Source organism: Runella sp. CRIBMP (assembly GCF_009905605.1).
In the GTDB taxonomy this organism is placed as follows: domain Bacteria; phylum Bacteroidota; class Bacteroidia; order Cytophagales; family Spirosomataceae; genus Runella.
The window spans coordinates 807398-865068 of sequence record NZ_JAAAKZ010000001.1 but is presented as its reverse complement, the minus strand read 5'-3'; the positions used below and the strand labels follow the sequence as shown (position 1 = coordinate 865068).

The window sequence follows — 57671 nt, the reverse complement described above, 5'->3', positions numbered from 1 at the left end:
GCTGCTGCCACGGTAGATTTCAGCTAACTGAGAAACGTGCTGGTTTTGTACCACTTGCCCGGGGGTTGGGTTGTTATTGTGGGTATCTGGTTGAATAAGGCCAGGTGGCACTCCTACATACTCATTTGTATCGATTACCCCTTTATAAAGTTTGGGATTGTAGTGACGAGTGTACTTTGCCCCTTTTTTTATTTCAGGCAATAGTACTTGATCGGTAAGATAGCTTACTGATTGAGGAACACCGTCTTTACGAATAAACTTCTCGACGTCGATCGTGAGGGTTTCATCAGCAACCCAACGCACATGTACGGGAGAAATCCATACTTTTAAGCGAGGGTCATTGTTAGCTAAAAGTGCATTTACTAACGTTTGCGCAGGTTTTTTTCTTCTGAAATTAGTTTGCTCTTGGTCAAAAGCTACCGCACCTGGCCATGAGTTACCCGCTGTAGCACCAATGTAGCTCATCGTGGCATCTTCGGCAGGGGTTTTCATATAAACTCCCGATGCGTAGATGGCTTCAATCCCGGCTTTGGCTTCAGCGGGCATCTTGTCGGAAACCCGCATGTAATAACGCAACAAAAGTGTGTTGGCAAATTTCTGCCATGACGTAGGATTTCCCGCGTAGAAAATATCGTATCCTGCGGTATAGCCTGTGGCATCTTTGGTGGCAAAAAGCGCCGAAGCCGCTTTCAAGTCAGCAATGATTCCTTTGTAAATCACCTCTTGGCTATCAAATGCTGGTTTCAAAAACTCATTTGACTGGTCGCCTTTTACCGCTGCGGTATAGGGTGCATCTCCCCACAAGTCCGTAATTACGCCAAAGATAAACGAGCGCATGGTGAGCGCTACACCTTGGTGAAATTTGTAGTTGAGTTCTACTGAGCGCTTGTACATAAATTCGTTGTTACGAAGCATGTTATACCAGCCACTCCAGTCTTGCGGCCCCCATTCGTAGTGGTTGATTCCACCAAACCAGCCGTCGTGTTGGATATGTTGGGCAACCCCAGCCACATCCCCGTAGCCAAGCTCCAGATAAGCCCGGGCCGCAGAGTTCATTACTTCAGGCATCACCAAGTTCGGATTAGCCGAAGCAGGGTCTATCCCGTTGGGGTTCTCGTTGATTTCAGACAGGCGATCTTCACAAGAAGACACAACCACTATCGCAAGAACCAATATTGATTTTGATATGAGTTTTAACATGTTCATCGAAATGATTGGAATGTTAGATTATTACAAATTGAAATTTAATTTAAATCCAACGGGCATTGTCCAAGGCATTACGTTTTGTAGTTCTATACCTTGTCTAAAACGACCGCCATCAGCTTGGAACGCTCTTTCTGGATCAATGCCAATTTTTGAAGCAGTCCAGAGCATCAAGTTGCGGGTAAATATTGAGATACTGGCATTACGGAATCCACCAACATTAGGAATGTTATAGGCGAAAGAGAGTTCTCTCAATTTTATAAATGAAGCATCAAACGTGATTTGCTTGTTGTAGCTCCAGGCAAAAGTATTTGAGATAGGATAGATATTTGTTCCAGCACCACCTAGGTGCTCTTTGTAAGTACCATCAGATTGAAGAATCACACCTGGTACAAACGCACCGTCTCCGTCAGCACCCATACCTCCCGTTGCTTTGGTATACCCCCCTACCCGTGGGAAGTTTCCATTTTGAGGAATGATGTATTTTTCAGGATCTGATTTCAAGAGGGCCACCAATTCTGCCTCTGAGTACAACCCACCTGCAATCAGGTTGTCAATTTGGCGCTGCGATTTCCAGTCAGACTCTCCGTAACGGTAGGTGTACGATTGGAAATTTCCACCGATGCGAGCATCAAAGCTAGCAGCCAATGAGAAGCGTTTGTAAGAAAGTGTAGCCTGCATACCCGCAATGAAACGAGGGTTGAAATTTCCCACTTTTTCGCGTGCGTTGCGGTCATTTACAGGAATCCAGCTACCGTTTCTATCGAGGATTGGCCACCGGTAATAAGGCGAGCTTGGGTCTGTAACCTGTGCATAGCCACGGCTATAGATACTCCCGACTTCTTCCCCAACAAAGGTGAAGGCCCCCCCATTGTTGTCATCCCAAAGGGTATAAAAGTCCATCCCTTCGGTCAGTTCTTTGATGGTCGTACGGTTGCGGGTAAAGTTTACGTTAATGTCCAGATTCCAACCATTTTTGTCGCGAATTGGGCTACCACCTAAATTGATTTCCCACCCTTTGCTGGCCAATAAACCTGCGTTGATTAGCTTACTACCAAAACCCGAAGAAGAAGGGGTAGTAATACCCAAAATCTGGTTTTTGTTCTCTAGATAATAGTAAGTACCTTCAAAGCGCAAGCGGTTTTCAAAGAAACCTAAATCAACTCCTACCTCAGTAGAGGTCGCGATTTCTGGCTTCAATTGCGCGTTAAGCAACGTACTTGGTACACCCGTCGTAATCAAACTTCCCCAAGTACCAGTACCCAGCGTAGGTACCAATTGGTAAGGGTTAGCATCGTTACCTACCTGAGCCCAGCCTGCTCTGAATTTCAGCAATGAAATTGATTTAGGCAGATTGAACGTATAGTTTGCCAACCAGCTTACCGAAGCCGATGGATAGAAATATGAGCGGTTTTCGGCAGGGAGCGTGCTCGACCAGTCGTTGCGGGCGGTCAAGTCTACATACAGCATATTTTTGTAACCCAATGAAGCCATTCCATAAATACTGTATATTTCTTTTTTGCTACTAGCATTACTTACTTGAAGCGAAGCCAATGGAATATTCGAAACACGATACAGCCCTGGCACCGTCAAAATACTACCCCCCATGTAATCTTCTTTGTAGTTTTGAGTCATGTAGTTACCTCCTCCCGATACACTCAAGTCAATCGCCTTGATGTTCTTTTTATAGGTCAATAAGAAATCCGTATTGGTTTCTTTCCGACCAATGCCTTGTAAGTAGTATCCTCCATTTCTAACACGGCTATAACTCCACGGGATTTTGGTTTCGCGGTCTTCCACAAACATATCGTGCGATACGCGAGCGAAGGCACTCAATTCTGAAGTAATTTGATAATCCAGCTTCATATTTCCGTAAATGCGGTCACGATTGAAGCCGTTGTTGATTCCATAGGCCAAGAAATAGGGGTTATCACCGTTGGAAGGCGATAGTTGTTTGATTTGCTCCTGTCCTGGTATCCAATAGTTTTTCAGTTCGCGCACATCAACGTGTGACCATTGATATACCGCTTCCAGTGGGTTAGCACCACGGTTAGCAGTAGAAGGGCGGTTGTCTGACTGAGAGCGTACGAAGTTTAGATTTGTATTTAACTTTAGTTTGGTGGTAATATCGTACGTTCCAGCCGCTGATAAAGAGTGACGGTTCAAGTCTGAATTGGGAATAGGCCCCGTATTCTTCATGTAATTATACGACACCCGATAGGTTGTTTTGTCGTTAGAACCCGATATGGCGATATTGTTTGTCGTAGTAATACCCGTTTGCAAAAAATTCTTCATATTGTCTTTGTAAGACTTCAATTCAGTCGGAATTTTGTTGCCATTGGCATCCAATGGGCTATTCCATTGAGCAGCTAAAATACCTTTGTCCAATTCCGGTCCTGCCCAGTAAGCAGATGCTTCGTCAAGACGTGCATTTCTGTTACCGTTGGCGTATTTGTAGTGGAAGTCTAAGAAGCGGTAAGGAGTCTCAAAAACGTTGCTTGTCGAGAATGAAACGCCTACGCCTTTGCCTTTTTTACCAGATTTGGTCGTAATTAAGATCACCCCGTTACCAGCACGAGAGCCGTAAAGAGCGGCCGCACTTGGGCCTTTTAATACTGAGATGCTCTCTACATCGTCAGGGTTGATGTCAGAAATGGCGTTACCGTAGTCTACGTTGTTGCGGTCGCCCATGGAGCGCAAGTTGTTTAGACTATTAGCTACTGGTACTCCATCAATCACAAAAAGTGGCTGATTGTCGTTACTCAGCGAAGTAGCTCCCCGAATAATTACACTGACAGAAGACCCTGGCCCACTGGTTTGGTTGATGGTTACCCCCGCTACGCGTCCAGAGAGCGCATTTAGCACGTTTTCTTGGGGTACATTGACGATGTCTTTTCCCGACACCTCGCCTACAGAATAACCTAAGGCGCGTTTTTCACGCTTGATACCCAAGGCCGTCACCACTACTTCGTTGAGGTTTTCGGTACCTGGGGTCAACGAGACATCCACTACGTTGCGGTTTCCTACTGCCACTTCAGCAGCATCATAACCCACAAACGAAAATACGAGCACTGGATTGGCCCCGTTTACTTCGATGGAGTAATTTCCGGTTGCATTACTGCTGGTTCCTTTTTGCGAACCTTTCAAAACAATGTTAACGCCGGGCATTCCAGTACCGTCTTCGCTGGTAGTGACTTTACCTGTGATTACTCTGTTCTGGGCCTGAACAGCAGGGCAAAACATGCCCAATACCAATCCCACGACAAGCAATCGCCTGATTGTCCGTTGGAATAGAAAAAAGTGTTTCATATAGCTTGCAATGTTTAGTTAGTTAGTACCTGAGGTACGAAATAACCTAACAAACAGGCTATTCGCGATGTGTTATTTTTTTAACAAACACCGCTTAAAACTCGAAAAGAGGCCTTTTTTCAATCAATCAAAAAGACTCGCTTTATAGTTAAATTAATAAATTTTGAAGAAAATTATAGAAGACAAGAAAGACCGTCGGGAAACGTATATAGTCATTCCCCGACGGTAAAAAAGGTTATTGTAGCAACCAAATTTTGGAGAATTGGTCATCAACGGCGGGGGTCAATGAACCTACTCCGAGGTCATAAGCGGTTTTGTTTTGCCCTAGCTCATTGCCTGGGTAGCGGTAGCGGAGGGGGAACGGAAAGCCGCTCAAACGTCCGTTGTTGAAAATATTTGGTAAGCCTGACCGGCGTAAATCAAGATACGCTTCTGACGAAACAAGGAACAGCGAAAGCCATTTTTGGTCGGCAATTTTGGCCAATTGCCCCGCCTTATCGGCTGGCAATGCGATACTTCCCTGTTTCAAATAGGTATCAATATCTGCCTGTTTTACCCCCCAGCGCAGCAATGAATTGGTGATTCCTTTGCGATAATACGCATCAGCACTACCCGTTATCAAGCCTTTGGCAGCGGCTTCTGCCAGTATGAATTGTACTTCGTCACTGTTCATGATTTGGGCCTTCAGCAGGTTGTGTTTGTTTTGACGAAACAACTGCGAAAACTGTGATACTTTAAAGTTACCGACCACACCGCCAGCTGCGGTGTTGTAGTGACCATTCCCGTTTTTCCAGTCACTCAACATCCCAGCGATAAATCCAGTGTATAATTTGTCGGTATCTGTAATGTTGGAGGCTTGCGCGGCAATGTCTTTGTTGGTACGGTCGAGGTATTCCCATTTTGAAGTATACGTAAAGCCATTCGGGTCAGTCGTGGTTACCGAAACACCGTTTTTGGTTTTATCGGTTGTCCAAGGATTCTCCACAGGAGCTACCCAGATAGCCAAACGAGGGTCATTCAAGTCCGTCAACTTATCCACCAATGTTTTGCAAGGTCTTCTTTTATTAAATTCATCGACCGAACCCCAGTTGATGGTTCCGCCTTTCCAAGAATTATCGGCCGTTACACCTACGTAGGAAATTGAGGCATTGTCGGTGGCTTCCGTAAAAATCGGCAAACTAGCCACGGCCGCCATTTTGGCCCCAGCATCAGGCATTTTGGCCGACGCATGAAGCAACAGTCGCAATTTAAGGGAGTTGGCAAACTTTATCCACTTGGTTTTATCACCACCAAACATCAGGTCATAGCTCTTATCAATCGGCTCAGTGCCCGAAGTAATCAGGGCGGTAGCATCATCCAATTCTTTGAGCAAACCGTTATACGTTGTCTGCTGTTTGTCGTATTTAGGATATAAAATTCCTTCACGGGCTTTTAGGGCTTCCGAATAATACACGTCTCCGTAAAAATCGGTCATGAATGAAAACAGCAACACCCGGAAAGTAATAAATATGCCTTTGTGGGCTTTTGAGGCTCTTTTGTCGGCTAAACCAATAGAACCATCCACCAACTTCAGGATATTCATCGCGGCATACATATCGTCGATTGGCGATTTGAAGCCCGAATAAAAGTTGTCGCCGCTTTGGTAGTTGCTTTGCATGTGCTGCACCGCGCTCGGAAGCCGGCGGTTATCAAAGCTCATATTTTGGTAAAAAAGCGACGTTTGCTTAATGACGGAAGCCAACAAATAAGGGTCATTCACTGATTCTACCGCATCCAACTGCTGTACGGTATCGGTAATCCGTAACTCGTCATCACTGCAGGAAAACACCCCCGCGAGTAAGACCATTGCGACTATTTTGAAAAAGGATTTCATATATCTTGTTGTTACAAAGGGTATTAAACATTAAAAATCAAGAGAGAGCTTAAAGCCATAAGAACGAATACTTGGCAACGTAGCGCGGAGAATTCCTTGGTTTGTACCCACTCCACTAAACGCTGATTCGGGGTCTTCGTTACGGCCCGAGGCATTCCACTGAAACACGTTTCTACCAATCAGCGCAAATGTGACGTTGCTGAGGTTGTACTTTGTGGTCAATGTTCTTGGCAAAGTATACGCGAGGGTGATTTCTCTCATTTTGAAATTGGTAGCGTCGTAGGTTCTGGTGGCCGAAAAGTTCCAGATGATATCGCCGTATCCGTTGTAAGGGAAATCGTAGAAGGTGTTTTTAGGATTCTCTCCGTTCACAATATAGTCCGCATCCGTTGCCTTAGCGGGGTCGCCCGTGTAATTTGGATTCAGAAATACTCCTTTTACGTAGCTAGCATCCTGAAAATTAGACCGCTTATCATCGTTGTTACTGTTGATAGCCTCGTACTCGCTGGCACCTTCGGCTGGCCAAACCAAGCCACCGTTTTCGGCGTCACGTCCTCCTACCCAATAAGGGTTGTTGGCTCCCGCGCCCAACGTCGTGGTAGCACGACCATTTGACTCGGCATATTGCTGATTGACAGACACATACTTGCCGCCTTTGCGCAGGCTACCTACCAATCCAAGCGTAAACTGCTTGTATTTAAGGGTTGTGTTTAAACCGAGAATAAAGTCTGGGTTGAAATTACCCAATTTACCACGGTCTCTTTCGTCGCTTGATTTTTGAATTTTCCCTTCATTACCATCCAGCAACGGCATTCCAGCGTATTTTCCCGTTTTTACTCTCAACACTGGGTTTTCTTCGTAAATGCTCCCAATCACTTCTCCTTCGGCGATTTTCACTTTGGTTTTGCCATCGTAGCTCGCAAATACATAACCCGCAGGAGCAAATTTGTCAGACAAACGAGTAATTGTAGCTTTATAATGGGTAAAGCTGGCCGAAATATCCCAAGTCAACTCTTTGGTTTTGATGGGTGTATAGGTCAACCCCCACTCAAAGCCTTTATTGCGCACATCGCCGATGTTGGTCAATAAACCAGTATAGCCAGTTCCTTGCACCAACGGGATATTGTCAATTTGGTCTTTTTGGTCTTTGATGAAATACGTAAAATCAAATTTGATGCGGTTGTTCAACATCCAGATATCGGTCCCGATTTCTTTAGACACTGAATGCTGAGCTTTCAGGTTTGGATCCACAATAGAGGCATTCAAACTGACGGTATTGATGGAACCCCAAGGGCTGGCGTCATAACTATACGTGTCGATGGAACGACGACGAACCAGTCCGTTTCCTACGTCAGCGTAGTTAAGGCGGGCTTTCACTAAGTTAAATATCGTGGGAAGTTTAACAGTCTCAGAAAGTACCCAGCTCAACGAAGCAGAAGGATAGAAATAACTGATTTTCTCTTGCGAATAGGCCCCTTTCCAGTCATTACGTCCGGTTACTTCTAGAAACAACTGGTTGTCATAGCCAAAATTGGCCGTGCCATACAAACTTTCTGACTTACCCACCAAGTACGGATTTCCGTTAACGGTCAAAGTACCCGCTTTGATATTACCCAACGTAAAGAGGGAAGGTGAGCTCAAATCGCCACCGATGATTTCCATCGAAGTAGCATTGGTGTACCGATAGTTACCGCCACCAGCTACCGTGACCGATAGTTTGCCAAATGTATTGTTATAGGTCAAGATGGCGTCAGTATTAGCTTCAATGCTACCGTTGGAACCCGAAACAAATTGGCCGTAGGCATCGCCTTTGCCGCCCCATGATTGTCTCAACTCATAATTTTCTTTCACATTCTGCATACCCGTACGAAGCATCAAGGAAAAAGGTTTAGACAATTGCCAATCCAACTGGGCTTTGCCGAAGTAGTTATCACGGGCAAACTTGTGGATTTTTTCGTACGTGATCCACCAAGGGTTATTTTGGGAAACGTCAATTCCGTTGTCTTTCATGATGGCACCGTTTTGACGGATACCCGCAAAGCCTGGCATCCAGTAATCTCTCATTTGGTCGAGAGGCTGTAAGTTGGCCGGAATGTTAAACAACAAATCGTTCAGTACACTGTTAGAACCCGTGCTGTTGGCCTTGTTGGGCGAAAACGTTTTGATATAGCTTCCACTCACCGACACCCGTACATCTTTGGTCAGGTTGTAGGTAGTATTTAGGCTGAATGATTTTTGGTCCGTTTTGGTATTAGGCATCACACCTTTGTTGTTCATGTCCGAAACCGAAAAGCGGAAAGAGCCTTTATCATAATTGCCCGTCACGCCAATGGTGTTAGTCATGGTACTTCCAGTCTGAAGGTAGGCTTTTACGCGGTCTTCATTGGCCGAAAACATCGGGCCATTCTTCCATTGTTTTGCAGCTACGTCCCAATAATTTGCCGAAAATTTACCGTCGAGCTTAGGCCCCCAAGTATCGGTATTGTCATATTGCCATTCGTAGGCCCTTTCACCTTGTCCGTAGCCCAATTGCTCAGGAAAGAACTGGTACGCTTTGTCGGCGGTGGCGGAGGTGGTAAAACTTACCCCGATGCCTTTTTTGAGTCCAGCGCCCGACTTGGTGGTAATCATCACCACGCCATTTCCACCTTCTGCACCATAAAGTGCTCCAGCGCTACCGCCTTTCAGGATGGTTACAGAAGCAATATCTTCTGGGTTGAGTTGCGAAAGGATATTTCCAAAGTCTACTCCATCTTTATTGGTAAACGACTGTGTACCAACGGGCACACCGTTGATAACATACAAAGGCTGGCCTTTTAAAGCAACGTTGGCGTCACTCAAAGACGGCATTGCGGAAGTTCCCCGTATATTGACCAATACAGAAGAAGTAGGGTCGCTGCTGATATTGGTCAAGTTAACCCCGCTCACTTTCCCGTCGAGCGACTTCATTAAGTTGGGGTTACCAGCCTTGACGATGTCTTCAGACTTCAATTCACCCACCGAAAACGCCAGAGAACGTTTTTCCCGACTGATACCCAAAGCCGTTACCACAACCTCTTGGAGATTTTCAGCGCCTGGTTCCATCGTTACATCCACTATACTCCGAGTTCCGACGGGTATTTCTGTCATCTTGTATCCCACAAAAGAAAAAACCAATATGGGGTTGTTTCCAGTAACTTCAATTGAATAGTTACCTGTACCGTTACTGCTGGCTCCTCGCTGTGTGCCTTTTAGAACGATGTTTACACCTGGCATTCCCGCCCCGTCTTCTTTAGAGGTAATTTTACCCGTGATGGTACGGACTTGCGCATTGGCCAATGCCATGCAACCGCCCACCACCACTGCTGTCATCAGCAGGCGTTTTAGCATACGCTGCAAAGTAGAGTTGTAGTTCATTTAGATTAAAAATTTCAGTTGTGATTGTAATAGTACAGAAGATACAGGCCTATGAAGGGAAAGTACTAGAAAACGAAGATTAAAAACTGATTAAAAAACGCATGCACAACGGGCACGTTTTTCCTTGATTTTCAGGCAAAAAAGAAGGATGCTCTTGGCTTGATGGTAAAGCATCAAGCCAAGAGCATCCTATATAAAACAGCAGTATGAGATAATTCGGAAGAAAAAAAAAGATTGCTAAAGGGTACACAAGCACCATTAGCAAGAACCAGAAAGTATATTTAAACCATCCCTATTTCCTCTAATGTTTAAAAGTAACTCATAAAACAGCTGCCATGTCTACCCGCTCGCGCAGAAATTGCTTGGCTTTAACCAACTGATTTTTGACGGTATTTTTTGAAATACGCATCAACTCTGCAATCTCCTGATATGATTTACCTTCCTCCACATTCAGCTTCAGAATGATTTTTCGCTTTTCCGACAACGAATCAATGGCCGAACGTAGGCGCACAATCTTTGCCTCTTCGGTTTCAATCTCATCGATGTGTCTATCTTCCATTCGTTCCATGTACTGCTGACGAATAAAATGGCTTTTTTCCATTTTTTTGAAATGGTCAAAGGCCAAATTACGCAAACACGTAAACAAATAAGAATTAAAGTTTAGCTCTGGATTTATCTGGGTTCTTTTTTCCCAAATCTTTATGAAGACCTCATGCAGCATGTTTTCTGCCTCCTCTTCATCTTTGACGAGCGAAACGCAAAACTTAATTGCAGGGGTTTTGTAGTGGTTGTACAACTCCGCAAAGGCAGTCTGATCACCTTGGATTACTTTACGCAGGGTATATTCGCTGATACAGGCCATGGTGTAGTTTTTTGGGAAAGGTTAAAACTGGGTATAGATTGTAAAAGGACTACTTATTCTTAGAATTGTGAAAGTAAAATTACACCCTTATTTTCGGGAAACCGTCTCAAATTGCGTAAATATATCCTCAAATCGCGCAAAATATCAAAGAAGTAATATATCCTTAATAAAAGCCTATAAACCATTGTAAAACTATCATTTAGCCATAACAATTGGTTTATCAACGAGGAACATTGCGCTGTATCACCCCTCCCAAAAAACAAAAATTTTCCTATTCGCTAAAATTGACGCCTTCTCAATAGCCTGCACCCGGTCGAACGAAGTAATATCTGTGCATGACTCCCAGCCAAAAATGAAATCGTTCCTCAAAAAAAGTATTCTAATCATCCTGTTTTTGCCCCCTCTTAGCTATGTCTGCGGTCAAGTCAGCCCGCTGTCCTCTTATCAAGACACGGCATTTTGGCAGGAGTTTCACGAAGCGTACCCCGTCCATCCGTCGGCTTCCGCCCTCAATGAGGTCCGCAGTATTGCCGTCGACAGAAACGCCAACGTATGGATTGCCACCGCAGCGGGGGTGTTTGTAAAAAACGCCAAACAATCCGCTTGGACCGCCCTCCCAACCGAGGCGCCAAAGGGGCCCGCTTTCTCAGTCGCCGTTGACGCCAATAACGTGGCGTGGGTGGGTACTTGGGAAGGCATCTATCGGTTTCACAACCAAAAACTCGAACGCCTCGCGGGTGTAGAAGCACCCATCTCTGCCCTCTGCCCCACGCAGGACGGATTGGTAGCCATCGGGCCCAAAGGAATTTGGCAATTTGACGGGCAGCGGTTTGTAAAAAAAGACTGGGAGATTCCCCGTTCGGTACGCCATGCCATGACTGATGCCAAAGGGAATTTATGGCTCTCAAGCGACGTGGGATTATATAATATTAATAAGGTAGAAAAAACCAGAATTTTCAGGAATAAAAATGAGCTTTTGAGCGCATATATAAAAGGTAGTGCATCAGATGCCCAGCAACGAATTTGGGCAGGAGGTTTGGGGGGAGTAACCGTCATTCAAGATGGAAAAAAAATACAGACCATCACTCCCGCCGAAGGCCTCCCCACCGTGTACGCCACGTGCGTCAAGGCGGCGCCCGACGGTACGATGTGGGTCGGCACCGAGAAAGGCGTGGTTCGCTATTATCCAAACGGCACCCACTCATTGCGGTTTACGCGCAGGTGGCTACTCGACGACCACGTGGTTGACATTGATTTTGACCAAAATGGCAATGCCTGGATTGCCACCAAGAAAGGGGTGAGCGTTATCAAACGCCAAAAAATGACCTTGGCGCAAAAAAACGATTACTTCCACGATGTACTCCTCAAACGCCACATCCGGGCCCCGTGGATTGCGGGCCAGTGCCGCTTAGAAAAAGCGGGCGACCTCACCACCTGGCAACCAGAAGACGATGACAACGACGGCGAATACACGGGCAACTACCTCGCCATGGAGTGTTTTCGGTACGCTGTTACCAAAAGTCCCGACGCCAAAGAAAATGCCCGAAAGGCCTTTGGATTTCTGAAACTATTGCAGGAAGTAACCGATACCGAAGGTTTTTTTGCCAGAACAATCGTTCCTAATGATTGGAAAGGCATGCTTCACGACAAAAACCGTAGCTTTTCTCCCCAAGAACTAGCCGACGAATTGGTCAAAGAGCCGCGCTTCAAGCCCGTGGAGGTGCGTTGGCGGAAGTCCAAAGATGGCAAATGGCTCTGGAAAGGCGATACCAGCAGCGACGAAATGTGCGGACACATGTTTAGCTATTATTTTTACTACGAACTGGTGGCCGACGAAGCCGAAAAAGCAATCGTGCGCAAGCACGTAGCGCGCATCATGGATTACCTCATCAAACACAATTACAACTTTGTGGATATTGACGGAAAGCCCACGCGCTGGTCGGTGTGGTCGCCCGACCAACTCAACCGCGACCCGGAATGGGCCCCTGACAAAAATCAAAACTCGATGGAACTGTTGGGTTTTCTGAAGTTGGCGCATTACATGACCAACGACGACAAATACCAACGCGAGTACCTGCGGCTCATCGAAAAGGAACATTATCTGGAAAACATGGCGCAAGTAATCCTCCAAAATCCTGCGTGGTTTATCTATTTTGATGTGGTGTTACAGGCGTACATTTACCCGATTTTATTAAAATGCGAAAAAGACCCGCAACGCTTGGCCTTCTACCAAAAACACATGGATGAATGGTTTGAAAAACGCAAAGCTGACCAAAATCCACTCATCAATTTTATTTATTGCTATTCGAGAAACCAAAAAGTGGAGCTCGCCAACTCTGTTGATTTTCTGGTCGATACCCCGCTGGATCTCATCGACTGGCCCATCGACCACACCCAACGCGAAGACCTGAAAATTGTACGAACACCCGTGTTGGAAGACCAACAGGTGAACATTCTCCAACCAGCCAGCATCCGCATGACCGTAAGGTGGGACAAAAACCCCTGGACCGCGGCCGGAGGCGACCCGCACCGCGAACGAGAGCCCGTTTTCTGGCAGTTGCCCTACTGGATGGGCCGCTACCTCGGCATGATACGATAACTTTCATTTATCAGTTAACATTCACCAATCCTATTTCATAACTCGTAATTCACTCAAAATGCGTTCAACCACCTTTCTATTGCTGTGTTGTCTTGGATTATTTCTTTCGTGCAGCAAAAACACCACCACCCAACCCGTCTACGAAGATGTCCCCTTTTGGCAGGATTACAGCGTCAAATATTATTCCGAACCCACCAACGGCACCTTACTTTCGGCCTTCAGCGACCGCAACGGCGTGGTAAAAATCCTGTCGAGTGCGGGTCTGTTTCAGCCCTACGACGGGCAATTCTTGTACCACGGCAAGCTCCAAACCGACGGCACGTATCGTCCGTTGAAAGATAAAAAAATCGCCGCTCTGGGCGTGTACGAAAATCAATTCGTGTTTTTGGACGACAAAACCGTGTTGAGCAATGCCTGGGCTGGCAAGCTATTTTCTAAACACGCCCTTCCTGCCTCCCGAATTTTTGCGGGCGGAAAAGCCTTTACGTTTTTGGTTTCCGACGGCAAATCACTGCAACTCCTCAAAGATTCGACCTCGCTTTGGAAAGGCGATTTGGGTGGCGACGAAGTGCTTTCGATTCGCTACCAAGCCGACGCCGATGTGTTTTGGATTTTGGGTAAAAAATCGTTGCACACCTTGGCGGGCAATCAACTGACCAACGCTTTTCAGGGTGCCGCTTTCACGGCCTTCGACATCACCGACGATGGCAAAAAGCTCTTCGTCGGCACGACCGACGGCTACATCGAATGGGATATTGCCACCAAAAAACAAGTGGGTGAAATCCGTAAAAAACTTCCGTGGACCGAAATTACGGCCGTGGATACCATCGGCGATAAAGTGTGGTTTGGCACCACCAACGGCGCTTTTGCTCTCCGCAGCGACGGCAAATTTGACTACTACAACGGCGAGCGCTGGCTACCGAGCAACAGCGTTGTTCATATTGCCGAAGGCCCCAACAAATCCGTGTTGGTGTTGACCACGGCGGGTTTGGGACAGATTTGTTTCAAACAAATGACCTTGGAAGAAAAAGCCATGTATTACGAAGAGCAGGTACGCAGCCGCCACATTCGCAATGGTTTTAATGCCTCTTTGGATAACATGGAAAAAGGAAACATCGCTTCTGGCTACCTCGCCGACTCCGACAACGACGGCTTGTGGACTTCGATGTATTTGGGGGGCGAGATTTTCCGCTACGCCGTGACCAAAGACCAAGATGCTCTCCAAAATTGCCGCGAAGCACTCGACGCCATGGAGCGCCTCTACACCATCAACCCTGTGCCTGGATTTCCGTCGCGGTCGTTTGAGCGGAGCGGGTACATTTCCCAACTTGCCGACCCCGAGCGCTGGCAACACGCCGCCGACCCCGAATGGGATTGGAAAGCCACCACCAGCAGCGACGAAGCCGTGGGGCATATTTTTGCGTTCGGAGCCATGGCCGAGCTAATCGACGACCCCGACATGAAAAGTCGCGCCATTACGCTGATTGACACCCTGATGGGCCACATCGTAAAGAACAATTATTACCTCATTGACTACGATGGCAAACCGACCACTTGGGGCCGCTGGAGTCCAGAATACGTCAATGCCATGCCCAAAAACGTGGGTGACCGTAAGATTACATCATCCAATATCACGGCGATGCTGCAAACGGCCTATCATTTCACCAAGAAAGAAATCTACAAAGAAAAAGCGCTTGAGCTAATGCAAAAGCATGGGTATTTGGAAAACCTCATGCGCCCCATGAAGGAAATCGGCCCCGCGCCCGGCGAAGCCGACGACCTCAGCAAACTGCTTTCCGACGGCTGGAATCACTCCGACGACGAAATGTATTTTGTGAGCTATTGGGGGCTGTACCGTTATGCCTTCAACGACACGCTCAAAGCCAAATACAAAGAGGCCATCATCGACCACTGGGAAATCGAACGCCCGGAAAAAGAAGGAGCTTGGAACATTTTCACGGCTTTGACGGGCACGTCAGAATTTGACCTCAATGAAGCCGCTTGGTACCTAAGAGAGCACCCCCTCGACCTCATCGACTGGGCCATCTCCAACAGCCACCGCAAAGACGTGGAAAAATTAGCGCCTAATTTCCGCAACCAAACGCTCAAAGAAGTGCTCCCACCCGACGAGCGCCCCGTACAGCGCCACAACGGCAACATGTTCAACCTCGACCGCACGGGCAGCAACGGCACCTCTGAGCACAGCGCTGGCGATATTTGGCTCCTGCCCTACTGGATGGGCCGCTACCTAAAGGTCATCAGCGCCCCGAAAAAGTAACTTTATATACATAGCAAAAGGGTTGCAATCGCTTACTTCATAGGCAGTTGCAACCTTTTACTGTTTTTATCCTTCCGTTTTCAGCCTCCACCCCCACTTTTATTACCCTGTAAGGGTCTACTTCTCGTACCATACCCGCCACTTTTCTCCCCGACCTACCGTTTGATAACTATTTATGACACGACTTGTTGAATGGCATAAAAACGGGTAAAGAGACCTTCTCCAACAAGTCGAGGTATGTTTTAATCGTGGGGGTATTCATGCCAATTAGTTGATGTACTCATGCAAAATCAGTTGCATCTATGGGTGTATTTCAAAAAAAAATCGTGTATTTGCCCTGATTTTTGTAATCAAACAGGAAAAATATAAAACCTATTTTGTTTAGGTTTGTTGCATTTACAAGTTGTTGCAACGCGATAAAAGTGGTTGAATGAATCCTGACCCTACTATTCTTAAAAAACTGGACGACCTCATAGAAGCAAATCTGGATAATCCTGATTTTGCAATCAATGCTGTTTGCCAAAAATTAGGAGTGAGCCGTTCGCAACTGCACCGCATGTTGATTGAAGAAACCCAACTTTCGACGACGCTCTACATTCGTAAAAAAAGACTGGAAAAAGCAAAAATCCTCCTCAGTACCACCAATTTACGCATTTCGGAAATTACTGATGCCGTTGGTATCAATAGCCACGCCAATTTCAGCAAGTATTTTATTGAAGAATTTAACATCAGTCCCAGGGATTTTAAGAAGCGTGTTGAAGAACAAAAAAATAGCGTTCAGAAGCCGAAAAATGAAGCCGAACACCTGCCCGAACCTGCGCGGGTTCAAGAGCCGCCTGCCGCTTTTGCCAGCAATCCTGTTGACATTTCTGCCGCTTCAACGCCTGATTTCAGCAAAATTTACGCTCTTGTGGCGCTTTTTGCCGTTATAGGCATCGGTTATTATTTTATGGCTCACTCGCAAATTCTCAAAAGTAACAGCGAGCTAACAGCAATTCCCGAAAACTCGGTGGCCATTTTGCCCTTCAAAAACTTGGGCGAAGCCCAAAAATCTTATTTCAGTGAGGGCGTAATGGAGCAAATCCACAGTTCGTTGGCCACTTTCAACGAACTCAAAATTATCTCTACCACTTCTTCCAACAAATACGCCAATACGCCAAAAACCATTCCACAAATTGCCCAAGAACTGCGGGTGAATTATCTTCTGAATGGCACAGTGCTCCAAATTGACAACCAAGTAAGGATTACGGTTGAACTGGTCAGGGCAAAAGACGACAGGGTGGTTTGGACTAAAAAATTTGAAGGTGATACCAAGAATATTTTTAGCTACATGAACACAGTCTCGAAGGAAGTGGCTGTAGAATTGAACCAAAAATTGACCCAGAAATTAGACAAAACCCCCACCCAAAGCCTGCCCGCTTACAATCAATACCTGCAAGGCAGGCAGTTGCTGCAAACCCGCACCAAAGAAAAAATGGAGGCAGGCATCACCAAATTTGACAAGGCCATTGAGCTTGATGCCAGTTTTTCAGATGCATACGCAGACAAGGCCATTGCTTACTTTTTGATGGGCGACGACCAGTTTATGGAAGTAGAAACGGCCTATAAAATGGCTGAAAAAAACGCGCTGACCGCCATCAGACTTGATGCCGAAAACGGCAGGGCTTATGCCGTATTGGGCCTTATTTACAAGGTTCAAAATAAGTGGGAACAGGCAATGACAACGCTGCACATTGCACTAAAATTCAGCCCCAATGATGCCCTCATCACCTATTGGTACAGCCTGACGCTCCGGTCAATCGGGCAAATGGAAGAAGCCATTAAGTACAGCACTAAGGCGGTTTCGCTCGACCCACTCTCCAGCACCATATACAGCGGGCACATCATTGGCTGCGCTTATGCGGGGCAATTGGCCACCGCCGAGAAAGCCATCGAAGACGGTCAGCTTGTTTTTAACGAAACCCATTTGTTTCATAACGCAAAGGCATTTTACTACCTCAAACGCCAAGAATACGAAGCCGCGCTGACAGAGTTTTTGCAGTGCGACCAACTGAGTGCCAGGGTTTATTACAAGACATTGATTGCCTATACAAAAGCCAAATTGGGGCAGCAGTCTGAGGCAGAGTTGTACTTAAAAAGCCTGCCCCCCATTCCCGACAACTACAAGTATTTTGCCACTGTATATGCCGGTTTGGGTGACCGGGACAACTGTTTGAAATACCTCCAATTGGCCGCCGAGAAAAGCGATTCACCCAATTATTTGAAAGTCTCGCCTTTGTTTGTTTTTCTGCACAACGACGCTCGCTTCAACGCAATTTTGCAAAAATTAGGATTGCTCAACCCCGCTTTTTCTACCCCATAGCTCCCCGCTTTTCTTGTTCTGCTGTTGCTTTTTTGTCGTTGCTCCAACCCACAAAGAGCCGCCCGTTTTTGTGTGTTTCAACCTCACACACTGAACGACTTGTTTGCCAAAAAGTGAAAAACATGGTTTTTGCAACAATAAACATAGTTTTTGAGCTTCGTGCAACAATAAACATAGTTTTTGCAACAATACGCCAAGCCCTGCCGGAGGGGGTGCTTTACCTTTGTTAAGTCAATGGAAGAGATTGATTCTAACTTTACTATGAACGCTATTCAAATTCCTGCCTGTTATTACGCCTACAACCACAGCCTACCCTTTGCGTGGCACGACGTAGTGCGCCTCGAGGGCTCTGGAAACTATACGGTTTTTGTGCTACAAAATGGCCAAACCCATGTTTCTACCAAGACCATTGGCAACTACGGCCTGTTTTTGCCGAGTCAGTTTATCAGGATTCATAAGCGGTGCATCGTCAATCGGGAGTTTGTAACGGGCTTTTGTGACCAGCAGAAGGTGGTTTTTATGGCCGACGGCACCGCTGCCAAAGTAGCCCGAAGAAGGCGCAGTAGTTTGATGAATTTGTGAGTAGACGATAGCAGTTGTAAAAAGGCATTCGCGTTTTTTTTAACAAAAACAACCATGAAAGCAAGACTTGGATTTGTCAAAATAATGGCTGTGGTTTTGGGGCTGGAAGCTTGCGATTCCACCAAAAAAGACAAAGCAGACTACGAGATTGCCTCGCCCGTTTACGCGATCCTTGCCGAAAAATCGCTGGATTATTTAGCCGGGTTTGAGTTAGATGCTTTTGCCGAGATGCTGGCCGACAGCGTAGAATACGAGTTGCCCGATGGCACAAAATTGATGGGTAAAACGGCCGTAATCAATTATTGGAAAAGCTATCAGATAACCGCCGGCATACAATCTATGAGAATTGTGAATGCTACTTACCTACCCGTAGAAACGCACACAGCAGAAAAAACAACCAAGCGTTTAGGCACAAAAGTAGTCATAGGCCTTACGAATGAAATGGTATTTAAACACAAAAATACTGTCGTTAAAATGAATTTTTGCCTTCATTTTAACCAAGAAAAACTCATTGACCACATTGATAGCAACTACGACCAAACGCTCATCTGCCTTGTATCGCATAAATCCATTTTCTCATTATGAAAACTCTATTTTGCGTCTTACTAACTTTACTCAACGTTGTTTCATTACAAGCCCAAAAGCCCACTATCACTACCTTCGCTCCCGCGAGCGGCGCAGTTGGGACGAGCGTAACCATTGGCGGTCTCTATTTTGATGCCATGCCCATCCAGAACGTGGTCTATTTTGGGGCTACCAGAGCTACTGTTACCGCAGCCTCTAGTACCAGTTTAACCGTAACCGTACCGGCGGGGGCTACTTTCCAGCCGATAACGGTACTCAACCTAACCACCGGCCTGACGGGCAGTAGTGCCAAACCGTTCAATGTCACCTACGCGGGTGGAAGCATCGCCGCTTCCAGTTTTGAGATGAAGGTTGATTTTGCCGCTGGAACTGAGGCCTTAAATATGGCCATGGGCGATTTGGATGGTGATGGAAAGTCTGATTTAGTAACGGTCAATTTTAGTGCAAATACGATGTCGGTTTTGCGGAATACTGCCACTGCGGGCTCTATCAATACAGGCTCGTTTGCGGAAAAGGTAGATTATTCAACTAATACCAATCCCCGAGGTTTAGCCATTGGGGATATTGATGGCGATGGAAAACCCGAAGTTGTCGTTACCAATTTTAACAGCAACAATTTTTCGGTTTACCGCAACACCTCTACCATTGGCAGCATTAGTTTTGACACTAAAATTGATTTTCCGACCAATACAGGTCCTCGCTCGGTCTGCATCGCTGATTTTGATAGTGATGGAAAATCCGATTTGGCAATCGCTCATTCCAACATTAATATGTCGGTTTTGAGAAATACTTCTACCTACGGGAGTATTTCTTTTAATGCAAAGGTAGATTTCGGTTTGACGGCGGGCAATAACTCGACCTATATAGGTAGTGCAGATTTTGATGGTGATGGAAAATTAGATATTGCTGTCAATAACAGCGGATTAAGCACCGTTTCGATTTTACGGAATACTGCCACAAGCGGCACCATTGATGCCAGTTCATTTGCTGCCAAAGTTGATTTTAATACGGGTGCAATTCCTTTTGGTTTTAGTATTGGTGATATTGACGGTGATAATAAAGCCGACCTCGCAGTCGCTAATTTCAATGGTAATTCGATGTCTATTCTTAGAAATACAGCTACAAGCGGCACCATCGATGCCAATTCTTTCGCTGCTAAATTTGACATCGCTACCGGAACCACTTGCTCGGCAACCAACTTGGCTGATATTGATGGAGATGGAAAATTGGATTTATTATCTGTTAACCTTGGAACAAATTCGGTTTCTATTTATCGAAATACGGCCACGATTGGAGATATAAACTCAAATTCTTTTGCTGCCAAAGTCGATTTTACAACTGCCACTGGTCCACGCTATGTGTGCATTGGAGATTTAGATGGGGATAATAGACCTGACTTATCGGTCACTACGCAGACCTCGAATGTTGTATCAGTAATTCGGTATGCATTCAGCGTTGCTTCTGTTCCGACCGGCACGTCCAGTCCAACCATTTGTGCAGGCTCAACGGCTTCGTTGTCCGCAACATGTAACGTAGGTACGCCCAATTGGTACAATTTCTATACCAATGCTTTTTTATCGGCAGGCTCGCCATATATCACCCCAGTACTTTCTACCCCTATCCCTACCATTTACAAGGTTCGATGCGAGCAGGGTGTTTCGGTGAGTTCTTTTGTGAATGTTTTTGTAATGGTCAATCCTATACCAACCGCATTGGACGTTACCGCCAATGGCCCCACTACCATTTGCAGCGGCGGTTCGGTGACGCTCAATTCCAACATTGGCAACAACAATGCCCTGAATTTTTTGAAAGCCAGCAGCCAGTACGTTACCGTCCCGCACAGTGCCAGCATCAATTTGGGGACTACTTTCACGATAGAAGCCTGGGTACGCTATTCGGGCGTAAACTCGACCATTGTTGATAAAGGCAATTACAATTTTTTGTGGCAGTTGAGCGCTAATGGCAACGCCAACAAAATGGGCTTCTTTACCCTAAGCACCGGAACGTGGGTGTATTCGACGGGAAATGTCCCCGAAAATACGTGGACGCACGTGGCCATTACCCTGAATGCGGGAACCCTCACGTTTTACATCAACGGCGTGCCATCGGGAACTGCTTCCGTAACCATTTCACAAGACAACCAGCCGCTGAACATTGGCCGACAGCAACCCACTTTCTGTGCTTGTAATCATTTCAACGGGACGATGGACGAGTTACGAATATGGAACGTGGAAAGAAGCGCAGGCGAAATTCTGTATTGGATGAATCAGTCGGTGCCTCCCGGTAGCATCGGTTTTGCTGCTTATTACAAATTTGACGAAGGCACTGGCACCACCACGGCTGATGCCACTGGAAATGGCAATAACGGTACATTGGTGAACAATCCGACCTGGCAAGTGCCCACCACATCGCCCGTGAACGCGGTACTCTGGTCGAATGGCGCCACTACTCCAAGCATCGTAGCCACCACTGCGGGGACCTATTCAGCTACGCTTACAAACGTGTATGGTTGTACAAATCCGTCAAGTGTTACGATTAGTATAGGCTCCAACGCCGCCGCCGTTACCCTCGCCAGCCCCGCCGATGATTATGCTACGGGGGCGATTCTGAAAACGGCATCGAGCGTCAACGGAAAAATAACGGCGACTAACAAAGTGACGGGCACCGCAAAAGTCGACTATAAAGCCAAGTCAGTCCAATTAAATGCTGGTTTTAGAGCGGATGCCGGAACGGTGTTTAGTGCGGCGGTCGGGGGGTGTAATTGAATGGACTGGCCCGTGCCTACTTTCTTCAACATTTAGTAAACAATTCGAATGAAAAAGATTTACCCAATTCTGTGGCTTTTGCTCAGTTGCACAAGTCTATTCGCTCAAAAACAGGTGCTGAAAGACATCAACGCAGCGCGGAATATTGCCCAACCCCAACTGGTAAGGGCGCTCAATGCGGCAACGACGCTGTCGGCTCTTGGTAACCAAACCTTTACGGCCAACAATACCGCCGTGCAGTTTGCGGCCAATGAGACCGTTCTGAAACAACTCGAACGGGAGAAGCCTGCTTTAGTGGAGTTTTCGATACCCATTTCAGCCAAAAACACCTTGGTTTTGGAACTGATTCCAATGGCTATTTTTGGCGAATCGTACAAGGTCATGGATGCCCAAAACCAAATGGTCAGCGTTGACAGAGGGATTTTTTATAAAGGCATCATTAAAGGCGACGATAACTCCCTTGCATCGTTGGCGTTGATAAATGGCGAATTGAGCGGCTTCATTGCTAACCAGAAAGGAACTTACGTACTGGCCAAATTGAAGAATGAGTCGAATTATATTTTTTATAATGACAACGAATTAGTAGAGAAACCGATATTCAATTGCAACGTAAAAGAGGACGTGACCAATCTGATAGACCAGGCGATGGTTGCGCCGAGTTCGACCAATTCGGGCTGCTCGGCGCGTCCCGTTCAAATCTATTTCGAGGCCGACAACAGCATTTTCACCGCGCAAGGCTCCAACATGACCACGGCGACTAATTTTGTCACGGCCCTTTTCGGACAAGTCGCGGTGATGTATGCCAACGAAAACATTTCAGTTCAAATCTCCCAACTCAAAATCTGGGACACCACCGACCCTTACGTTTCAGCAAACAATACCCAAACCTTCCTCAACCTTTTTGTCGCGCAGGTCGGCACGACTTACACGGGCGATTTGGCGCACCTGATTTCTGCCCGTGATTTAGGCGGTGGCATTGCCGACGGCTTCGAGAGTTTGTGCCAAAAAGGCGCGGCGGTAAGTGGCAGTATCACTTCAACAGTTGTCAATGTCCCTACGTATTCGTGGAATGTGAATGTCATTACGCACGAAATCGGGCATAATTTCGGTTCGCGGCATACACATAGCTGCACTTGGCCTGGTGGTGCCATTGACAATTGTAGTGCCACCGAAGGCGGTTGTCCGCGTGGACCTGCACCCGTTAATGGCGGTACAGTGATGAGTTATTGTCATTTGACGGCGGCGGGTATAAACCCCGCTAACGGCTTTGGGACTTTGCCTGGTAATTTGATTAGAAACAGAGTGAATTTCTGCATCTATACCAACCGTTTAGACATCACAATCGGCACACCGACCAACCCGTCGGGCGCGTGCAACGGGCTTGAAGTGGTGGTGACTTCAACGGGTGGAACGGGCGGCAAAACGTTTTCGGTGTCGCCAAATGTGGGCAGCCAAGCCGTTTCGGGGACGTTTACGGGCTTAACGTCGGGTACTTACACCTTCACGGCAACCGATGCAAACGGCTGTACAGTCTCAAAAAATTTGACGATTAGCACGCCGTTTGCCTTTTCAACTGCGTCTCAAATCACCAATTGCCCTGGTAATATAGGGCGCATTGTCGCCACACCGATTGGCAATTCCAACACGTTTAACTACACTATTTCGCCCAATGTCGGTACGCAAAGCCCTTCGGGAACGTTCAATAACCTACCCGCGGGAACGTATAATTTCACCGCCACACCCACGACGAACGGCACCTGCTCGGTCACTTTCAGCGCAACGCTTACCGCGCAACCACCTTTTAGTATAGACGCCCCCTCAGTATCAAAGGCCAATTCAGGTGTTTCAGACGGTCAGATTATCGTTAGTGGCATCAGTGGGTCAAAACCTTACACGGCTTCGATTTTACCTAATGTCGGGACGCAACCTTACGCGGGTGTGTTCACGGGCCTTGCAGCGGGAACGTATGCCCTTACCGTAACCGATGCCAACGGTTGCACGGCGAGTACGAGCAATATTGTGGTTGGGACGTTGCCTTCCTTAACGGTTAACACAAGCAGCCTCACTGTATGCGGCGGTTCGGTCAATCTCAACAGCCTTATCACGACTTCGGGTGGCAGTTCAGTTGTGTGGTCAAAAAAACCGCAAGCCGTTCAAGGGACATCGGGTTATAATTTTCACTTCGTTTTATTGAGTAACGGAACGCTCACGGGTTGGGGCGATAACGCTTATGGGAAGTTAACTTTTCCGGTGTTCGCCGGGCCCATTAAACAAATTGCGGCCAATGGCAACTACGGTCTAGCGTTGTTGACCAACGGCTCGGTCGTTGGGTGGGGTGACAATGGTAACGGCCAAATCAACATACCAACGTTTGCCGCGCCTCCGATTAAACTAAGCGCGGGTCTCAACAACAGTTTAGCTTTGTTGATGAATGGTTCGCTTGTTGGTTGGGGCAATAACAGTCGAGGACAATTGAATTTTCCCGCTTTCCCAAGTCGCATCAAAGACTTAAATTCGACAAGCGAAAACAACGCCGCGCTGTCCGTTGATGGAACGGTAAAAGTTTGGGGCGCACCCTCTCCCTCGCCAAGTATTTTCCCAGCCCTCAACGAGCCGCCGACTTTTGCCGCACCAGTTTCGGCGGTTTCAATCGGATTGTACCACGGTTTAGCCCTTTTGAGTAACGGACAAGTGCAAGGTTGGGGCTACAACCGTTACGGCGAAATAAACATACCAACTTTTGCCGCGCCTGTCAAACAAGTGCTTGCGGGTTGGAATACAAGCTACGCGCTACTTACAAATGGCGCAACCGTCGTTTGGGGCGATGGCGCAGCAAATGACGTGCCGCCGACAACCACGGCAACACCCCTCAGTATAACGGGCATTTTGTCCACCGTTTTAACGCTTTACAACGATGGTTCGGCGCGGTCGTGGGGTCAAAGTCGCATTGGTGGTAGCGACCTCAGTACCTACGATGCCGAAGCGTTGAGTAACGCCACCGTCACGCCGCCCGTCGGCACAACCACGTATTACGTCGTCGTAAGAAATACCGACGGCGAATACAAAACGGGTGAAGTGACGATAAATGCCTCGTCCACACCCGCGGCGCCTGTTGTGGCAAATACCGCAGTCTGTTCCAACGAAAGTACCTCAATAACGGTCAATTCTCCCGGTAATACGGTGCGGTGGTTTGATGCGACGGGGACGAATGTGGTGAACGTTGGCTCAACCTTAACCTTGCCCAATCTAACAGCGACAACGGCCTACAAAGTCCGCGTTGAAACCCAAGAAGGCTGTCAAAGTCCTTTTACTGATTTTACGGTAACGGTCAATCCCAAACCCGCCGCCCCCACCGTCACCGCCAGCGGACCGACGGCCTTTTGTAGTGGTGGTTCAGTTACCCTCAATTCAAATGTAGGCCCTAACAATGCGCTGAATTTTGTAGAAACCAATAGCCAATACGTTACCGTTCCGCACAGCACCAGCTTAAACCTGACCACCAGTTTTACGATGGAAGCTTGGGTCAACTATTCAGGCATTAATTCAACCATTGTAGATAAAGGAAATTACAACTATTTATGGTCGTTGAATGCCAATGGGAATGGAAATAAATTGGGTTTCTACGAGTTAAGTACAGGCACGTGGAAATATTCAACGGGTATAGTGCCCGAAAACACTTGGACACACGTAGCCATTACGTTCAATGCCGGTGCGCTGACCTTTTTCATCAACGGAGTCGCCTCCGGAACAGCAACCACTACGATTTTACAAGATAATCAGCCCTTGAACATTGGCCGACAGCAACCTACTTCTTGCCAGTGTAATCATTTCAACGGCACTATGGACGAACTTCGGATATGGAATGTGGTGAGAACCCAGGCTCAAATTTTCAATAACATGACCAATACCATACCCGGCAACAGTGCCGGATTGGTGGCCTATTACAAATTTGACGAAGGCACCGGTAACACGACCGCAGACGCCACCAGTAATGGCAATACCGGAACATTTGTAAACGGTCCCACTTGGCAAACCGTCTCTCCTTTAAATGCAGTACAGTGGTCGCCGAGCGGAGCCACTTCACCCGCCATTGTAGCCACCACGACGGGTACTTACACGGCCACCATGACCAACGGCTACGGTTGTATCAGTTCGGCAAGTGTCGTGGTAAGCGTAGGCTCCAACGCCGCCGCCGTTACCCTCGCCAGCCCCGCCGATGATTATGCTACGGGGGCGATTCTGAAAACGGCATCGAGCGTCAACGGAAAAATAACGGCGACTAACAAAGTAACGGGTACAGCCAACGTAAGCTACCGCGCCAAATCTATTGAGCTAACCAATGGGTTCAGGGCCGACAACGGGGCGGTGTTTAGTGCGGCGGTCGGGGGGTGTAATTAAAACCGTACCCCAAACTCATCATTTTTCAAATTGTTTGGTAAATAAAACGCTGCTTTTTATACATCTCGGCGAAGAAAATATCCCTGTGCCCAGCATTTTGAGGCTCAAATTTGAATTCTTTAGTTAATCCTAAAAACTATCATCAATGAGAATTTATTTTACAAAAATTGCCATTTTTTGCTTGGTTGTATTCTGTCAAGTTGCTCACGGGCAGCAGATTAAAATCCCCATCAAACCAGCCCCAACGCTATTCCAACAAAATGACATTCCTGTTGATACTTTGTATATTACAGGTAGCAATGGTAATGTAGCAAATTCGGGGATTCACATTGTTCCTTTGGGCAGCAGCTACACAGGTAACAATGGGGATAATCTTTCTGAAGTAGAGATGATTCAACAGGTTATGAATAACACCCCAACGGAAAAATACCTCAAAGCAAAGTCTGGCGAAGCATTGAACATAAATTTAAAATTTATGTTAAAACTAGGTCAAAATAACAATTACAATAACTTCGAACCCTTTGTAGTAACCCGGAGTTTTAGCTACCAGTATTCCCCATCATTAGGTGATGCCTCATCTTTCGAAGGGTATTATGGGCAAGAAGATACTCCAAATGGCATACAACAAAATTACAAATATCTTGATCAAATTTCTTCTGAGTCCCCAAGTTCTGATGGTCGTAAAGTGGTTGAATATTCAACCACTTTAACATTCCAAATGGGAAGATTCAAAAGTTGGTACGTATTTGAATCTTCCCATTTGGCAACTTGACCAACAGTCTAATACACCAATATACAAAAGGTATATTGCCGTAATTCCATTTGTAGTGGAGGGGCCTTTGATTACTCCGTCACAAGCAAATCCGGTGGCCATTAAAGGGTATATCAGAGAACCAGCCATTCCCCAAATGATTTTACATAATCCACCCGGTGATATGAGCAGTGTAACTTTTCAGACTTTGCAAGAGGCCTGTAGAAGCATGAGCGAATCTGTAACCCTCGATGAATCAAACAATGGCCGATTGAATCTTACGCTAGGAATAGCTGGCTCAGCGGGGCTGTTTGTATCCGTAAATTACGAGTTTTCGGTTACGGCATCGTTGAGTGGAGGGGGAGGCTCAACTTTAATGAAATCCAACGGTAGGCAAAACTGTGTCTCCATTTTAAATTCAATATCCACTGCCCCAGGAAATGCTCGGGCCAATGAAGGCTCAATCTATTTGGGGTACTCATCTACGGTCGCCTACGGTCTTTTCCCAATAGTCGCCATTAAAACCGGCCCGACTGTTGAAGTTGTAAGGGATTCATCTATCATTTTTGGCTTAGTTCCGGGTTCGGCAACGCCATTTTATTATTCTAAAAATGACATATTGTATGATATAGCTCAAAATCAATCCATCATCAATAACCTGAGCTTCTCTCCAAAAATGAGACGTGAAGCCCTAAACCAGAATCGAATTTGGGACCAAGTATTAAAAAAAGATAGCATCAACATCAATGACCCCGCAGCTCCAGTGCTTGTGCCTCCATTCACAATTACGGGAGGTAATAGTGGCCCCAATACAACAACCATTACGCAGTCAATCTCCGAAACCACAACCTACGATGTCAGTCATTTTTTGGAAGTGGGAGTGGGTGCTAGTTTTGTAGTAAAAGTAGGAGGTTCTGGTGTGGATGGAGGTTATGAATTCAAAACCAAAAAAACGATGGGCGCATCGGTAGCAAATACCAACAATTCAAGCACCACAATTTCTTATACTTTGCAAGACAATGATTTGGGTGATTCTTTTAGAATAAAAGTCATCAAAGATAAAACTTACGGAACGCCCATATTTTTATTGGATGAAGCTCAATCAAGAACCTCTTGCCCCTATGAAGGTGGCTACCAGAGAGATAAGCCAAAATTAGAAATTAATGGCAGTACATCCCCAACCGTTACGATTTCAAATGTGTCGTTAGGAACGAGCGGAAACTTTCGCGTAAAAATATGTAATAACTCCAACGAAATAAAAGACTACGGCTTTGGGTTTATAGGTGAATCCATTGTAAACGATGTATCCATTACGAGCACTGCTGGAATTGGGTCTTCACCCACCGGTACATCCATTACTAAACTTGCTACGATAACGGCAGTTCCTGCAAACGGATGTAAAACTACCACTTACGATGTCAACATAGCACGCCGGAACCCTGCCAGTCCTATGTCGTACCAAAACATTGAGTTTGTAACTTACGCTGAGTGTGAGCCTTCTATCAAATCAAGTATTTACGCAAATATTAATTTTGCAGGGCCACCGCCTCCAACGGGCGTGGCAGCAAGCAAAAGCGAAGTTTGTGTGTCTAATCCACTTACTTTATCAGCGAATTGCCCAGTGGCTACAACACCCAATTGGTACACTGTAGCCGAAGGAGGTTTCCCGATTGCTGTCGGAGCGAGTGTTGTTGTAAACCCCACTGAAAATACAACTTATTATGTAGGCTGTGAAACACCTGATTACAAGCGAGACCGGGTAGCAACGCCATTAGTTTTGGTTGGTTCGCCGTCTACGGCTTTGAATTTGACTTCAAACATTACAAGCAGTACTTTGCAAATCGCCAATACAACAATTACAGCAAGAAATAAAATATTCTCGCCGGCAACAGTTACTTATAAAGCGGGAAATTCGCTTACTTTCACTCCGGGTTTTGAAGCAAATGCTGGCACAAATTTTACGGCAAAAATTGGAGGGTGTGCCAATTAATAACCCCCAATTCTAATCGTTTATTTGCTATGCCAATACTCGCTTTTAGGGAATACTTTCGACGTTTTTTTTACGTCTGTTTCGCGCAATTCATTTGTGATCTTCATCCGATTCAGGACCGATTGCACAAAACGCCATTCCTCCTCGTTTATTGGCTTAACAATTAATTCCATAGCATTCAACCTTTACCCTCGCTGTTTTCCTCACGGCCAACCACTTGCCCAACCGACCTACCGTTTGATAACTATTTATGATACGGCTTGTTGAATGGCATAAAAACGGGTAGCTTGCTTAAGGAAAATATGGTTGAAATGTGACATATTACCTTTGCCCCTCCTCTTTTGTAGTAGTTGTTGGGTCATTACATCTGATATTGACAACATGAAAATCACGACTCGAATAGTACAATAAAAACTCAATAAAGTTAAAATAAATACAAAAAATACGACCGCTGCGGCGGGCCGTAAAACTTTCGCATATTTGAGAGTTATCGGCTATTCTATAACAGACAGCACTAAACAATAAACGAACAGAGATGAAATTAACAATACTCTTAATTTTTAGTATTATACCCATTTTGACTTCGTGCAATGGGCAGACTTCTAATTCGAAAAACGATTCTGTCCTTTTAAAAGAAATAACTGTAACGGGTGACACAGTAAAAGAACTTGGAAGTAGTATAATGGTGATTTACCAAGACAAGAAAAATACATATTGGTTTGGTAGTTGGAAAACAGGAGTGTATAAATATGACGGCAAAACTTTGATAAATTACACAACAAAACACGGTTTATATAACGATAGAGTTGATGATATAAAAGAAGATAAATCGGGCAACATATATTTCACAGGTATGAACCAAAATTCTACAATAACAAAGTTTGATGGAAAATCATTTACCAATATTATAGCAACCCCAAGTAATGAATGGAAACTTGAAGCGAAAGATTTGTGGCTAATAAATGCTTATCAAGCCAAACAAAAAGTTTACCGCTTTGATGGAAATACCTTTTATGAATTGACACTTCCAAAGCCACCTAAACTTAACAATCCATTTGAAGTTTATAGCATATATAGAGACATAAAAGGAAACATTTGGTTTGGCACAAATCCAGTTGGAGTATGTCGTTACGATGGAAAATCATTCGAATGGATTACAGAAGAAGATGTGACAGAATTTCGCAATGAGGGAGCAAATGGCGTGCGTTCAATTACGGAAGACAAAAATGGCGAGTTTTGGTTTAATACCGAAAAACGTTATGGTATTTACGACAGTATAACATTAAAAAGCAATAAGTTTTATACAAGACACGAAAGCATAGGCAGTTTAGATGGAAAAAATACAAGAGGTCTAAATGAGTATCTTTCAACAGTAAGAGACAACGAGAATAATTTGTGGTTTGTAACTTATTGTGATGGAGTTTGGAAATATGATGGAACAAAAATTACACACTATACCGTTCAAGACAACTCAAAAGACATTACTTTATTCAGTATTTACAAAGACAACAATGGCGACCTTTGGCTTGGGACACACGAAAATGGTGCATATAAATTTAGTGGAAAGACATTTGAAAAGTTTAAATCATAATGACGAAAAAAGAATAGCCGATAATAACTAAGCATTCGTGGTGGCCGTAGGCCAAGCCATGAAGGCGATGTTGAACGAAAGCTTCGGTAGCGGTGAGTGCTCACCAAACCTTTTTCTTTTATTATGGAGTTATCGTCGAGCCGGCAACTACTTTCAGAGCAGGTTTTAGACCTGCTTTTTGCTTTTACAGCTGCTTATGCGCCATTCTCATGGTTTTTTTTAGAGTTTGTGCACAAAATCCCCTACCCACAAAATCAGCCTTTGTGGTTGCTTTCACTTTGGCAAACGCCCATGTATTCAGCAGGGGGGCCACGTCCATCGAAAGTGGCTATGGTGACCAAATTCCCTTCGCCACAACAATGACATTTTCTAAGCAGCGTTTTAGGTGCGGATGCCTCTGCCGGCTTTAGCTTAAAATGCTCCCGCAACTTCTTGAACTTTGCACGCTTCCACGTACTGCTCAAAAACCCAAAATGCCGTATTCTGACGAAGCGTTTGGGTAGTATATGTTGAGCAAAACGACGGGTAAACTCCTGATGGCTCAATGTCATGGACTTTTTGAGACCATTTTGACGGTAATCTTTGTAGGAAAAACTAACACTTTCTTCATCCACATGCTGTATGCGATGGTTGCTGATGGCGATTTTGTGCGTGTACCTTCCCAGATACTCCACCACCGACTTGGGTGAACCAAATGGTCGCTTGGCATAGACTATCCAGTTCTTCTCAAAAAGAGATTTTCTGAGTGGTTTTTCTAACTTCAATTTCTCCCCCAAAATCTTTACATACTTTGCACGGAATACTTTACCCAATGCCTTCACGGCAAACAAAAACTTACCATCCGCTCGCAGGTTGTGCCAACTGCCCTTGGCATCTACACCACCGCCTGGAACGATGCAATGCAGGTGTGGGTGTAAGCTCAAGTTCTGGCCCCATGTATGCAGCACCGCAATCATGCCCATCTGCAAACCCTTATTCCTGCCAAACGTTTCCAAGGTTTGCCAAGCAGCCCCAAACAACGAATCATAAACCGCTTTGGGCTGGTGAAGTGCCAATGCATTCAACTCCGAGGGTAATGTAAATACCACATGGAAGTACGGTACCGGCAATAAATCTGCCTCCCGTGCCTGTATCCATTCTTCTCGCTTGTGGCCTTGGCACTTGGGGCAGTGGCGGTTGCGGCATGAATTGTAACTGATAGTAATGTAGCCGCAGGCATCACACGCATCAATATGGCCACCCATAACCGAAGTCCTGCAATGCTGTATCGCTCGCAAGGTGCGCAGTTGCCAACTATTTAACCCCAAATCTTCAATGCCATCGCCCAGCCGACCCAGCACATGGGCTACTTCCCAAACAGGCTGCACTGCGAAAACAACGTGTCAAGTGGGCTAAAAACGGGTTTGGTTTGCAACTGCGCCACATGAAGATATAGCATAGTGGTCTCGATGTTCTCATGTCCCAGAAAATTCTTGACACTGATTATATCCATGCCATCTTCCAGCAGATGGGTGGCGCAAGTATGCCTCAGCGTGTGTACATGGACGTCCTTGATGATACCTGCTCGTTTGGCGGCTTCTTTCACAGCCCATTGTACCCCTTTTTGGCTGTAACGAGAATCAAAGTCACCGCCTGCACGGTCAACGATAGCAACGCCTCCAAACAAATAACCTTGCGGCTTTTCGGCTGAAATATAACTCTTGAGTCCGCGAATAAGATGCTCAGATAGGGGCACATAGCGGTCTTTTTTACCTTTGCCTTGCACTACTTTTAATTGCTTACGGTCAAAGTCCATGTCAGCCAAGCGTACACTTCGCACCTCCAAACAACGAAGCCCGCAACCGTACAACAGACCGATTAGCACCTTGTGTTTGAGCAAAGTACAAGCTTTTAGCATCGCCCAGACTTCCTGTTTACTCAGCACAACAGGCAATTTTTGCTCTTTCTGTATGGCAGGTAAATGAAGATAGCTGTAAGGACGTCCTTCGCTCTTTAACAGAAATCGAAGACCATAAACTGTATGCTTGAAATAAGTTTGGGAGGGGGTTATGCTCCGCTGTTGGAGCATGTAAAGGTACTCATGGACCTGCTCTTGATCGAGTTCGGTGGGGATTTTGCCATAATGCAGCGCGATGGCCGTAATATGCATGGAATAGTTTTTGAAAGTACTTGGGCTGCGGCCGAGTATCGAAATACTGCGCTCAAAACGGTGGATTAATTCTTGAAAGCCGGGCACTTCTCGGCCGGCACGATTGATAAGCTTGTTCTCACGTAGCTCATCAGAATTCTTTTTTTGTCATGCTCAATTTTAAGTTTAAATTGGCCTTAAAATTAAGCCTTTTGTGACGATATAGCTACCGAAGGTTTTGTTCAACATGGGGTTTTGTGCAAGTGGGGCAGACTTAATAAACCTCAATATTCGTGCTACTATTTAGCTTTGGTTCCAGCCTACGGAACGCTATTGAACATTTGAATAAAACATCAACTATATTGCAATTATCAACTTTGGTTACTGGCAGGCAGAATGCTATTTCCCAACCTGCATAAAGCCCTTAACGTTGGCTGCAACATTATAAATCCGACAATATCGAAAATGACAACAAAAAAATACGCAGACGATTTTTATAAGAAAACTAAAGGCATAAACAACATAATGATTGAGAAAATGTTTAATGATTATGTTTTGTATATAAACGGAAAAAGAATTGGAGTACTTTTTGACAACAAAGTTTTATTAGTTTCGACAGAAAATTTAAAAAAATTATTCCCTAACGCTATAGAAGAAAAATCTTTCGATTGGGGATATTACAAACTCATTCCTATTGACTACAATGATAACATTGAACTCTTAGAGAAAGCCATTAGTGCAACCTATGACGACCTATATTTTCAACAAGATTTTGTTTGCGACATTTCTTCGCTTTTTAAATCATACAGTAAATATTCTGACACCATAAAGAAAATTTACTATTTACATATAACATTTTTACGCTTTTGTTATGACAAAGGGCTTTTAAAAATAAACCCACTCGATAAACAAGACAGAATATTGCATATGAATTTTATAAATAATGACTTGACAGAAAAAGGGACAAAAATTTTCAAAGAATTACACCATAAATGGCTTGTTTACACAGACAAAAATGATGATAAGTCTGACGAAAGATCCGTTAATATAAAGATGTTAGAAAAATATTATTTGGCTATAACCGAAAAAATAAAAGTCTAACTTATAGCAAAAAAAGCAGCACCTAACACGGGTTTTGCGTCAGCAGGGCAGACGTGCAAACTTGAAGCTAAGTGCTACTATTGAAATTTGGTGATAAATTGAAACTTTATACTCCGAAACCCGCCCGAACGCCAAGCCGAAAACCGTCAGCTGCTACCGTTTCGGCCACACTCCAATGATTAAACAAATCAGAAAAACAATTTTAACTACAACTAAAACATACTAAGATGAAAAAAGTAGGCATCATTGGAGGTTCGGGCTTTATTGGAAGCTATAACACTCAAAAGTTTTTGAACGAAGGATATAGGGTGAAAGTATCTACTACGGACATTTCTAAAAAAGAAAAGTATGAACATTTACTTAGCCTGAAGAATGCTGAACATTTAGAAATTGTTCAACTTGACGTTGAAAATAAACAAGAACTTAGTGACTTCTTGCAGGGCTGTGAAATTGTAATTCACGGTGGTACACCATTTCAACTGGATGTGAAAGACCCAAAAACAGAGTTGTTTGACCCAACCATTAAGGGAACAGAAAATTTTCTTGAAGCAATTCAAAAAACATCTGGAATTGAAAAAGTAGTTTTTATAGCATCAGTTGCCGCTTACAACACTAATTTTCCGCTTTTACCCGAAAACAAAACAGAAAATGACCAAATCAAAGAAAGCGATATGCCATTTATGAGTGAGCAAAGCCATCCATATGGACAAGCAAAGTTTATCGCCAACCAAATTGTCAATAAATTCATTGCAGACAATCCAAATCTAAGTTTTGAAATTACTTCTGTTTCCCCAGTTGGTGTTATGGGCAAATCATTATCATCAAGACCAGACTCAACTTCAACTGGAATTCAATTCCTGTTCAAAAATAAAATTGCCCCGAATCCATTTATACAGATGTTTTATGACAACGACATATATTGGGCAGTAGTAGATGTAGCAGACGTTGCAGAAGCTATTTACAAAGCAGCGACAACAAAAAACATACACGGTAAGAATTATCTTTTGTCAAGTGAAAGCTACAGGGTATCAGATGTTACTTTAATGCTAAACAATCAAAGTCCGATTGGAAACCCAAAAACCGTTTACAGTAATAATTTAGCAAAAAAGGACTTAGGCATAAACTTTCAACCTGCAAGTGTGTCTTTAAATAGCTACTCGTCATAAGGACATAGAAATACAGCAGCAGCCAATATTGCACTTCTCCCTTGGTGGTGTTCTCACCACCAAGCTCTTTCCCCCCTTCCACACAGTTCTGAAGGTAAAAAACACATGCATTTGATTTTCATCCGATTCAGGACCGATTGCACAAAACGCAACTCCTCCTCGTTTCTTGGCTTAACCATCAATTCCATAGCATCCATTTTTTTACCATAAATAACATTTATTTCACTTGGTGGTATCCTCCCTGCCAATTTCTTCCATTCCATTTTGCAGGTGAAAACACCTGCAAAGGCATAAAAAAGGGCAGTCTCCAACGTTGGAGACTGCCCCGGCAAAGGTATAGTTAGGGATAGTAATTAAAGGTTCAAGCTCCAACCTTCGCGGTACTCGCGCTTTACGAACTGATTGGCTGGTTCGTAGTTGGTGATTCTCATGTTGGGCGCGTCGTAGTACAACTTCTTGCGGCCGTTGTATTTATCCACGGTGCGTTTGGCGGTTGGGTTGTCGCGGAGCATCCAGCTGCGGAGCGCCAAGTTTCCAATCAAAATGCTTTCGGTAAACGGTGCCGCGTACTCAAACGGCGAACTCGTCACGCCTTTGCCGTGGCCAGCGATACAGGCATTCACCCACTGTAAATAATGGTTTTCGTCGGGAACGCGGGCGATGGTTTCGGGAATATTGAGCGTTTCGTTGGCCTTCAGTGGCAACAAACGCGGTTTGGCACCGTAGCAATCGGCCATCAGTTTTCCTTTAGAACCAATGAACAACACCCCGCCGTCGGAGTTGCCGAAGCTCTCGCCGGGCAACAATTCTTCGGGTAATTCAGGCAAAATACCGCCGTCGTACCAGCTCACCTTGATGTTGCCTTTGCCGTCTTTGCGGGGATAGTCCAAGTGAATCGACGACGAGAACGGCGTCCAGTCGGGGTTATCGTCCTGCGGGCGGAGCGTAAAGGTCCAAGTTCCGGCCACGCTGCACTCGACCGAGGTGGGGTAATCAATAGGTAAAATTCGATAAATCGGGTCCATAATATGGCAAGCCATATCGCCCAAGGCACCCGTACCGTAGGGCCACCAGCCACGCCAGTTCCAAGGTAGATACGCTTCATTGTAAGGCACTTTTTTGGCGGGTCCGAGCCACAAATCATAATCCAGTTCTTTCGGAATCTCAAAGGTTTTATCGGTCGGTACGGCTTGTGGCCACACGGGCCGGTTGGTCCAAGCCAATACTTTGTGTACTTCGCCAATGATGCCCGAATCATAGATTTCTTTCATGCGGCGCACGCCGTTGCCCGAGCCGCCTTGGTTGCCCATTTGGGTCACGACCTTGTATTTTTTGGCGGCCTGTCCCAAAATCCGCGCTTCGTAGATGTCGTGCGTAAGAGGCTTTTGGGTATATACGTGTTTGCCCAACTGCATTGCGGCGAGGGTGGCTACGGCGTGGGTGTTATCAGGCGTAGAAATAGAACAGGCGTCGATGTTTTTGTTTTCTTTGGCCAACATTTCCCGAAAATCCTTGTAGTAAGTGGCTTTCGGAAATTTGGTGCGAGACTCCACCGCTTGCCGGTCGTCTACGTCGCAAAGGGCCACAATATTGACGTTGGGACTCGCCGCAAACGACGCTAAATCGCTTTTCCCTTTGCCCCCTACCCCAATGCCGGCAATGTTGAGTTTGTCGCTCGGCGCAACGAAACCTTTACCCAGTACGTGGCGCGGAACAATAAAAAACGACGTGGCCGCCACCGAAGAGGCTTTGATGAAATCGCGGCGGCTGTTGGAATCAAGCTTGATTTTTTGTTCTTCCATGATAACAAATAAAATTTTGAGGTTTAGGAACGGAGCGTTGACGGTATACTACTGAATAACAAGGGAATCGTACCTGTATTTTGTCCAAAAAATTATCTATTAACTGATATATGCCTTTTTTTTACGTTCAGGCAGACGTAATGTTTGACCTAAAGCGGGTAGGCGTAAGCGGATCGCCGCGGGCCTGCCCCTACGGGTGTTTTATCAATACATCATCCACGTAAAAAACCGCCCGTGTTACAGGTTCATCAGCCCCCGCGAGCGGTGGGTGCGGGTCTTCGTTGGGGGATTTTCGGTTGGGCAGATTGCGGTAAGGGCCAGTGCGCAGCGACAGGCGCTCCACCGATTTGACGGCTTCGGCCAAAGCCGCTTTTTCTAACACTTTTTTGCCGTTGATGCTCAAATTAAAACTTCCGGCCAACGTTGCATTGACCGTAAACGCCAGTTCGTACCACTGCGCTGGCTGATAGGTTTGTACGATTTTCTCGGTGCCTCCGTCGGCGACGATGATGTTTCCTTTTTCGTCAAACCGCACCCGCACGGGGCGGTTGCCGTAGCGGTCGGTGAGGTCGATTTCGAGCAAGCCGCTTTGGTTTTGGGCGGGTTGTACTTTCAACGAACATTCTATTTGTGTGCCTTCTTCAAACACCCGAATGGCGCGGGCGTAATCGTGCGGGTCTTTGTCCGACAATTCGAGGCATTTTCCCGTAGATTTAGGCGTATTGACCACCGTAACGGGGGCCCACTGGGGAGCGTATACGTTCCAATCTGGCACGCTGCCGTTGAGGTCGAGTGCGTCAAAGTCATCGTTGACATTGCCTTTGACCGCGTAGCGCACGGGCGTAGGCACGCGGCTGACCCAAATATCTTCTTTGTTCATGCTGTACGACAGCCACAGGTCGTTGCCGGGAGGATTGCCGTTGCCTTCTTCGATGCCACGCACGTAGCAGGGGCCAAAGTCTTTCCAACGCCCAAAAAACCGACGCGGCGGCACTTCGCCCTGCACGAGCAGCATATTGTCAAAAATAGCGCCGTCGTCGCCCGTGATGACCGTGAGCGGAAAACGGTGCTCGTCCATTTCGATGGGATTGTACGCGATGGCGTAGCGCCCGTCGTCGGTGCGCTGCCCCCACTGCTTGCCGCCCGCCATGGTCAGCGTCGGCACTTTGACGGGGGGCGAGAAGGTTAGACCCTCGTCGTCCGACAAGGCCGCTTTGGAGCGTTTCCACAGCGCCACCACTTTGCCGTCTTTGCGGTGATAGTACGATAACGCCTGAATATCAAGCGATTTATCGAGGTTATTTTTATAAAACCCGTCCAGCCCAAGGTCTTCTTCGCGCCATTGCAGCGTCATGAGTTTATCGGCCAAAAGTGCATTACAGGCCTCCACAAAACCTCTATCGGTAGATTTTTGGTAAAACGGATAGCTCGTGTTCTTCTCGTTCCACTTCATGCCGTCGACGGTGGTGTGGCTGCTGTAACGGATAAAATAAATGGGGCCGTAGGTGCCGTCTTTGTAGGCCTCGCGCACCACGCGCCCGATACCGCCTTCCTTAAACGGCTCTTCGGTGTGACCATAAAAGGCCAATACCAACAGCCGCCCGTTGGGCGCGGTATAAAAACCCATGCGTTGGTGCATCATGTAGCCATCCGACCCTTTGGGAATTTTGATGCCCTTGGGGGCCACATACGGCGGAAACACCACCGTGGGTTTGCTCCAAACACGCCCATCTTTGGAGGTCACGACCAGCGTTTGCCCCGGCGCAATGTGCTCATCGACGGGGTTGCTGAGGTATTGCTGATAGAAGGTATCGTTCCAATAACACAGGTTGGAGGCGTGGTTGTAGGTCCACCCAAAGCCATCGGCCAGCTCGGGGTGTGTACGATTGACGCGCAGCGTTTGGCGACTCTCCACGCCTACCGCGTACCGCAATCGCCCCTCGTGCACCTGAGGGTCTACGCTTTCGCCGCCCACGTACCGCACGGGTTCGTGGATGCTGCCCGTTTGGGCTACCCCTATTCCACTGCCAAAAACCAAGGCCATGCCGTACCAATACGCTTTATTCATCATTTTTTTCAATAGGATTTTCTTGAAATGAATACTGTGACAAGGCGTTTTTGGGCTAGTGCCGCCTATTTTTTTAGACAAACTACCGCTTGATAACTATTTTATGACACGACTTGCTGAAGGGTATAAAAACTGGTAGCTTTCGAGAGGAATTGGGGGGAGATTCATGCTCTTATTTCTGAGTGGACAGGATGATTCAATTGCATGCAGACAGCACAAGAACTATAAACAATACAATAAAAACATAATAAAGTCAAAATAAATAAAAAAGTACTGCCGCATCGCGGGCCGTAAAACTTTTGCATATTTGAGAGTTGTGTAAAATTTAAACTACCACTAACCCAATTAAAAACTAATAAGAGAAAATGAACGTACAAGTTTCTTTCAATTTTAAGAAAATGACAAGTAAAGCAATTTTTGCTATTATTTTGTTTATCATTGTATATTTTACTTTATTGTTCTTTGCAATCGGAATGACAATTTTTTGTGTAATGGCAGGAATTGCTTTAATTGTTGCAAAACCAATGATTATAACAATTGGATTGGGTTTTGGATTAGCTAGTTTAGGTTTTTTTATTCTTATTTTTTTGTTTAAATTTCTTTTTAAACAACATAAAATTGACAGAAGTCATTTAACTGAAATTACGAAAGATGAAGAACCAAAATTGTTTAATTTTATAGCAGAAATTGCAAATCAAACACATACGGATTTTCCAAAAAAAATCTATTTATCAAGTGATGTAAATGCATGCGTTTTTTATGACTCTAGTTTTTGGAGCATGATACTCCCAATTAAGAAAAATCTACAAATTGGACTAGGCTTAGTTAATACTATAACCGAACAGGAATTTAAAGCAATTTTAGCCCACGAATTTGGACATTTTTCACAAAGAAGTATGAAAATTGGAAGTTATGTTTATAATGTCAATCAAGTTATCTTCAATATGCTTTACGATAATGAGTCGTTTGATATTATGATACAAAAATGGGCAAATATTAGTGGATGTTTTTCAATTTTTGTAGCAATTGCAGTAAAAATTATTCAAGCAATTCAGTGGTTTTTAAAAAAAATGTATGATTTTATAAATATAAGTTATATGGGTTTGTCACGGAAAATGGAATTTCACGCAGATGAAATTGCCGCCAATGTTGCCGGACATATTCCTTTAAAAGAATCATTATTAAGAATGGATTTAGCAGACTATTCCTACAATACTGTTTTGAGCTTTTATGAGACTAAAATTGTCGATAATGTAAAAAGCAAGAATATCTTCAAAGAGCAAGAATTTGTCATGAAGTTTTTAGCAACTGAAAGTAAACTACCCTTTAAAAATAATTTGCCAGTTGTCTCAGAATTAGACCTAAGTAAGTATAACAAATCAAAATTAAACATAAAAGACCAATGGGCTTCTCATCCTAGTATAGAAGAGCGAGTTATTGCGTTAGAAAAACTAAATATCCAACCTACTGAAAATATAGATAATTCAGCAATTTTGTTATTCTCAAATAAAGACAAAATTCAAGAAAAAATTACAGAAAAAATATTTTCTGGAGTAACCTATAATGAAACACCAATAATATTAGATTTAGATAAATTTAAAATGGATTATTCAGAATCATTCAATAAAAATAGTTTTCCAAGGCAATACAATGGATATTATGATTCTAAAAATCCTATTAATTTTGACTTAGAAACGACAAATGAAATTGAAAATATTGACACTCTATTCAGCAAAGAGAAAATTGACATGATATACAATTACACTGCTCTTGAAAATGACAAAAACACTCTAAAAAGTATTGCAAATAAAGAGTATAATATAAAAACATTTGATTATGACGGGCAAAAATATAACTCAGACGAAGCAAATAGTGTAATTAATAAAATAGAAGATGAGTTAACTATCGTTAAAGAGAATATTCAAAAAAATGATTCTGAAATTTATAATTTCTTTCAAAGAAAAGCTCTTAAAAACGGAAATTCAAATACACTAAAAGAAAAATACAAAAATTTCTTTAAGCTAGATTCCGAATTTGATAGAAAGATTGAATTGTACAATAATTTAATAAATTCTACTGGATTTATTAGCGTAGCAACTCCTTTTGAACAAATAGAAAGAAATTTCAATTCAATTTTAGAATTAGAAATTGAATTGAAAAATGAAATAAAACACTTAATTGAAGACACAGTACTGTATAATGAAATAACAAAGCAAACAAAAGATAATTTTGAAAAATATTTATCTAAAGAATGGAAGTATTTTAGCAATGACAACTACAATAATGACAATCTAAATATATTTTTCACAGCTATTAATGACTACAATTATTTAATTTCAAGAAAATACTTTTTGACAAAACTAGATTTACTAAATTACCAAATTCAACAACTTGAAAAATAAAGCTTCACACAACACCAGTTTGGCAAAATAGCCAGTTATGTGCTTAATTGAACATTCGGAATTCTAATCAACATTTGTGCTAAACCGAGCATTTGTGCTTCTAATTCCGCTTCTTTACCAAGCCTCAACCCGTTATCCATCTTAGCCATCATCCCAACCCCAAATTCAAAACGTTTCCATGCACATCGAAGTCCTTTCAACCCACAACTGCCAAGCCCTGACCCAACTCGCGTTGGAACTCTGGCCCGAGTGCGTATTCGAGGAAGAGTACGAACAGTTTGCGGGGCTGATTGAGTCAGAAAATGACATTTGCTACGTTGTTCGGCAGCAGGAAGAGTATATTGGTTTTGTGCATGTCAGCATTCGGCATGAGTACGTAGAAGGGGCCGACGACCTGCCCGTGGCCTACGTGGAGGGTATTTATGTAAAGCCGAGGTATCAAAAGCAGGGCGTTGCCAAACAACTAATGGCGGTTTCGGAGGCGTGGGCCAAGCAAAAAGGACTCACCCAAATGGCATCTGATACTTCCGTGGAAAATTCGGCAAGTATTGAGTTTCATCAAAAAATAGGGTTTACCGAGGCCGAGCGTATCGTGTGTTTTATCAAAGAATTATAGGCCCTGCCCCCTATTGCGGGTGAGAACACCCGCAAACGCATAAAAAAAGCGCACGTCAGTGATGGCGTGCGCTTTTTTGTATATACAACCCTATTTTTTGGGAGCCTTATAAGCAATCCGGTAGAGCGTTCCGTTCAAATCATCGGTGACGTAGAGCGAGCCATCAGGGCCTTGGGCGAGGCCCGTGGGGCGGTGTTGAATGGGTCCCGTGGGTTTGGCGAGGTCGGTACCCGCAAAATTGTCGGCAAAAATCTCCCAAGGGCCCGAAGGTTTACCGTTTTTGAAAGGCACAAAGGCTACCATGTAGCCTTTTTTGAGGCTAGGAGCTTGGCCGTGGAAAGCGATAAACGCCCCGTTTTTGTAGCGAGCAGGAAACATTTTTCCCGTATAAAAAAGCACGGCGTTGGGGCCCATGTGCGCCGGAAAATCGGCCACAGGATTGATGGCTTTTTCGCCGCCCGTTTTTTTACCGTCGCCGCCGTATTCGGGGCAAAGGATTTTTTTCTTTTGGAACGGGTCATAGTACACGTACGGCCAACCGGCATCATCGCCTTCGTGAACCTCGTACATGGTTTCGGCAGGGAGTTTTTCGCTGTCTTGAGGGGTATAGTACTGCGGGAAAACGTCGTGGAACTTGCCGCGCCCGTGCATCATCACAAACAACGAATTAGTGCCTGAATTCCAGTCTAATCCTACCACGTTTTTTAGTCCCGTGGCGTAGCGAATGCCGTCGGAATACTGCTGATTAAGCTGATCGGCTTTGAAACGCCAGATGCCGCCCACCGAATCCAGCAATGGGCACGGCATTTTGCCTTTGTTGGTGCCCGCTTCTTTGCAGGTTTCGTCGTAAGAACCTACGTTTACGTACACGTAGCCGTTGTTATCGACCGCAATATTTTTGGCTTCGTCGCGGCCTTTGCTCACCAATCCTTTCACAATCTGCTCGGGATTGTTCATGTCAATCACTTCCTCTTTTTCATTGAGTTTGTACCGGTACACGCCCGTATTGGAAGAAGCATACAGATAGCCCCCGCGAATAAAAATCCCCGAGCCTTTGTAATCTCCGAAGCCCACTTTTTCGTCAATGGCTCCGTCGCCGTTGGTGTCGCGCAGGCGATAGATGGCCTTGCCGTCTTTGAGTTTGTTGATTTTAACGTAAATATCGCCGCCTTTCGAAACCGCCAAGTGGCGCGGCGTTTCCAAATCTTCGGCCAAAATGGTGGCGGAGAAGCCAGCGGGCATTTTAATATCGGTGGCAGGAATGACGCCCGTGGTCGTTTTTGTAGCGTTGGGAGCCGTGGTGTCGTCACTTTTGTACGCGGCCAAACCGCTTACCGTCACCAACGCGGCAGCCACAGAGAGCGTTCTTAGAAATGGATGCATTATCGTAAATTAGGTTGAAGTTAGATTACTTTGGTATAAAGCAAGTTGTGGGTGAATTATAACGTCGGCGAGGTTTAGACCTTTATAACATCATAACGTCGGCGAGGTTTATAACCTCGCCGACGTTGAGTGCCGACCTTGAAACCTACTTCACTTCGGTGTACCCCAACTTGGGCAACTTCATTGCGTTTTCAATCAGCTGAATATGAATATCCAGAATCCCGACGGCAGATGGAATATCAATTTTTTCGGGGTCGTCGGTGGGCATGTGGTAGTCGTCGTGGCCGCCTGTGTGGAAAAACAGCACGGGCACTTTTTTGGCATAAAAAGACGCATGGTCGGCCCCTCCGCTCCCCGAACGGTCGGTAAAGAATTTAACGCTTCCTTTCACTTCTTTAAACACTTCTGGCCAGGCGTCGCTTGTTCCGTAACCGCCGATACCCACACCCCGGTCGGCATTGTAGCGGCCAATCATGTCCATGTTGCTCATAAAATGGATTTTATCCAACGGCAAGGTTGGATTATTCACAAAATACCGCGACCCCACCAAGCCCAGTTCTTCGGCTCCAAAGGCAATAAACAGAAAGTTGTAGGGTTCTTTGATGTTGTTTTGGGCGTAATAGCGGGCCAATTCCAACAGCCCCGCCACGCCCGAGGCGTTGTCGTCGGCGCCGTTATGGATTTTTCCCTGTGGCGCTTTATCCCGCGAGCTACCCTGCGTTCCCGTGCCCAAGTGGTCATAATGCGCGCCAATGACGATGGTATAAGGAGCACCGTTGTCCAAAAAACCGATGACATTATTGGCCGGTCGAATGCTGTCGGGCACAACTATACGCCTTACTTTGGCCGTAAAAGGCTGACGGTAGCCGTCTGTGCCCAAGGCGGTTAAATCGAGTTTTTTGAATTGTTTGATGATGTACTTGGCCGCTTTGGCGTTTTCTTTGCTGCCCGTTCCGCGCCCCTTCATTTTATCGGAAGCTAAATAATTGATATGCTTGGCCACACGGTTGGCATCGATTCGGGGAGATTGCCCGAAAAGGAGAACTGAAGCAAAAAACAAGGGTAAAAAGAATGAGTGTTTCATGAAGTAAATGGGTAAATAACGGCGGCAAAGATAAAGTGAACTCCGCACTATCAAAGCAACTCTTTTCATTTTAAGACCCATCAAAAACACAAATAGCCGGCAACGGGCCGGCTATTTATAAGATAATTTTTTCTGTATACTATCGTCGCTTGACAAGTCCTACCACAAAAAGTAAGACCAACGCCCCAATAACGGCGGTTAGAATAACCCCAACTAAGCCCGCTCCGAGCGAAACACCTAATTGAGCAAAAAGCCAATTTCCAACAAACGCACCGAGAATACCCACAAGGATATTGCCGAACAAACCATAGCCGAAACCACGTTTGATTTCACCAGCTATCCAGCCAGCTATGGCACCCACAATCAGTACATAAATTAAGTTATTCATTAGAAAAGCGTTTGAGTGTAGACAACATCAATGCCTTTTGATTGATGAGCAACCACAAGCAACAAAATAAAATCGGCATTTGCGCTATTCCTTGAAAAAATACATAACCAGCATGGTAGCGGTGGTATCTCCGATGTTGGTTGGTTTATGCGGTAGGTTGGCATCAAAGAAGATGGAATCTCCTGCTTGCAAGGTATATTTTTGGTCGCCAACGGTATATTCTACGTACCCGCTGATGATGTATTTATATTCAAACGCGTTGGTTTTGACCATAAAAGAGCGGGTAGCTTTGGGGGCCAATTCCAACAAAACGATGTCGGTGGGCAAGCTCTGAATGGTGCGCGTCATCACGCGTTTGTAGACAAACCCTTTTGATTGTTCCTTTTCAAACTTTTGATAATCTTCGTTGCGTTTCACCACCACTTTGCTTTCGGAGGCCTGCTCTACATCGGCAAAAAAGTCGTTCAAATCCACGCCGAGCGAACGAATCAAATTGATGAGCACCAACAACGAGGGAATGGTCCGGTTGTTTTCGATTTGAGAAATCAGGCCCTTGCTTACCTGCGCACGGTCGGCGAGCTGCTGAATGGTAATCCCTTTGGACTTGCGATAGTCTTTAAGTTTGCTGCTAATTTGAATAATTACTTCGTTGGCCATACGAGTGAATATAAAGTTGAATGTTAGGTGAGTTTAGCAAGGGATTGTCTTCCAGCGTCCAAATCTCCGTGTTTTTTCGGTGATACAAGCTGTTTCACCTACGGATTCTACTTTATCACCTCAAAAATTTCGCGCCCAGGGCTTTGTTTTTTACCTTTCAACCCAAATTATCCCTGCCAATGAACAGAACCTATTGGACCATCGCGATTCATCTTTTATGTGGTGTATCGTTTTTGGCCTTGCCCTATATTTTTGCGCCAAAAGGCTTTTCTCAAATAGCCGAGATCGCGCACAATCCCCACGAACGGACCAACCTGCTGGCTTATCTATTCATGCTTGGATTTTTTTACCTGAATTATTACGTCCTAATTCCTAGGTTCTATTTTGCCAAAAAGTACGTTTTTTATGCAGGAAGTACGATTGTGTGCTTTGGGGTCGTGGTATTGATGCTCGTGTCGGTAGACCGCCAAGATTTAATCCCTCACCACACCGCCCCTGCAGAGCCATCGCCTTCAGAACTTAAAACCGCCCACCCACTTCCGCCTAAATTTGACGTTCAAGCCCTGCACATGCCCCCGCCTGCCCAGAGAGCTAACCAAGAAAAACCGCCTTTTGGCTTTGAGCTGAGCCATGCGCTTTTTTTGTTTTTGGTGGGGGTGTTTGTTTCGCTTTCGTTACGTATCAACGACCGTTTGCGGGAAACCGAACGCCAAAAGCTCAACACCGAATTGTCATTTTTGAAGGCTCAAATCAACCCGCATTTTTTGTTCAACACGCTCAACACCATCTACTCGCTGGCCATTGAGCAGTCGTCCAAAACCGCCGATGCCGTGGTCAAACTTTCGTCGCTCATGCGGTACGTCATGCGGGAGGCCGATACCGATTGGGTGCCTTTGGCCAAGGAATTTTCGTACGTTGAAAACTACGTAGCCTTGCAACAATTGCGACTAGACGATACCGTGACCGTCGATTTTAGCATCACGGGCAAGCCCAACGGCCAGCAAATTGCACCGTTGATTTTGATTTCATTCATCGAAAATGCGTTCAAATACGGCGTCAATCCGCAGGAAAAATCACTGGTACAGATTCAGCTTTCTATTGTCGAAAATCGTTTACATTTACGTACGTTCAATAAAAAAGTACGGGTGTTTTACGACGAAGAAACTTCCAGCGGCATCGGTATTGAGAATACCCAAACACGACTGCAACTGATGTATCCTGCCAAACATTTGCTGACCATTACGGATGTTCCCGAAAGTTTTACGGTAGATTTAACCATTGAATTGTAAGCAACATGCTCAAAGCCATTGCCTTAGACGACGAGCCGCCTGCCCTCCGCGTGATTACGCATTTCTGCGGTCAAGTGGATTTTGTTGACCTTCAACAAACATTTTCCCGCACCGACGAAGCCTTTGATTATCTCACTGCAAACACCGTCGATTTGCTTTTTTTGGACATCAACATGCCGTCTATGTCGGGCATTGAATTTTATAAGGCCATTCCGCAAGATGCGATGGTGATTTTTACGACGGCCTACGCCGAGTACGCCGTAGAGGGCTTTAATTTGAGCGCCATTGACTATCTATTGAAGCCTTTTACGTTCGAGCGTTTTGTGCAATCGGTTCATAAAGCCAAAGACTATCAGCAGTTTCTGCAAAAGTCAGAAGCACCCGATCCGCCCCAGTATTTGTTTATCAAAGCTGATTACAGCGTTTACAAAATCGCTTTTACCGACATTGTTTTTATTGAAGGACTGGACGATTACCTCAAAATCCACCTTGAAGGTAGCAAACCCGTCGTAGCGCGCATGACCATGAAAGGAATCATGGAGAAGCTACCGGTGCAGGATTTTATACGGGTACATCGCTCGTTTATTGTGCCTTTTCGCCGCGTTGAAAATGTCCGTAATAGGCTCATTACGCTGGCAGGCGAAGAGATTCCGATTGGCAATAGTTACGAGAAAGAGTTTTTTCGGTTGTTTAAAGGCTAAAAATAACCGAAGCATAACCCTCCCCTTTTCTCCGTTACATTCTGCTTCTTTACTTCAAATTTCCATCACTTTTACACGTTTTTTGGGTTACAGCGTATGGTTTGTTAATTAACTCCAGCATCCACAAAACCCCATCTATCAGAGATTTAGGGGTTAAACTTTACCCTCACATTTACCGCAGAAAACATCCTATTCACCTCAAATACAGCCTTTACCACAACGAAAGTGCAGGTTTGAACGTATAAAGAGAGGTAAACAATCACCCCTCTCTAAAAATTTATAAGAACATGGAACGCAAGGATTTTTTGAAAAAGAGTTTATCATTTTTGGGAATTGCCGCCGTCACGCCATTGGTGGGAGCTTGCAGCAAAACGGACGTTGATCCTACTACCACCACCACCACGGGGTCTACTCAATGGCACCACGGGCGGCACTTGCGACGTTACTCCTTCCGAGACCGCAGGACCTTTCCCCACCAAAACCCCCAGCTCACTGGTACTAAAAGACATTCGCTCTGACCGTACGGGTGTTCCGATGACTGCAACGATTAGCATCCGAAATAAAGCCAATGATTGTAAAGCCCTGGAAGGTGCTTTGGTAGATATTTGGCATTGCGATGCCGCCGGCAGTTACTCAGAATACGGCGGAACGGGTATGCAAAGTATCAATTACACGGCGGTTCATTTTTTGCGGGGCCGTCAGGTAACGGACGCAAGCGGAAACGTGGGTTTTACGACCATCTTTCCGGGCTGGTATTCGGGCCGTGCGGTGCACATTCACGTACACATTTACAATGCTGCCGGCAAATCGATATTGGTTACGCAAATCGCCTTTCCTGCGGCAGTATGTGATACGGTCTTTACCACTGCCACCAATTTTTATACCAAAGGAAAAGCCGATACGACCAACGAAAGAGACAACGTTTTCAGCGATGGTTTTGCCAATGAAATGGCTACCATAACGGGCAGCGTAGCCAACGGGTACGCCTTAACGCATACCATAGTGGTCAGTGCCTAATGATTTTGCCAGGCCTCTTTTATTCAAGAAAAAAACTCTGACAGAAATGACCCAAATTGAAGCAACGATTTTTTTGGCCGACCAACGCGGCTGTTCTCAAACCGATTGGTTTCGGAGTTTTCATGGCTTCAATTTTGGGGCATACCATAGCGAGCACCGTCAGCCGTTTGGCCGATTGAGGGTTTTTAATGACGATACCCTCGCTGCCCAAAAAAGCCTTAAAATGCAGGTGGATGAAAATACAGAGGTGATTTTGCTGCCGCTGTTGGGAGCTATCGAATACCATAACAGCTTAGGCGAGACTGGTTTTGTAGAAGCAGGACAGGTGCAAATTTTCTCCGCAGCCCAGGGTATGGAGTACGAAATCACCAATCCGTATCCTGACGAATTGGTCAATTTTTTACAGATTTGGCTCACGGGAAATGAGCAAGAATTTACGGCCAGTTTAATCCAAAAATCGTTTGATTTCCAACAAAAAAATCAATTACTCCCTCTTCTTTACACCCAAACAAGGGCATACATTGGTCAATTCGGTGGGCGGGAAGAAGGGATTTATGAAGTGCAACATCCCGATACGCATGGGATTTTTGTATTTGTTATTAAGGGCGCTTTTGAAGTGCAAAACCGCCTGCTCCACCCCCGCGACGGACTTGCCCTTCAAGGAGTAGACACGGTTGATTTTGAGGCCCTTTCCAACGACGCCATTCTCTTTTTATTGGAAGTACCTCTTGAACCATATAAGGCCTAAATATTAGATTTCCTTTAATGCCTTATATGGTTCAGGGCTTTTTTTCGTTTAAGAATTGCTCTTAAAATCCATAAAATGGCCGCTTTAGCAATCCGAAACGAACGAAGTAAAATCGTTACCATCTCTGCCAAACTTATCTTTTATGGCACCCAAGCCACGGAAGATTTAGCAAAAAAAATAGCTGCCGAAATTCGTGACATGTACCACGAACCCCAAGCATGTGTTAACATCGAAGGCGAGGCCTACGATGTTAACATACGAATTGATTATGAAGTGGTTAGCTTTGAAGAAGTGATTCAGTTAGCCATAAAAAACGCCAATTTTCGTTACAATTTCATTCGCCTAGAAGTCCAAAACCACGTTACCCGTTCGTTCATGGGCTTTGGTTTAGGCGACAACGTCGGGCACTGGATTACGTCCGACAATTTGGGGGACTCTACCACCGCCGCCCACGAATTCGGGCACGCCCTAGGACTTGACCATCCCGAGCGTTATGATTTCAGAGGCTTGGGCAACCCCGGCATCATGGCTCCGCGCGGCACGATTGTCGATGCCCATTTACAATGGAATCCCGCCGTAGGGGCTGGCGAATACGGCGGTACACTCAAGCCCTTTCACCGCCGCGTGCAGGCCTACGAAATTGAGGCCATTTTTAAAGATTTAAAATTTGACCCCAACGGCTACGCCGAAATCGGGCATTTGAGCAATGTACTATTCACTGAAAATGGCGACCCACTCAATATAATTTTTTAAAGATTCAGCACCCAGATTTTCTGTCCCGTAGCCTGTCATCCTGGATGAAAGCATCAAATACTCGCATAAGAAAATAAAAACTCCCTTTCCTACGTTTTTTCAAAAGGTGCAAAATCCACTTTAAATACAGCCTTTTGAAAAACAAACTACTGCTAACAAGCCTTTTCTTGCTGCCTTTTTTATCCTTTTCTCAAGAGTATTTTATACTGCGCGGATACGTTTATTCTGAAGACAACGAGCCCTTGCCAGGTGCTTCTATTCGGGTGGTCAACAATAATACTGGCACGGTGACCAATGCGCAAGGCAAATACGAAATCAAGTTGTTAGAAGGCTTAAACCGCATTTCTGTTTCTTCCATGGCCTATCAAACGGAGGTATTTGAGGTGGTGGCTAACAAAGATTTGGTAAAAAATATCTTTCTGAAAATTGACTATAAGCAGTTGGATGAGGTGGTGGTGAAAATCAAAAAGAAAGATGAATCGTATGAAGTCATTAAAAAAGTACTTGAAAACAAGGAGGCTATTTTAAACCAATACCAAAACTACAAAGCCAAGGCGTACATCAAAAGTGTGGAGGTAGTTGAAAAAAAAGTTGTAAAAAAGAAAGACGAAGACTTGCCTCCCAATCCAAACGAACAGCTTCAACTAAGCGACAAAGCACCCACAAAAAAAGACAGCATTCCCAATCTCAACATTTTTGAGTGTCAACTTATAAGGCACCAAAGCAATACTGGTCAGCAAAAAGAAGAGCGCGAAGCCGTGAAAAAAATAGGCGACCAAAGTACCCTTTTTTTCAAATCAGTCACCGATGGGGAGTTTAACTTTTACCAAAATCACCAAAAAATAGCCAAAATTGGTGACAACGAAATCACTTCTCCTTTGAGCGACCTTACTTTTCTGAGTTATAAATTTCAGTTGCTCAAGTATTATTTTGTGGGTCAGGATAAGATATTTCAAATCAAAGTCACGCCCCGAGCCTTGGGCAACGCGCTGTATGAGGGTACAATAGAAGTGCTGGAAGATAAGTGGGTACTACGGAATGTGGATTTGAAATTGACCAAAAGAGGACTGCTGCGTTATGACGAATTTGGGGTGAAGCAAGAGTTTGAAAACATTCAAAATCGTTGGGTTGCATCAAAAATTACCTATACGTGGAAAGTAAAAGAAGGCGGAACGAAAAAATTTGGTAAGACCGAAGTCATTCACTCCGATTATGCATTTGATCTGAATTTACCCAAACGATTTTTTGGGGATGAAGTAGGTCTAACCACCGAAAATGCCTACAAAAGAGATTCGACCTTTTGGGAGACAATCAGACCCCACCCCCTCACCAAGGACGAGCAAAAGGTCATCAAGGAAAAAGAACGGCTTGAAAGATTGCAAAATTCAAAAGCCTATTTGGATTCTATCGACAAGATTTACAACCGAATCACGATTCCCAAAATCCTTTATTTGGGAATGGGGCACATCAATCGTGAGAAGAAAAACAATTGGTATTTTGACCCGATTTTGGGCCTCATCGACCCTTTGGCCATCGGTGGTTGGCGAATTCGATACGGTTTGGGCTACTACAAACGTCATGAAAACCGAAAACAGGTGTGGATTAACACGAGTTTTACATACGGTTTCAAAAACGAAGACCTTAAAGGCAACATCAACCTGAATTATTTTTACAATCCGCTAAAAGTATCCAATATCTACTTCGCGGTAGGATCGGGTTTCAACGTCATTAATGGGGCCGCCACTCTGAGCGATATAGCCCGACGAAGCAATTTTTATCAGAATAAGTTTGCGGAGGTTCGTCACCGTACCGAGCTCTTCAACGGATTTTATCTCAACTCACAACTATATTATGAAAACCGCAGCGATTTGGCAGATTTTAAATTTGGGTCTTTAGGCGATAGAATTTTCAGTAACAACACCCCACAACCTTTCCCCACCAGCCACGTCTACCGAACCAACATCGGCATCGAATACACTCCTCGGCAATTGTATTTGAGAGAACCCAACGAAAAAGTAATTCTGGGCTCAAAATACCCCACTTTCAGCGTCAATTTAGACCGTGCCTGGCCGATTAAAGGGCAAAACAACAACGTCTTTACCCACTTGTCGGCCTCCGTCCGACAAACTTTCAATGTGGGCATCATCGGCACTTCCGAATACCGCCTCAATGTTGGAAAGTTTCTGGATACCACCAGCTTAGCGGTGATGGACTATAAGTATATGCGGGGTGGCGACAACTATTTTTTCTCGCCCGCCATGCTTACTTATCAACTGATTCCCAAGACGTTTCCTGTATTCAACTGGTATTTTGAGTCGCACTATGTACATCAGTTCAACGGTTTTTTGACGAGTAAAATACCGTTATTCAACAAAACTAAAATCAGAGAAGTAGCAGGCGGTGGGTTTTTGTACGTTCCCGAACGAAAATACCAGTATTCAGAAGTCTTTTTTGGATTGAATCGGGTCTTCAAGATAGGCCGCGAAAGAATACGGCTCGGTGCTTATTATGTCATTGGCCAATCCAATGATTTTGGCGTCAGAAATGGTTTCAAATTTTCTTTAGAGCCTTACAACCACAGTAAGAATACGTGGAGTTTTTAAGAGTAACTAACTCTGCATCAGGCTCAACTTTCGATAAAAACCTTTTTCATCCGTCAACAGGTCGTCGTGTGTGCCGCGTTCGATGATTTTTCCGCCGCTCAATACTAAAATTTCATCAGCGTGTTGAATCGTGCTGAGGCGGTGCGCAATGACGAGTGTTGTACGGTTTTTCATCAAATTGGTCAAGGCTTCCTGTACCAGTTTTTCGGATTCGGTATCCAACGCCGAAGTAGCTTCGTCCAAAATCAAAATCGGTGGGTTTTTCAGAATCGCCCGCGCAATGCTCAGGCGTTGGCGCTGCCCACCCGACAGTTTTGTGCCACGGTCGCCGATAACGGTTTGGTAGCCGTCATTTTGTTCCACAATAAACTGATGCGCATTGGCGATTTTAGCGGCGGCCATGACCTGTTCTTCCGAAGCCTCCGTACCAAAAGCGATATTATTAAAAATGGTGTCGTTAAACAAAATAGACTCCTGCGTCACGATGCCCATTTGGTCGCGCAGTGATTTTGTAGTTACGTCGCGCAAATCAGCGCCGTCTATTAAAATTTTTCCTTCCGTAGGGTCATAAAAACGCGGCACCATATCGGCCACCGTCGATTTTCCACCGCCCGAAGAGCCCACTAAGGCCACGGTTTTTCCTTTTTCAATGGTAAACGAAATATCCTGCAAAACAGGAATGCCTTTTTCGTACTCAAAAAATACGTTTTGAAATTCAATGGCGTGGTTAAAGGTTTTTACCTGCGTTGCATTGGGCGCATCTTTTACGTCAACGGGGGTATCAATGAGTCGCATGATGCGCTCTCCCGACGCTACCCCGCGCTGAATCCCGCTCACGGCATTGGATATTTCTTTGGCGGGTCGCAATACCTGCGAAAAGATAATGATGTAGGTCACAAAGGTAGACGCCGACAGCTCAAAATTGTCCGATAGCACCATCGAACCTCCGTACAATAAAATACCAGCCACCACAGCCACGCCCATAAATTCCGACATCGGTGGGGCCAACTCCTGCCGAAAAACCATCCGCAATAATGAATGACGATAGCCTTGATTTTCAGCGGCAAAGCGTTTTTGAATGACTTTTTCGGCATTAAAACCCTTCACGACCCGGATGCCGCCAAAGGTTTCGTCCAATACGCTGATGATATTACTCAAGCGCTGCTGCACTTCCGACGCCGATTCTTTGAGCTTTTTGGCCAACGTGCCGATGATAATTCCCGAAAGCGGAATTACGATAAGCGTAAAAAAGGTCAGCTTGACCGACATCGCAAACAACGTTACAAAATAAAAAATCAGCGTAAAAAGTTCTTTGAACAACGCACTGAATGCCCGCCCAAGTGAGTTTTCAATTTCCTGAACGTCAGTAGTTACCCGAGAAATGAGGTCGCCTTTTCGCTCATTGGAAAAGAACGATAAGCTCAACCGAATGGCGTTATCAAACACCGCCTGCCGTAGTTGCGACACGGTATAGGCTTTGAAATTTTCGATGATACGAATAGAAAAATACTTAAACACGTTGGACAACAACACACAAATCATGATGGCTCCGCACACAAACTGCAACGCGCCGTATTTGCCATAATCCTGAATGGCGTGGCCGAAATAATACTGAAACAAATCCACAAGGTAAGCCGCATCGAATCGAAACGACGGAAAAACCAACTGCTCAGGGATTTTTGCTTTTCCGAAAAGAACATCCAACAAAGGCTGAATCAACGTAAAATTGAGCACCCCAAACAAGCTACCCAATAATGAAGTAATAAAGTACGGCCCCACGTATCGGCTCAACGGACGCGCGTACTGTAAAATGCGCCAATAAATTTTCATCTAAATGTGTATATCAATTTTATCAATCCCAACAATGACGAGGTCTTTATGGTTGAGAAGGTGCAGAAGTTTATCAAAGTTATTTTCAAATATTGTTAGGCATATTGAAGGCAAGCCAATAAGTCTTCTTTTTCTAAATCGGGAAAGGACTCTAAGACCTCGTCAATACTATCGCCAGCGGCAAGGTATTCCAAAAGACCCTCTACTAAGTAACGCGTATTCCTGATGGTAGGCTTTCCGTGACCTACATTTGGATTTAGCGTAATACGAGTCAAAAGAGTTGTTTCCATGTATCTTCAAAATTAAAAGGCAAAGTTAGTAAAAAACGCGGGGAGTTGGACTTCCTCGAAAATGCTTTCCGCCTTTGCCAACTACCCGAATTCTTGTATTTTTGGTAAAAAAGATGAAGCTATGCAAACATCAACGTCGGTAACAGTGGCAGAATACTTTGATTTACTTCAGAAATCAGACATTAAACTCGAATACCATGCCGGCGAAGTAGTTGCCATGGCAGGCGCACAGCCTGCCCACAACAGAATATGTGTCACACTTTCTGCCGCACTTGAGAATTGTCTTAGGGCAGGAGAATGTGTTGTATTAAACAGCGACCAACTCATAAAAATAGAAAATTGTCAAAAATATGTCTTTCCCGATTTGGTCATTGTTTGCAAAAACCCTGTGTACGAAAAAGCACCCAACGGCTTAGATGCGCTCGAAAATCCCGAGATTATTGTAGAAGTATTGTCCGATTCAACCGAAAGTTACGACCGTCTCGAAAAATTTGATTGCTACAAAACCCTACCTTCATTCCGTGAATACGTACTTGTTTCCTCAAAAAAGAAGAAAGTAGAAGTAATCAAAAAACTGAGCGAAGCCGAGTGGCTAAGCCATACTTATAGCGAAAAAGACACTACCATCCAGATTGGAGAATGTGTGATTGATCTTTCTGAAATTTATCATAAGGTAGTGTTTGCATAAATTATTTGACGTCAAGGAGTAGAAATTAGTTTTTAATATTTTTTAAAATATATTTGTACTTATTATAAACTGTTCCAATCCTTAACGTGAAAATATTTTCCTCGGCAAAGTCTTATTTGCTCAAAAACAGGCTTTTAATCGGCATTGTGGTTGCGTTGGCGTGCGTCACAACGGCTTGCTTTCTCAACCGAGGCAACGCATCGGCGGCGTCTGTTCCCGACGAGGTGGACTACAATTACCACATTCGGCCGATTCTCTCCGACCGTTGCTTTAAATGCCACGGCCCCGACGCCAACAAACGCGAAGCCGACCTGCGTCTTGATACGGAAGCCGCGGCCTATGCCGCACTGAAAGACAATCCAAAACTTCACGCCATCGTCCCCGGCGACTTGGATAATTCGGCCGTTTGGCTTCGGATTACGACCAAAGACACGGCCGAACTGATGCCGCCCGTGGAATCTAACCTCAAGCTGACCGAGCACGAAATTGCCCTTATCGAAAAATGGATAAAACAAGGAGCCAAGTACAAGCCTCACTGGGCGTTTATTGCCCCTACCACGCCCAAGCTCCCCGAAGTAAGCGATGAGGCTTGGCCTAAAAACGAAATTGACAGGTTTACACTGGCAAAAATGGATGAAAATGGCCTCTCTCCTAACGAAGAAGCCGATAAAGAACGCCTGCTCAAACGCGTAGCGCTTGACATCACGGGCTTGCCCCCTTCGTTTGAATTACAAGAGCGTTTTTTGAAAGATAAATCCGAAAATGCCTACGAAAAAGTGGTGGATGAATTGCTAAAAAGTAAGCATTACGGCGAAAAAATGGCGCTCCCGTGGCTAGATGCCGCTCGTTATGCCGACTCCCACGGCTATCAGGATGACGGCCTACGTACGATGTGGCCGTGGCGCGATTGGGTGATTCATGCTTTCAACCAAAACTATGGATACGATAAATTTGTGACCTGGCAATTGGCAGGTGACCTGTTGGTCAAACAACAGGGCAAAAAAGCCGATGATCCCGCAGCCAAGGAAATGATGCTGGCTACTGGTTTTAACCGCAACCACAAAATCACGCAGGAAGGCGGTGTAATCGACGAAGAATACCGCATAGAGTACGTAACTGACCGGACCAATACTTACGGAAAAACGTTTTTGGCGCTCACCTACGAATGCGCCAAATGCCACGACCACAAGTACGACCCTATTTTGCAGAAAGATTATTACAGCGCTTTCGCGTTTTTCAACCAAGTCCCCGAAAAAGGGCTATTCGGAACCATTGATGCCAATTTTGCTGACCCGCCAAACATGAAAATCACCACGAAGGATGTCAAAGACATTCTGAAATTTGTGAATAAAACCGACACGGCGGCGGTATTGGTCATGGTAATGCAAGACAAAGATACGCTACGCCCTACGCACATTCTAAACCGTGGCAACTATGACCAACTCGGCGATGTGGTCACGGCCAATATGCCCAATTTTATTCTTCCTTTTAATCCTAAAAAATACCCTCAAAACCGCCTCGGACTGGCCCAATGGATGCTTGACCCTAAAAACCCCCTGACCGCCCGTGTGTTTGTGAACCGAGTATGGCAGGAGTTTTTCGGGCGGGGAATTGTCAAAACGGTCGGTGATTTCGGAATGCAGGGCGAGCTTCCTTCCCATCCGCAATTATTGGATTGGCTGGCCGTTGATTTCCGAACGCACGGCTGGGACATTAAGCGGTTGGTCAAACAAATCGTACTCTCAGCCACTTATCGACAGTCGTCCGTTATTACCAAAGAGCATTTATCAAAAGACCCTGAGAATGTTTTTCTCGCCCGCGCTCCCAGAATGCGCCTACCCGCTGAGTTGGTCCGCGATTTAGTGCTGGCCAGCAGTGGCCTACTGAACCCCGAAATCGGCGGTCCGAGCGTCAAAACGTACCAACCGAAAGGGCTATGGGAATCAGCAACTTCTGGAAGAGGAATCCTAAAAACTTACGTCCAAGACCACGGCGACAGCCTCTACCGACGGGGTATGTACGTATTTATCAAACGTACGGTTCCGCCCCCAAACATGTTGATTTTTGACGCCAGCAACCGCGACCAATGCGAAGTCAAACGCTCCCGCACCAACACTCCACTCCAAGCACTTCTGATGCTCAACGACCCCACCGTATTGGAATCCGCCAGGGTTTTGGCCGAAAAACTGACGTTGGAAAAATCTTCAGTTGACGATAAAATCAGCAAAGCATTCCGCCAGATTGTCTGCCGCCAAGCCAAACCCAAGGAGTTGGACGTGATAAGAAAGTATTTTGACGAAGAAAAAACCGCGCTCGCCAAAGCTCCGCAAAAAGCCACCAAATTGCTAAGCGTGGGCGAAGCGCCTCAGGCCCGCATTCCCGACCGCCCGTCGGTAGCGGCACTGATGCAGAC

At 45.2% G+C, this 57671-nt stretch carries 37 protein-coding genes and 1 pseudogene (2 of these 38 running past the window's edge); 22 read left to right on the top strand and 16 right to left on the bottom strand.

Features of this window, described 5'->3' with window-relative positions; all coding sequences use genetic code 11:
* The 5 genes from GVN20_RS03540 to GVN20_RS03520 form a co-directional block, all read right to left on the bottom strand.
* Positions 1–1200: the 5' portion of a SusD/RagB family nutrient-binding outer membrane lipoprotein gene (locus GVN20_RS03540; protein ID WP_206023185.1), read on the bottom strand. It extends 486 nt beyond the left edge of the window; the window shows 1200 of its 1686 coding nt (coding positions 1–1200); it begins with the start codon at positions 1198–1200; its stop codon lies beyond the left edge, outside the window.
* 30 nt (positions 1201–1230) lie between these two features.
* Positions 1231–4512 carry a SusC/RagA family TonB-linked outer membrane protein gene (locus tag GVN20_RS03535; RefSeq protein WP_166556986.1) on the bottom strand — a complete coding sequence of 1094 codons (3282 nt, stop codon included), beginning with the start codon at positions 4510–4512 and terminating at the stop codon, positions 1231–1233.
* A gap of 235 nt (positions 4513–4747) precedes the next feature.
* Complete coding sequence (locus tag GVN20_RS03530) at positions 4748–6385, bottom strand: SusD/RagB family nutrient-binding outer membrane lipoprotein (protein ID WP_166556985.1); 1638 nt, start codon at positions 6383–6385, stop codon at positions 4748–4750.
* Positions 6386–6415: 30 nt separating this feature from the next.
* Positions 6416–9781 carry a SusC/RagA family TonB-linked outer membrane protein gene (locus GVN20_RS03525; protein WP_166556984.1) on the bottom strand — a complete coding sequence of 1122 codons (3366 nt, stop codon included), beginning with the start codon at positions 9779–9781 and terminating at the stop codon, positions 6416–6418.
* 319 nt (positions 9782–10100) lie between these two features.
* Positions 10101–10643: an RNA polymerase sigma factor gene (locus GVN20_RS03520; protein ID WP_114459919.1), complete on the bottom strand. Its 543-nt coding sequence runs from the start codon at positions 10641–10643 to the stop codon at positions 10101–10103.
* Positions 10644–10995: 352 nt separating this feature from the next.
* Between GVN20_RS03520 and GVN20_RS03515 the strand changes: the two genes are divergently transcribed.
* From GVN20_RS03515 to GVN20_RS03505, 3 genes are all read left to right on the top strand, one after another.
* Positions 10996–13242 carry a regulator gene (locus GVN20_RS03515; protein ID WP_166556983.1) on the top strand — a complete coding sequence of 749 codons (2247 nt, stop codon included), beginning with the start codon at positions 10996–10998 and terminating at the stop codon, positions 13240–13242.
* A 58-nt stretch (positions 13243–13300) separates the two neighbouring features.
* Entirely contained in the window at positions 13301–15520 is a 2220-nt protein-coding gene (locus GVN20_RS03510; protein ID WP_166556982.1) for a hypothetical protein, read from the top strand.
* 430 nt (positions 15521–15950) lie between these two features.
* A complete protein-coding gene (locus GVN20_RS03505; RefSeq protein ID WP_166556981.1) occupies positions 15951–17882 on the top strand; it encodes a FlgO family outer membrane protein in 1932 nt (643 codons plus the stop codon).
* Here the strand turns inward: GVN20_RS03505 and GVN20_RS03500 are convergent.
* The gene (locus GVN20_RS03500) at positions 17872–18057 is read right to left on the bottom strand and encodes a hypothetical protein (protein WP_166556980.1); all 186 of its coding nucleotides are present in this window, start codon (positions 18055–18057) and stop codon (positions 17872–17874) included. The genes GVN20_RS03505 and GVN20_RS03500 overlap by 11 nt on opposite strands.
* Positions 18058–18143: 86 nt before the next feature.
* Here GVN20_RS03500 and GVN20_RS03495 point away from each other — a divergent pair, with 86 nt between their 5' ends.
* The 7 genes from GVN20_RS03495 (at position 18144) to GVN20_RS03465 (ending at position 30544) form a co-directional block, all read left to right on the top strand.
* Complete coding sequence (locus GVN20_RS03495; RefSeq protein ID WP_166556979.1) at positions 18144–18464, top strand: LytTR family DNA-binding domain-containing protein; 321 nt, start codon at positions 18144–18146, stop codon at positions 18462–18464.
* Between the two features lie 54 nt (positions 18465–18518).
* A complete protein-coding gene (locus GVN20_RS03490) occupies positions 18519–19049 on the top strand; it encodes a hypothetical protein (RefSeq protein WP_166556978.1) in 531 nt (176 codons plus the stop codon).
* The gene (locus GVN20_RS03485) at positions 19046–21814 is read left to right on the top strand and encodes an FG-GAP-like repeat-containing protein (protein ID WP_166556977.1); all 2769 of its coding nucleotides are present in this window, start codon (positions 19046–19048) and stop codon (positions 21812–21814) included. The genes GVN20_RS03490 and GVN20_RS03485 overlap by 4 nt, the downstream gene beginning before the upstream one ends.
* A 48-nt stretch (positions 21815–21862) precedes the next feature.
* Positions 21863–26212 (top strand): LamG-like jellyroll fold domain-containing protein, encoded by a 4350-nt coding sequence (locus tag GVN20_RS03480; protein ID WP_166556976.1) that lies wholly within the window; start codon positions 21863–21865, stop codon positions 26210–26212.
* A gap of 145 nt (positions 26213–26357) precedes the next feature.
* Positions 26358–26984: a hypothetical protein gene (locus GVN20_RS03475; protein ID WP_166556975.1), complete on the top strand. Its 627-nt coding sequence runs from the start codon at positions 26358–26360 to the stop codon at positions 26982–26984.
* Entirely contained in the window at positions 26959–28953 is a 1995-nt protein-coding gene (locus tag GVN20_RS03470) for a 3-coathanger stack domain-containing protein (protein ID WP_166556974.1), read from the top strand. The genes GVN20_RS03475 and GVN20_RS03470 overlap by 26 nt, the downstream gene beginning before the upstream one ends.
* Positions 28954–29488: 535 nt before the next feature.
* On the top strand, positions 29489–30544 hold the full coding sequence (locus tag GVN20_RS03465) for a two-component regulator propeller domain-containing protein (RefSeq protein ID WP_166557281.1): 1056 nt from the start codon (positions 29489–29491) through the stop codon (positions 30542–30544).
* Positions 30545–30798: 254 nt separating this feature from the next.
* Here GVN20_RS03465 and GVN20_RS03460 read toward each other — a convergent pair whose 3' ends face one another.
* Together GVN20_RS03460 and GVN20_RS29645 are read right to left on the bottom strand one after the other, a co-directional pair.
* Complete coding sequence (locus tag GVN20_RS03460) at positions 30799–31911, bottom strand: IS91 family transposase (protein WP_166556973.1); 1113 nt, start codon at positions 31909–31911, stop codon at positions 30799–30801.
* Entirely contained in the window at positions 31890–32780 is an 891-nt protein-coding gene (locus GVN20_RS29645; RefSeq protein WP_206023184.1) for a tyrosine-type recombinase/integrase, read from the bottom strand. Before GVN20_RS29645 ends, GVN20_RS03460 begins: the two co-directional genes overlap by 22 nt.
* Before the next feature lie 357 nt (positions 32781–33137).
* On the opposite strand from GVN20_RS29645, the gene GVN20_RS03450 reads away from it, so the two are divergent.
* Together GVN20_RS03450 and GVN20_RS03445 are read left to right on the top strand one after the other, a co-directional pair.
* Positions 33138–33773, top strand: a complete 636-nt coding sequence (locus tag GVN20_RS03450; RefSeq protein WP_166556972.1) for a hypothetical protein — start codon at positions 33138–33140, stop codon at positions 33771–33773.
* Positions 33774–34000: 227 nt separating this feature from the next.
* Entirely contained in the window at positions 34001–34939 is a 939-nt protein-coding gene (locus tag GVN20_RS03445; protein ID WP_166556971.1) for an NAD-dependent epimerase/dehydratase family protein, read from the top strand.
* 353 nt (positions 34940–35292) lie between these two features.
* On the opposite strand, the gene GVN20_RS03440 is transcribed toward GVN20_RS03445, so the two are convergent.
* Positions 35293–36741, bottom strand: a complete 1449-nt coding sequence (locus tag GVN20_RS03440) for a Gfo/Idh/MocA family protein (RefSeq protein ID WP_166556970.1) — start codon at positions 36739–36741, stop codon at positions 35293–35295.
* Positions 36742–36931: 190 nt separating this feature from the next.
* Positions 36932–38812 carry a hypothetical protein gene (locus GVN20_RS03435; protein ID WP_166556969.1) on the bottom strand — a complete coding sequence of 627 codons (1881 nt, stop codon included), beginning with the start codon at positions 38810–38812 and terminating at the stop codon, positions 36932–36934.
* A 362-nt stretch (positions 38813–39174) separates the two neighbouring features.
* On the opposite strand from GVN20_RS03435, the gene GVN20_RS03430 reads away from it, so the two are divergent.
* Positions 39175–41211, top strand: coding sequence for a M48 family metallopeptidase (locus GVN20_RS03430; protein WP_166556968.1), 2037 nt, complete (start codon positions 39175–39177; stop codon positions 41209–41211).
* A 178-nt stretch (positions 41212–41389) separates the two neighbouring features.
* Positions 41390–41827: an aminoglycoside 6'-N-acetyltransferase gene (gene aac(6') / locus GVN20_RS03425; protein WP_166556967.1), complete on the top strand. Its 438-nt coding sequence runs from the start codon at positions 41390–41392 to the stop codon at positions 41825–41827.
* A 90-nt stretch (positions 41828–41917) separates the two neighbouring features.
* Here aac(6') and GVN20_RS03420 read toward each other — a convergent pair whose 3' ends face one another.
* From GVN20_RS03420 to GVN20_RS03405, 4 genes are all read right to left on the bottom strand, one after another.
* A complete protein-coding gene (locus tag GVN20_RS03420) occupies positions 41918–43213 on the bottom strand; it encodes a PQQ-dependent sugar dehydrogenase (protein WP_166557279.1) in 1296 nt (431 codons plus the stop codon).
* A gap of 142 nt (positions 43214–43355) precedes the next feature.
* The gene (locus tag GVN20_RS03415; protein ID WP_166556966.1) at positions 43356–44294 is read right to left on the bottom strand and encodes a M20/M25/M40 family metallo-hydrolase; all 939 of its coding nucleotides are present in this window, start codon (positions 44292–44294) and stop codon (positions 43356–43358) included.
* A 139-nt stretch (positions 44295–44433) separates the two neighbouring features.
* On the bottom strand, positions 44434–44682 hold the full coding sequence (locus GVN20_RS03410; RefSeq protein WP_114067264.1) for a GlsB/YeaQ/YmgE family stress response membrane protein: 249 nt from the start codon (positions 44680–44682) through the stop codon (positions 44434–44436).
* An 84-nt stretch (positions 44683–44766) separates the two neighbouring features.
* On the bottom strand, positions 44767–45339 hold the full coding sequence (locus GVN20_RS03405; protein WP_114067265.1) for a helix-turn-helix domain-containing protein: 573 nt from the start codon (positions 45337–45339) through the stop codon (positions 44767–44769).
* A 179-nt stretch (positions 45340–45518) separates the two neighbouring features.
* On the opposite strand from GVN20_RS03405, the gene GVN20_RS03400 reads away from it, so the two are divergent.
* The 6 genes and pseudogenes from GVN20_RS03400 to GVN20_RS03375 all read left to right on the top strand — a co-directional run bounded on the left by GVN20_RS03400 (position 45519) and on the right by GVN20_RS03375 (position 52450).
* The gene (locus tag GVN20_RS03400) at positions 45519–46628 is read left to right on the top strand and encodes a sensor histidine kinase (RefSeq protein WP_166556965.1); all 1110 of its coding nucleotides are present in this window, start codon (positions 45519–45521) and stop codon (positions 46626–46628) included.
* A gap of 5 nt (positions 46629–46633) precedes the next feature.
* Entirely contained in the window at positions 46634–47329 is a 696-nt protein-coding gene (locus tag GVN20_RS03395; RefSeq protein WP_166556964.1) for a LytTR family DNA-binding domain-containing protein, read from the top strand.
* A 287-nt stretch (positions 47330–47616) separates the two neighbouring features.
* Positions 47617–48346: pseudogene (locus GVN20_RS03390) on the top strand (intradiol ring-cleavage dioxygenase).
* A 46-nt stretch (positions 48347–48392) separates the two neighbouring features.
* Entirely contained in the window at positions 48393–49094 is a 702-nt protein-coding gene (locus GVN20_RS03385; RefSeq protein WP_166556963.1) for a pirin family protein, read from the top strand.
* A 75-nt stretch (positions 49095–49169) separates the two neighbouring features.
* On the top strand, positions 49170–49847 hold the full coding sequence (locus tag GVN20_RS03380) for a peptidase M10 (protein WP_166556962.1): 678 nt from the start codon (positions 49170–49172) through the stop codon (positions 49845–49847).
* A 134-nt stretch (positions 49848–49981) separates the two neighbouring features.
* The gene (locus GVN20_RS03375) at positions 49982–52450 is read left to right on the top strand and encodes a DUF5686 and carboxypeptidase regulatory-like domain-containing protein (protein WP_166556961.1); all 2469 of its coding nucleotides are present in this window, start codon (positions 49982–49984) and stop codon (positions 52448–52450) included.
* Between the two features lie 6 nt (positions 52451–52456).
* Here the strand turns inward: GVN20_RS03375 and GVN20_RS03370 are convergent, their stop codons facing one another.
* On the bottom strand, positions 52457–54280 hold the full coding sequence (locus tag GVN20_RS03370) for an ABC transporter ATP-binding protein (protein WP_166556960.1): 1824 nt from the start codon (positions 54278–54280) through the stop codon (positions 52457–52459).
* 95 nt (positions 54281–54375) lie between these two features.
* Positions 54376–54570, bottom strand: a complete 195-nt coding sequence (locus tag GVN20_RS03365) for a DUF433 domain-containing protein (RefSeq protein WP_166556959.1) — start codon at positions 54568–54570, stop codon at positions 54376–54378.
* Positions 54571–54691: 121 nt separating this feature from the next.
* On the opposite strand from GVN20_RS03365, the gene GVN20_RS03360 reads away from it, so the two are divergent.
* Both GVN20_RS03360 and GVN20_RS03355 read left to right on the top strand, forming a co-directional pair.
* Positions 54692–55258, top strand: a complete 567-nt coding sequence (locus tag GVN20_RS03360; protein WP_166556958.1) for a Uma2 family endonuclease — start codon at positions 54692–54694, stop codon at positions 55256–55258.
* Positions 55259–55344: 86 nt separating this feature from the next.
* Positions 55345–57671: the 5' portion of a PSD1 and planctomycete cytochrome C domain-containing protein gene (locus tag GVN20_RS03355; RefSeq protein WP_310586807.1), read on the top strand. The gene runs 43 nt beyond the window's last position; 2327 of the gene's 2370 nt are visible here — the first part of the coding sequence; it begins with the start codon at positions 55345–55347; the stop codon falls past the right edge of the window.

Bases quoted from the DNA above. Each gene is read 5' to 3' on its own strand.
- GVN20_RS03535 (WP_166556986.1), bottom strand. From the start codon at position 4,512: ATGAAACACTTTTTTCTATTCCAACGGACAATCAGGCGATTGCTTGTC.
- GVN20_RS03530 (WP_166556985.1), bottom strand. From the start codon at position 6,385: ATGAAATCCTTTTTCAAAATAGTCGCAATGGTCTTACTCGCGGGGGTG.
- GVN20_RS03525 (WP_166556984.1), bottom strand. From the start codon at position 9,781: ATGAACTACAACTCTACTTTGCAGCGTATGCTAAAACGCCTGCTGATG.
- GVN20_RS03520 (WP_114459919.1), bottom strand. From the start codon at position 10,643: ATGGCCTGTATCAGCGAATATACCCTGCGTAAAGTAATCCAAGGTGAT.
- GVN20_RS03515 (WP_166556983.1), top strand. From the start codon at position 10,996: ATGAAATCGTTCCTCAAAAAAAGTATTCTAATCATCCTGTTTTTGCCC.
- GVN20_RS03510 (WP_166556982.1), top strand. From the start codon at position 13,301: ATGCGTTCAACCACCTTTCTATTGCTGTGTTGTCTTGGATTATTTCTT.
- GVN20_RS03505 (WP_166556981.1), top strand. From the start codon at position 15,951: ATGAATCCTGACCCTACTATTCTTAAAAAACTGGACGACCTCATAGAA.
- GVN20_RS03500 (WP_166556980.1), bottom strand. From the start codon at position 18,057: ATGTTTATTGTTGCACGAAGCTCAAAAACTATGTTTATTGTTGCAAAA.
- GVN20_RS03495 (WP_166556979.1), top strand. From the start codon at position 18,144: ATGAACGCTATTCAAATTCCTGCCTGTTATTACGCCTACAACCACAGC.
- GVN20_RS03490 (WP_166556978.1), top strand. From the start codon at position 18,519: ATGAAAGCAAGACTTGGATTTGTCAAAATAATGGCTGTGGTTTTGGGG.
- GVN20_RS03485 (WP_166556977.1), top strand. From the start codon at position 19,046: ATGAAAACTCTATTTTGCGTCTTACTAACTTTACTCAACGTTGTTTCA.
- GVN20_RS03480 (WP_166556976.1), top strand. From the start codon at position 21,863: ATGAAAAAGATTTACCCAATTCTGTGGCTTTTGCTCAGTTGCACAAGT.
- GVN20_RS03475 (WP_166556975.1), top strand. From the start codon at position 26,358: ATGAGAATTTATTTTACAAAAATTGCCATTTTTTGCTTGGTTGTATTC.
- GVN20_RS03465 (WP_166557281.1), top strand. From the start codon at position 29,489: ATGAAATTAACAATACTCTTAATTTTTAGTATTATACCCATTTTGACT.
- GVN20_RS03450 (WP_166556972.1), top strand. From the start codon at position 33,138: ATGACAACAAAAAAATACGCAGACGATTTTTATAAGAAAACTAAAGGC.
- GVN20_RS03445 (WP_166556971.1), top strand. From the start codon at position 34,001: ATGAAAAAAGTAGGCATCATTGGAGGTTCGGGCTTTATTGGAAGCTAT.
- GVN20_RS03440 (WP_166556970.1), bottom strand. From the start codon at position 36,741: ATGGAAGAACAAAAAATCAAGCTTGATTCCAACAGCCGCCGCGATTTC.
- GVN20_RS03435 (WP_166556969.1), bottom strand. From the start codon at position 38,812: ATGATGAATAAAGCGTATTGGTACGGCATGGCCTTGGTTTTTGGCAGT.
- GVN20_RS03430 (WP_166556968.1), top strand. From the start codon at position 39,175: ATGAACGTACAAGTTTCTTTCAATTTTAAGAAAATGACAAGTAAAGCA.
- GVN20_RS03415 (WP_166556966.1), bottom strand. From the start codon at position 44,294: ATGAAACACTCATTCTTTTTACCCTTGTTTTTTGCTTCAGTTCTCCTT.
- GVN20_RS03410 (WP_114067264.1), bottom strand. From the start codon at position 44,682: ATGAATAACTTAATTTATGTACTGATTGTGGGTGCCATAGCTGGCTGG.
- GVN20_RS03405 (WP_114067265.1), bottom strand. From the start codon at position 45,339: ATGGCCAACGAAGTAATTATTCAAATTAGCAGCAAACTTAAAGACTAT.
- GVN20_RS03400 (WP_166556965.1), top strand. From the start codon at position 45,519: ATGAACAGAACCTATTGGACCATCGCGATTCATCTTTTATGTGGTGTA.
- GVN20_RS03395 (WP_166556964.1), top strand. From the start codon at position 46,634: ATGCTCAAAGCCATTGCCTTAGACGACGAGCCGCCTGCCCTCCGCGTG.
- GVN20_RS03385 (WP_166556963.1), top strand. From the start codon at position 48,393: ATGACCCAAATTGAAGCAACGATTTTTTTGGCCGACCAACGCGGCTGT.
- GVN20_RS03380 (WP_166556962.1), top strand. From the start codon at position 49,170: ATGGCCGCTTTAGCAATCCGAAACGAACGAAGTAAAATCGTTACCATC.
- GVN20_RS03370 (WP_166556960.1), bottom strand. From the start codon at position 54,280: ATGAAAATTTATTGGCGCATTTTACAGTACGCGCGTCCGTTGAGCCGA.
- GVN20_RS03365 (WP_166556959.1), bottom strand. From the start codon at position 54,570: ATGGAAACAACTCTTTTGACTCGTATTACGCTAAATCCAAATGTAGGT.
- GVN20_RS03360 (WP_166556958.1), top strand. From the start codon at position 54,692: ATGCAAACATCAACGTCGGTAACAGTGGCAGAATACTTTGATTTACTT.